Source organism: Achromobacter sp. NFACC18-2 (assembly GCF_900108985.1).
In the GTDB taxonomy this organism is placed as follows: domain Bacteria; phylum Pseudomonadota; class Gammaproteobacteria; order Burkholderiales; family Burkholderiaceae_B; genus Achromobacter.
The window spans coordinates 1-55152 of record NZ_FNYM01000012.1 but is presented as its reverse complement, the minus strand read 5'-3'; the positions used below and the strand labels follow the sequence as shown (position 1 = coordinate 55152).

The window sequence follows — 55152 nt, the reverse complement described above, 5'->3', positions numbered from 1 at the left end:
TCGGCGCCACGCTCATGATCGCCGGCAACCTGCCGGGCCGCACGCAGACCTTGTCGGTCGCCATCTACGAAGCGGTGCAGGCGGGCGACGATGCCACCGCCAACATGCTGGTGCTGGTCACCTCGGTGACCTGCGTCGTCGTGCTGCTGGCCGCGGGCAAGCTCGTGCCGATCGGCGCCGGCCAGCGCAACGGAGGCGGGCGATGAGCGTGGACATCCAGGTGCGCAAGACCATGGTGTCGGGCGACCGCAGATTCGACCTGGACGTGAAATTCAGTTCGTCCGCCAAGCGCATCGCGCTCTTCGGCCCGTCGGGCGCGGGCAAGAGCCTGACGCTGCGGGCCGTGGCCGGGCTGCTGCGTCCGGACGCCGGGCGCATCGAGATCAACGGCCGGGTGCTGTTCGACAGCCAGGCCGGCATCTGCCTGCCGGCCCGGTCGCGCCGCGTGGCTTACCTCTTCCAGGACTACGCCTTGTTTCCCCACCTGACCGTGGCGCAGAACATCGCCTTCGGCCTGCGCCGCGGCTGGCTCAATCCGCGCCGGCGCGAGGCGACGCGCGAGGCGCAGCGCTGGGTGGATGCGTTCGAGCTGGGCGCCATCGTGGACAGCTATCCCAACGAAATCTCGGGCGGGCAGAAGCAGCGCGTGGCGTTGGCGCGGGCGCTGATGCTGCAGCCCGACATCCTGTTGCTGGACGAACCCTTTTCCGCGCTGGACTCCCAACTGCGCGGCAAGATGCGCCAGGAACTGGACGCGCTGCAACGGCAGTTGGACGTGCCGATGTTGCTGATCACGCACGATCCGGCGGATGTGGAGGCACTGGCCGACGAGGTGTTCCAGGTGCGCGAGGGCAGGGTGGGCCGCGGCGACGAACGCGTGGGGCTCTGACCGGCCGGGGCGGCGCAAGGCCCCCTGGCTGCCCGCGGGAAGAGGCTAGTCCAGCACGCCCAGGATCACGCTGGATGCCTTGAAGATGGCCACGGCCGGCGCGCCGACGCCGAGCTGCAGGTCCGCCGCGCTCTCGTTCGTGACAATGGCCGCCAGCGTGGCGCCGCCGTCCATGTCGATCAGGATTTCGGTGTTGACCGCGCCCGGGCGCAGCTCGGCGATGCGGCCCAGCAACTGGTTGCGGGCCGAGAGCCGCAGGCCCGGGCCGGGGGCGCCGACGATGACCGACGACGCCTTGACCAGCGCAATGGCTTCCTTGCCCACCGCCAGGCCCAGCTCTTTCGTGCTTTCCCGCGTGATGGTGGCCGTCACGGCATGGCCGCCGGCGATGCGCAGCAGCACCTCGTCGTTCACCGCGCCTTCGCGGATCTCGATGACGGTGCCCAGGAACTTGTTGCGTGCACTGGTCTTGAGCATGAATCGCCTCATCAGGTCGATGTCGCCGCTGGCATCCAGGCCCGCGCGCGTCAGGTTGTCCATGAACTTGCGATGCTCGGCCTCGAGCGCCCGGAAGGTCGCGATCAGGCGGCGCGCCCTGTCGGTCAGCCGCGTGCCGCCGCCGCCCTTGCCGCCCGCCGCTCGCAGCACCAGCGGCTCGCCGGCCAGGTTGTTCATGGCGTCGATCGCGTCCCACGCGCCCTTGTAGCTCATGCCCACGGCGCGCGCCGCCGCCGTGATCGAACCGGTGGCGTCGATCTGCGCCAGCAGGTCGATGCGGTTCTTTCCGCCCCAGGTCTGGGCGCCGGAGCGAAACCAAATAGAGCCGTCGAGTTCGAGCATGGTCTTGGGGGTGTCTTTATCCATGGCAGGGAGCGTCGGGAAGTGTAATGGACCGGCGCGAGCGAGGGTGGCCGGGGTGCTCATGAACCGGCCATTTCGCAACCCCTTGCGCGGTGGGCGGGGTTGCGAATGAGATTCTGTTGAAACTTTGGTGGCTTCGCGGCACTATGTTCTCGCCTTGAACTCACGGAGAGATCGACATGAAAGCGTTGAAATTGCTGACGGCGGGTTCCATGACGGCATTACTGGCGGCCTGCGCCTCTGGCCCCACGGTCAAGAGCGATTATGACCACCAGGCTGATTTTGCGCAGTACCGGACTTTCGGCTACATGACGCCGCTGGGTACGGACAAGGCGGGCTACAACACCCTGCTGACCGAACGGCTGAAGAGCGCCACGCGCGGCCAGATGGAAATGCGCGGCTATACATACAGCGCCACCAATCCCGACCTGCTGGTCAATTTTGGCGCCAAGCTCCAGCAACAGACCGAGGTCGTGCCCGGACCCGCGCCCATGGGTCCCTACTACGGCTACCGCGCGGGCTTCTACGGCGGCTGGCCTGGCTACGGGTGGGGCGACGACGTCTATCAATACACCGAAGGCACGCTCAGCATCGATCTCGTGGACGCGCGCCGCCGGCAACTGGTCTGGGAAGGCGTCGCCGTGGGTGAAATCCAGAACCCCTCCAGCGCCGGGTCGTCCGAGAACGTGGACAAGGTCGTGGCGGAAGTCTTCGCCAAGTACCCCTTCCGCGCCGGCGTTGCCGCGCCGCAGGTTCCCGACAAGACCAAACGCTAGACCCGCATCGGATCCCGCGTTGGACCAAGTGTGATAGGACGCCGCATGACTGTACGCCCCAAGGCCCGCAACGAAGACACCAAAGACACCGAAAACGCCAAAGACCCCAAAGACCCCCAGGAAATGCCGCACTACGACACCGTTGCGCTCGTGCTGCAGGGCGGCGGGGCGCTCGGGTCGTACCAGGCGGGGGTGTACCAGGGCCTGCACGAGGCCGGCATCCGGCCCAACTGGATTTCCGGGATCTCCATCGGTTCCATCAACGCGGCCATCATCGCCGGTTCGCCGGAAGACGAGCGGGTCGACCGCCTGCGCGGCTTCTGGGAAAGCATCTGCCGGCCCAGCGGGTTTGCGTCGATGCCGTGGGGCGAGTCGCTGGGGCGCATGTTCGAGGGCGTTCCGTTCGGCTTCGGCTCGCCTGCCATGAACGGGCAGGTGTCGGCGCTGCAGGCGCTGCTGACGGGCCAGCCGGGCTTTTTCAAGCCGCGCTTTCCGCCGCCCTACATGGTCCGGGGGCGTGGGGCCGCCTCCACCAGTTTCTACGACACCTCGCCGCTGGCCGATACCTTGCGCCAGTACGTGGACTTCGATGTGCTGAACAGCGGCGCGGTGAGGGCCAGCTTCGGCGCCGTCAACGTGCAGTCGGGCAATTTCGCGTACTTCGATAGCACCGAGCGCACGCTGGGACCCGAGCACATCATGGCCTCGGGCGCCTTGCCGCCGGGATTTCCGTCAGTGGAGATCGAGGGCCAGCACTATTGGGACGGCGGCGTCGTGTCCAACACGCCGCTTGCGCAGGTGCTGACCACCGAAAACATGCGCGACACGCTGGCCTTCCAGGTGGACCTCTGGCCCGCGCGCGGCGCCCTGCCCACGTCGCTGGAAGAGGTGGCCGAACGGCAAAAGGACATCCAGTATTCCAGCCGCACCCGGCTGGTCACCGACCAGTTGCGGCGCGTGCTCAAGCTGCGCCATGGCCTGCAGCGTCTGCTTGAACGCCTGCCCGAAGCCGATCGCAAGGCGCCGGACCTTGCCGACATCCGCAAGCTGTCGCACACGCCGGCCACCAACATCATCAACCTCATCTACGAAGCCAAGCACCTGGAGCGCTACTCCAAGGACTACGAATTCGGCACCGAGGCGATGCGCGAGCACTGGGAATCGGGACTCACCGATATCCGCCGCACCCTGCAGAAACCGGGCATCCTGGCCCGGCCCACGCAGGACAGCTGTTTCGTCACGCACGATATCCATCGCAACGGCACCAAGCATTCATGACGGCGCGGGGGGCGCCACCGCTACTTGCGGGCGGTTTGTAGGATTGGTCTGAAAGGTGAGCGTCGGCAGGCTGGGGACCGCGCCTTGGCGGTAGTCTTGCGGGACAAACCGCAACCTTGTTTCGGGACCGTCCGCCACCGCATGCCGGCAGCCGTCCCCTTGGAGAACCGTCTTGGATGCCCCCGTTCTTGCACCCGTTCTTGCCGCCGTTGTTGCGCTCGATGTTGCTCCTGATGTTGCTCTTGATGTTGCTGCCGATGTTGCCCCCGACGTTGCCCCCGGTCTCGCGGGCCCGCGTTCCGCCCGGCGGCACGCGCCCGCCGGCGATGCCTGTCGAATCCAGACGCCAGCCCGCCGGCGGACGGGCGCCGGCCATGACCCCGCCGATGGCTGGTGGAGCCTGCTCTACTGGGGCTGGACCTTGCAGATGCCCAGCGGCGCGCGCCTGGATCTCACCGAGATCGAACGCGCCTGCTTCGCCTGCCTGGTAAAAAACCCGCGCCGCGAACTGGTGCGCGATGAACTCAAAGCCATCCGCAGCGGACTGAACATGCGGTCCCTCAACGTCGCGATCTGCCGGCTGCGCGGCAAGGTGCGGCAGGCCGGTTTGCGGCTGCCGCTGCACACCGTCCATGGGGTGGGCTACGCGTTTCTCGGCAACCTTCGGGAGCTGTCCACCGACTAGAAAATTGTTGCGGAATTACTTCTGAAAGTTCCCCCGAAACGCCCGAAAGTACGTGATTTCCCCAATAACTGAGTTACATTACTGGGCTATTCACGTGTCGTTGGTGACGCTTGGTCATGTTTTGATCCCTGCCTGCCGGCACGATCGAACGGCTGCCATGACTTGACGCAATTTCACGACGCGGTTCATTTCGCTACGCGGGGGTTTCAATGCGGTTTTCGCCTAAACGATTTTCGGGTCTGGCTTTTTCCGGTGGCGTCCTCGCGCTGATGTTGGCGGGGTGCGGTGAAAGACCCCAAATGAACCCGGGCATGCCACAGGTCAGCGTCATCACCGTGCAGCCCCAGCGCGCGCCCATTGTCTCCGAATTGCCGGGCCGCGTGGACGCCGTGCGCGACGCGCAGATCCGCGCCCGCGTCACCGGCATCGTCCAACGCATCGCGTTCGAGCAGGGCGGCGACGTCAAGGAAAACCAGTTGCTGTTCAAGATCGATCCGGCGCCCTACAAGGCCGCCTACGATCAGGCGACGGCGCAGTTGAAGCAGGCGCAGGCCAACCTGTTCAGCGCCAAGCTGCTGGCCGACCGTTATGCGCCGCTGGTCAAGGCCAACGCCGTCAGCAAGCAGGAATATGACAACGCCGTGGCATCCTATCGCCAATCCGACGCGGCCGTCGCGGCCGCGAAGGCCGCGCAGGACAACGCCGCCATCAACCTCGGCTACACGGACGTCACGTCGCCCATCACCGGACGCATCGGCAAGCCGCTCGTGACCGAAGGCGCGCTGGTCGAATCCACCTCCGCCACGCAGATGGCCACGGTGCAGCAGCTCGACCCCATCTACGTCGACTTCACGCAATCCACCACGGACCTCGCCGCGCTGCGCCGCGCCTTCGCCAGCGGCCGCCTGCAGCAGGTCGGCCAGGATGCGGCCCGCGCAACCGTCGTGCTCGAGGACGGCACTGAATACGACCACCCGGGCAAGCTGCTGTTCACGGGCATCACCGTCGATCCGACCACGGGCCAGGTAAACCTGCGCGCCGAAGTCCCCAATCCCGACGCCATCCTGTTGCCCGGCATGTATGTGCGGGTGCGGCTGGAGCAGGGCTTCGACGACAGCGCGCTGATGGTTCCCCAGCAGGCGCTGCAGCGCACGGCGGATGGCAAGCAGAGCCTGATGCTCGTGCGCGACAACAAGATTGCGCAGGTGCCGGTCACCACCGGCGGCGCCTTGAACAACAACTGGCTGATCACCAGCGGCCTGAAGGCCGGCGATGTGGTCGTGGTGGAAGGGTTCCAGAAGATTCGTCCCGGCGCGCCGGTTCAGGTCAGCCAATGGAACCGGGGAGGCGCAGAACAGGGCGCCAAGCCTGCTGAAGCTGGCGCCAAGCCCGCCGAAGCCGGCGCCAAGCCCGCCGAATCCACCCCCCAGCCCGGCGCCAAGCCGGCCGAGCCTGCCCAGCAGGACAAGGCCGCAGGCCAGAAATCGTAAGCGGCACGCGGCGCAGCAGGCGCCGCGTTCCTCTTTGGTGAGCATCGCTTTAAGAGTCAGCCCACATGCCGCAATTTTTCATCGATCGACCAATTTTCGCCTGGGTAGTTGCCCTATTCATTCTGCTGGCGGGGGTGCTGGCCATCCCGAACATGCCGGTCGCGCAGTACCCGGACGTGGCGCCGCCGGCCATCACGATCACCGCCACCTACCCCGGGGCCTCGGCCAAGGAAGTGGCCGAGTCGGTCACCAGCATCATCGAAGACCAGCTCAACGGCGCCAAGGGCCTGATCTACTACGAGTCCGTCAGCGATTCCTACGGCACCTCGACCATCACCGCCACGTTCGCCCCGGGCACCAATCCCGACCTGGCGCAGGTGGACGTGCAGAACCGCGTGTCCAACGTGATCGCGCAATTGCCCGGCGCGGTGCAGCAGCAGGGCTTGCAGTACGAGCAGACGAGTACCGGCTTCCTGATGATCGTGACGCTGTCGTCCCCCGACGGCTCGCTGGACCAGACGGCGCTGGCCGACTACATCACCCGCAACGTGCAGAACCCGGTTTCGCGCGTGCCGGGCGTGGGCCAGTTCCAGCTCTTCGCCGCGCCGCGCGCGATGCGCATCTGGGTGGACCCGGCCAAGCTGGTGGGCTTCAATCTCAGCATGGCCGAGGTCAACAACGCCATCGCCGGCCAGAACGTGCTGATCTCCGGCGGCAGCATCGGCGCGCCGCCCAATCCGGAATCGCAACGCATCACCGCCACCGTCACGGCCAACGGCCAGCTCAGCACGGTGGACGGATTCGGCAGGATCGTCCTGCGCGCCAATACCGACGGTTCCAAGGTGCTGCTGCGCGACGTCGCCCGGATCGAAGTGGGGGCCGACAACTACCAGTTCGGCGCCCGCCTGAACGGCAAGCCGACGGCGGCCTTCGCCATCGTGCTGTCGCCCAATGCCAATGCGCTGGCCACCGCGCAGGGCGTGCGCCAGCAGATGGAAGAACTGTCCAAGTATTTCCCGGGCAACATCCAGTACTCCGTGCCGTATGACACCGCGCCCTACGTGAAGGTGTCGATCGAGCAGGTGCTGCACACCCTGGCCGAAGCCATGGTGCTGGTGTTCCTGGTGATGTACCTGTTCCTGCAGAACGTGCGCTACACGCTGATCCCGGCACTGGTGGTGCCGGTGGCCATGCTGGGGTCGTTCGCGGTGATGCTGGCGTTCGGGTTCTCGATCAACGTGCTGACCATGTTCGCGATGGTGCTGGCGATCGGGATCCTGGTGGACGACGCCATCGTGGTCGTCGAGAACGTCGAGCGCATCATGGCTACCGAGGGCCTGCCGCCCAAGGAGGCCACCAAGAAAGCGATGCCGCAGATCAGCGGGGCCATCATCGGCATCACGCTGGTGCTGGTGACCGTGTTCCTGCCGCTGGCCTTCATGAGCGGGTCGGTGGGCGTGATCTACCGGCAGTTCTCGGTCGCCATGGCCGTGTCCATCTTCTTTTCGGCGCTGCTGGCGCTGACCTTCACGCCGGCGCTGTGCGCCACGATCCTCAAGCCGGTGCCCAAGGGCCACCACGAGGACAAGAAGGGGTTCTTCGGCTGGTTCAACCGCAAGTTCGACGCCACCACCCACGGCTACCAGAACTGGGTGTCGCGCATCCTGCACAAGGGCGGCCGCATGATGCTGGTCTTCCTGGTGCTGGTCCTGCTGCTGGGCTGGCTGTACCTGCGCCTGCCGTCGTCGTTCCTGCCCGAGGAAGACCAGGGGTATGTGGTCAGCAACATCGAACTGCCCACCGGCGCCAGCGCCAACCGCACCGTCGAGGTCATCGAACAGGTCGAAAAGTACTTCCAGAGCATCCCGGCGGTCGAGAACATCATCGCCGTGCAGGGCTACAGCTTCAACGGCAACGGCCTGAACGCCGCCATCGCGTTCACCACGCTCAAGGACTTCAAGGACCGCAAGGAACGCAAGGACTCGGCGGGCGCCATTGCGTTCGTCGCTTTCGAAAAGCAGCTCATGGGCATCCATGACGCGCAGGTGTTCACGCTGGTGCCGCCGGCCATCTCGTCGCTGGGCAACGCCACCGGCTTCGACCTGCGTCTGCAGGATCGCGGTTCGGCCGGCACCGACGCGCTGGCCGCGGCCACGGCCCAGTTGATGGGCGAGGCCATGAAGAGCCCGGTGCTGTCGCAGGTCCGCATCACGGGCCTGGCGGCGGGCACGCAGCTCAGCCTGAACATCGACCGCGACAAGGCGGCCGCCCTGGGCGTGGACTTCAACGAAGCCGCGTCGCTGATCTCCACGGCGGTCGGCTCGGCCTACCTGAGCAAGTTCCCGAACATGGGCCGGATGCAGAACATCTGGGTCCAGGCCGACGCGCCGTACCGCATGCAGCTTTCCGACGTGCTCAAGCTGAACGCGCGCAACACGCAGGGCGGGATGGTGCCGTTGTCCACGTTCGTGACGGCCGAATGGGTCCAGGGCCCGGTGCAGGTCGTGCGCTACAACAGCTACGAGTCGATGCGTATCGGCGGCAGCTCGGCCGCTGGCTACACCACCGGCGAGGCCATGGCGGAAATGGAGCGCCTGGTCGGGCAGTTGCCGCAAGGCTTCGGCTACGAGTGGACGGGCCTGTCCTACCAGGAGCGGCAAGCCGGCAACCAGGCGCCCATCCTGATGGGCCTGTCGCTGCTGGTCGTGTTCCTGGTGCTGGCCGCGCTGTATGAAAGCTGGGCCATTCCCATCTCGGTCATGCTGGTGGTGCCGCTGGGCATGCTGGGCGCAGTGGCGCTGGTCAGCGCGCTGGGCATGTCCAACGACGTGTACTTCCAGGTCGGGATGGTGACCGTGATCGGCCTGGCGGCCAAGAACGCGATTCTTATCGTGGAATTCGCCAAGGACCAGTACGCGCGCGGCATGGGCCTGTACGAATCCGCGGTGGAGGCGGCGCGCCTGCGGTTCCGGCCGATCCTGATGACGTCGCTGGCGTTCATCCTGGGCGTGATTCCGCTGGCGATGGCGACCGGCGCCGGCGCCGCGAGCCAGCGCGCGGTGGGCCTGGGCGTGCTGGGCGGCATGCTGGCCGCCACGCCGTTCGCCGTGATCTTCGTCCCGACGTTCTTTGTGGTCGTGCTGGGCTTGTTCAAGACGCGCCCGCGCCTGCTGGGCGCCGAGCTGCGCGCCTTCGAGGAAGAACAGGCCGCCAAGAAGGCACAGGCCGAACAGGCCGCGGCCCCCACGACGCCGCAACCCGCACAACCGACCGGTGGCCAGGAGGGCAAGGAATGAAAGCCCTGATGTTCAGACAGACCGCCTTGTCCGCCCTGGTGGCGGTGGCGTTGGCCGGCTGCTCGCTGGCTCCCGATTACAAACGTCCCGAGGCGCCCATCAGCGCCACGTGGCCCGACCAGCCCAAGGTGCAGTACGGCGCGTACTCGCGTGCGACCACGCTGGGCACGCAGCCGGCCTCCGACGTCGTGCCGGAAGCGGGCACGCCGGCCGCGGACCTGGGCTGGCGCGAGTTCTTCCGCGATCCGCGCCTGCAAGCCCTGATCGAGCTGGCGCTGGTCAACAACCGCGACCTGCGCGTGGCGGTGCAGCGCGTCGAAGAGGCGAGGGCGCAGTACGGCATCCAGCGCGGGGCGCAATGGCCCAGCATCGGCGCCGGCATCCAGGGCCAGCGCCAGCATCTGCCGGCCAACATGCGGCAGGGCGGCGCGGACGCCAGTTCGATCAGCAGTTCGTACCAGGCCGGGATCGGCCTGACCACGTTCGAGATCGACCTGTTCGGCCGCCTGCGCAACCTGTCCGAGGCGGCGTATCAGCAATACCTGTCGACGGAGCAGGCGCAAAAGACCGTGCAGATCTCGCTGGTCGGCTCGGTCGCGCAGTCGTATTTCAACCTGCGCGCGGCCGAGGTCCAGCTCGACCTCACCCAGCGCACGCTGGCGTCGCGCCAGGAATCCTATGACCTGGTCAAGCGCCGCTTCGACGGCGGCGTGGCCTCCGAGCTGGACCTGAACCAGTCCAAGTCCCTGCTGGACACGGCCTCGGCGGACCTGGCGCAACTGGCCCGCGCCCGCGCGCAGGCCATGAACGCGCTGGTGCTGGTGGTAGGCACGCCGTTGCCCGACACGCTGCCTGCGCCCGCCGAATTCGGACGCGACCAGCTGCTGGCCACGGTGCCGTCCGGCCTGCCGTCCGACCTGCTGGAACGCCGGCCCGACATCGCCGCGGCCGAAAACCAGCTGCTGTCCGCCAATGCCAACATTGGCGCGGCGCGGGCGGCGTTTTTCCCGACCATCTCGTTGACGGGGCTCTTGGGCGTGGCCAGTCCGTCGCTGGGCGACCTGTTCAAGGGCGGCCAGGGCTACTGGAGCTTCTCGCCGTCCATCACGACGCCGCTCTTTGCGGGCGGCAGCATCCGCGAAGGACTGAGCCTGGCCAAGGCGCGCGACAATATCGCGGTGGCGCAATACGAACAGACCATCCAGCAGGCATTCCGCGAGGTGTCGGACGCGCTGGCGGGCGAGGCCACGTATGGGGCGCAGCTCGACGCCCAGCGCGCGTTGCAGGATTCCTCGGCGCGCACGCTGGAGTTGTCGAATTTGCGGTATACCAACGGTATCGACAGCTACCTGCAGGTCCAGACCGCGCAGGTGGACTTTTTCAACGCCCAACTGTCGCTGGTGCAGACCGGCCTGGCCGCGCTCATCAACCGCGTGGAGCTCTACAAGGCGCTGGGCGGCGGCTGGGAAGAAACAACGAAAGTGCAATGATGGAACTTGGTGTAAACATCGATCACGTCGCCACGCTGCGGCAGCAGCGCCACACGGCGTATCCCGACCCGATCGCCGCCGCGCTGCGCGCCGAAGACGCCGGGGCCGACCTGATCACGCTGCATCTGCGCGAAGACCGGCGCCACATCCAGGACGCCGACGTCTATGCGATCCGCCCGCAGTTGCGCACCCGCATGAACCTCGAATGCGCGGTCACGCCTGAAATGCTGGAAATCGCCTGCGCGGTCAAACCCAGTGACGTCTGCCTGGTGCCCGAAAAGCGCACCGAGCTCACGACCGAGGGCGGGCTGGAAGTGGCGGGCGCCATGGGCCCGGTTTCCGACGCCGTGGCCCTGCTGACCGAAGCCGGCATCCGCGTGTCGCTGTTCATCGATCCAGACCCCGTGCAGATCGCCGCCGCGGCCAAGGCCGGCGCGCCCGTGATCGAGCTGCATACCGGCGCCTATGCCGAAGCCGAAGGCGAGGCGGCCGAGGCGGAACTGCAGCGCATCCGCCTGGCGGTGGCCGAAGGGCTGCGCCACGGCCTGCGCGTGAACGCCGGACACGGCCTGCACTACGGCAACGTCCAGCCCGTGGCCGCGGTGGCCGGCATTTCCGAGCTCAATATCGGCCACGCCATCGTGGCGCAGGCGATCTTCGACGGCTGGGAAAAGGCCGTGCGCGACATGAAGGCGCTGATGGTGCAAGCGCGCCTGCAAGCGCTGCGCGGGCTTTGAACGCGGGCCCATGACGCGTTTTGACCGCCAGCCCGCCGACGACGCCCATGCCTGACACTTCCCCCGCCACGCCCGCCGGCGCCATCGCCGGCATCGGCATGGACCTGCTGCGGATCGACCGCATCGAACGCGCCCTCGAACGCCACGGCGACCGCTTCGCCGAAAAGATCCTGGGCGCCGAGGAACTCCGGAAGTTCCACGCCCGCCGCGCGCGCGACCCGGTGCGGGGCCTGCGTTTCCTGGCCACCCGCTTTGCGGCCAAGGAGGCGTTTTCCAAGGCGATCGGGCTGGGCATGCGCATGCCCATGACGTGGCGCCGCGTGCAGACGCTGAACGCGCCGGGCGGCCGCCCGGTGCTGGTGATCGCGCCCGAACTGCTGGCCTGGTATGCCGAACGTTTCGGGGCGGCCCACGTTTCCATTACCGATGAATCCGATATGGCCGCCGCGTACGTGGTGGTCGAACGCAAGCCCTGAGTCCGGGTCCGTCCCGGCCGGCTTGCCGCACACAGACACAAGGACAGCCTCCATGGCCAAGAAGCAAAACAAGGCGGTCCTGCCCCCCGGCCCCGTGATGGTCGATGTGGCGGGATATACGCTCACGAAGGCGGAAAAGAAGCGCCTGCGCCACCCGCTGGTCGGCGGCGTCATCCTCTTTGCCCGCAATTTTGAAAGCCGCGCCCAGCTCACGGAACTGACGCGCCAGATCCACAAGGCCCGCAAAGAGCCGCTGCTGATCCTGGTGGACCACGAAGGCGGCCGCGTGCAGCGGTTCCGCGACGACGGTTTCACCGCCTTGCCGCCGATGCGCGCGCTGGGCGAGTTGTGGGACCGCGATCCGCTGCTGGCGATGCGCCTGGCGACCGAGGCCGGTTACGTCCTGGCCGCCGAACTGCGCGCCTGCGGCGTGGACATGAGCTTCACGCCGGTGCTGGACCTGGACTACGGCGTCAGCAAGGTCATCGGCAACCGCGCCTTTCACCACGATCCGCGTGTGGTGACCATGCTGTCGCGCGCGCTGGTGCAGGGCCTGGCGCTGGCCGGCATGTCGGCCTGCGGCAAGCATTTCCCGGGCCATGGCTACGTGGGCGCCGATTCGCACCACGAGATCCCGGTGGACCCGCGCACGCTGGACGAGATCCTGAAGGACGACGCCGCGCCCTACGCCTGGCTGGGCGACGCCGTGCTGCCGTCCGTCATGCCCGCGCACGTGATCTATCCCAAGGTCGACAAGCATCCCGCCGGATTCTCCAAGCGCTGGGTGCAGGAGATCCTGCGCAAGCGCCTGGGCTACGATGGAGTCGTGTTCTCGGACGACCTTACGATGGAAGGCGCATCGGTCGCGGGGGACATCCTGGACCGCGCCAACGCAGCGCTGCGGGCGGGCTGCGACATGGTGCTGGTGTGCAACCGCCCGGACCTGGCGGACGACCTGCTGTCGCGCCTGACGTTCGATCACGCGCCCGAGTCCGTGGCGCGCATCCGGCGCCTGATGCCGCGTTTCGACGCGCCCGACTGGGACACCCTGCAAGCCGAAAGCCGTTACCAGAATGCCCGACGACTTCAATCTCAAATCGTTCCTATCTGACCTGCCGCATCTGCCGGGCGTATACCGGCACCTGGATGCGGCCGGCGAGGTCATGTATGTCGGCAAGGCGCGCGACCTGAAGAAACGCGTCTCGTCGTATTTCCAGAAGAACCTGTCCAGCCCGCGCATCGCCCAGATGGTGGCGAAGGTGGCGCGGCTGGAAGTGACGGTGACGCGTTCCGAGGCGGAAGCGCTGATCCTGGAAAACAACCTCATCAAGAGCCTGAAGCCGCGCTACAACATCCTGTTCCGCGACGACAAGTCCTATCCGTACCTGCACATCACCGGCCACGACTGGCCGCGCATCGCGTACTACCGCGGCGCCACCAACAAGCGCGGCCAGTTCTTCGGCCCGTTTCCCAACGCCTGGGCGGTGCGCGAAACCATCCAGATCCTGCAAAAGGTGTTCCGCCTGCGGACCTGCGAGGACAGCGTCTTCGCCAACCGCTCGCGTCCCTGCCTGCTGCACCAGATCGGGCGCTGTTCGGCGCCCTGCGTGGGCGCGATCGAAGCCGCCGAGTACGAGCGCGACGTGCAACGCGCCGTGCGCTTCCTGAACGGCGAGGCCAAGGACGTCATGGGCGAGATCGAGGCCCGCATGCTGCAGGCGTCCAGCGAACTGCGGTTCGAGGAAGCCGCCGCGCTGCGCGACCAGATGGGTTCGCTGGCGCGCGTGCTGCACCAGCAGACCATGGAAAACGTCAGCGGCGAAGACACGGACATCATTGCGGTGGCCATTGCCGGCGGCAAGGTCTGCGTCAACCTGGCGATGGTGCGCGGCGGCCGCCACCTCGGCGACAAGCCGTTCTTTCCCTCGCACGCCGAGGGCGAGGCCGCGCCGCAGGTGCTGGAAGCCTTCGTGGCGCAGCATTACACCGACAACGCGATGCCCCCCATCCTGGTCTGTTCCCACACCTTGCCCGATCCCGAGTTGATCGCGCTGCTGGTCGAGCAGTCGGGCGGCCGGCCGTCGCGGGTGCTGACGCGGCCGCAGGGCACCCGCCGGTCGTGGCTGGAGCAGGCCACCAAGAACGCCGAGATGGCGCTGGCCCGCGCGCTGACCGAATCCGGCGCCCGCGCGGCCCGCACGCTGGCGCTGGCCGAAGCCCTGGACCTGGACACGGATGAAGCCGCGCTCGACGCGCTGCGCATCGAATGCTTTGACATCAGCCACACCGCGGGCGAAGCGACCCAGGCGTCCTGTGTGGTCTTCGAACACCACGACATGCAGCCCTCGCTGTACCGGCGCTACAACATCGCCGGCATCACCCCGGGCGACGACTACGCGGCGATGCGCCAGGTGCTGACGCGCCGCTTCGCCAAGGTGGCGGACGGCGACGCGCAAATGCCCGGGCTTGTCCTCATCGACGGCGGCAAGGGCCAGGTCGAAGTCGCGCGCCAGGTGTTCGCGGAGTTGGGCCTGGACATCCAGACGCTGGTGGGCGTGGCCAAGGGGGAAGGGCGCAAGGTCGGCCTGGAAACCCTGGTCTTTGCCGACGGCCGCCCGCCGGTGGCCCTGGGCGGCGAGTCCGCCGCCCTGATGCTGATCGCCCAGGTGCGCGACGAAGCCCACCGCTTCGCCATCACCGGCATGCGCGCCCGCCGCGCCAAGACCCGCAACGTCTCGCGCCTGGAAGAAATCGAAGGCGTCGGCGCCCGCCGCCGCCAACGCCTCCTGGCCCGCTTCGGCGGCTTCTCCGGCGTCGCCCGCGCCAGCATCGAAGACCTGGCGTCGGTGGACGGCATTTCCCAGGACCTGGCGATCCGCATTTACGAGGCGCTGCGCTGAAGCCAGCAAACCAGATGCCTCAACCCCGCGCCCTCCGGCAATTCATATTTGCGAATTCACCCGTGCCGTCCTCCCAGCCGGACAAGTCCATACCGGGCACGCAGGCCTTTACAAGGCAAGCGGGACATACAATTCAACCCACGCAGTCCCCTCGCACGGAACTCTTCCAAATCCCAGACCCTCGCCCCTACAAGCAATCCGGGCCGCGCGGATCCGGCTCCGCCGGTCCGCAGAGGCGCCCCCTTGAGGGGGAAGCGCCAAAGGCGCTTCGGGGGTGGGCTCTAGCTGTTAGCATACGGACACTATGCCAATTAACGTTCCCATAATCCTGACGTGGCTGCGCATCGCCATGATTCCGCTGGTGGTCGGGCTGTTCTACCTGCCCGAAAGCTGGATGGCTGTCCCGACGCGCGACACCCTGGCCGCATGGGCCTTCATCATCGCCGCCCTGACCGACTGGTTCGACGGCTGGCTCGCCCGGCGCTGGAACCAGACGTCGGCATTTGGCGCATTCCTCGACCCGGTGGCCGACAAGCTCATGGTCTGCGCCGCCCTGATCGTGCTGCTCGACCTCAGCCGGGTCGACGCCTTCATCTCCCTGATCATCATCGGCCGCGAAATCACGATTTCCGCCCTGCGCGAATGGATGGCCAAGATCGGCGCCAGCGCCAGCGTGGCCGTGCACCGGCTGGGCAAGTTCAAGACGGCCGCGCAGATGATCGCCATTCCGTGCCTGCTGTACAACCAGTCGATCTACGGCGTCAACACGAAGCTGCTGGGCGACATCCTGATCATCGTCGCGGCGGTGCTGACGGTCTGGTCGATGCTGTATTACCTGCAGCGCGCCTGGCCCGCCATTCGCGAAAAGGCCCTGTAACACCGATCCAAGAGCGATACGCCGGCTCGATCCGGCACGGCGCGCGCGCCACGATCGCCACGAACACGACGCCCGGGCGCAAGTCCGCGCGTCGCCGGAGACAACCCGCGGTCCGCCCCTGGCGGAGCGCATCCTGCCGCGTCCCCGCGGCTTTTTGCAATGAACACCGCCACCGCCGCCAACACTTTGCTCTCGGATGCCGCCGTACGCCGGCGCGATTGGAAAATCATCCTGCTCATCGGCGTGGCGCATGCCTCGTCCCACTTCTTCCAGCTCGTGCTGCCGTCCCTCTACGGCGCGCTGGGCCTGGAATTCGGGCTGGACTTCGCCCGGCTGGGCCTGCTGGTGTCCACCTTTTACGTGGTGTCCGGCATCGGCCAGGCCTCCTCGGGCTTCGTGGTCGACCGGATCGGCGCGCGCCCGGTGCTGTGGTTCGGCCTGGGCTGCTTCGTGCTGTCGGGCGTGCTGATCGGGTCGGCCACCGGCTACGCCATGCTGATGGCCGCGGCCGTCGTGGGCGGCATCGGCAACTCGGTCTTCCACCCGGCGGACTATTCCATCATCAACCATCGCATCACCGCGCCGCGGTTGGGCCATGCGTTCTCGACGCACGGATTGACCGGCAACCTCGGCTGGGCGCTCACGCCGGTCTTCATCACGACCATCACGCTGCTCGCCAACTGGCGCGTCGCGGCCTATAGCGCCGCCGGTCTGGTGGCGCTGGTGCTGCTGCTGACGGTGCTGGGACGCGACCTGCTGGGCGGTCCGTCGCCGGCCGATGCCCGGGACGACGCCCGGGACGCGGGCAGTGCGGCGAAGCCCGCCGCCAAGCCGCAGGAGGGCGTGCTGGCCACGCTGACCGCGCTGCTGTCCCGCCCCGCCTTGTGGGGCGCCTTCCTGTTCTTTGCCTGCACGTCGATCGCGCTGTCGTCGGTGCAGAACTACACGATTCCGCTGCTGGGCCAGCTTTACGACCTGTCCAAGGTCACCGCCAGCTCCGCACTGTCGGGCTATATGGTCGCCTCGGCCGTGGGCATGGCGGCGGGCGGCTTCCTGGTGTCGGCCAATCCGCGCACCGAGCGCACCGTCATGGTGGCGCTGATCCTGGCGGGCTTGACGCTGGTTGTGCTGGCGCTGGGTATGGTGCCCGCGGTGCTGGCCGCGCCCGTCGTCGGCCTGGCGGGCTTTTGCTCGGGCGTGGCCGCGCCGTCGCGCGACATGCTGATCCGCCGCGTGACGCCCAAAGGGTCGACCGGATCGGTCTACGGCCTGGTGTACTCCGGCATGGACGTGGGCTCGGCCCTGGGGCCGCTGGCCTTTGGCCTGCTGCTGGACGCCGGGCTGCGCCAGGGCCCGTGGGTGGGCGCAGGCGTCGCGTTCGCGGTCGCGGCATTCCTGGCCCAGTGGATCGCGGTGCAGGCGCGCCGCGCCGAACCGCCGGCGCCTGCGGCGATGGCGCGATCCTGACGCCCGACGTCAGGCACCGCACGCCCGACACCCCGCCCCTGACTGCTGACGCCTGACCTCCGCCCGCGCCGCCCGCGCGGGCGTTGTCTTGCGCGCGGTCAAACTTCAGTTTTGCCCGCAGGCGGCGGCCGGCGCGGCTTGACGCCCCGCAAGGCCGCCGCGGCGCTTGCTCGCTGTAATAACCCTGAGCATGAACAGGTTATTCACAGGAGAAGCAAATGAGAAAGCAAAGCATGCTGCTGGCGGCGGGCATCGTCATGGCGCTGTGGGCAGGGCAGGCCCGGAGCGCCTCGCAGGAACCCATCCAGCCAATCCAACCCGCCGTGGTCCAGAACCCGGGCAAGGTCGAACTGGGCAAGAAGCTCTTTTTCGATCCCCGCCTGTCGCGTTCCGGCGCGATCTCCTGTAATTCCTGCCACAACCTCGCCATGGGCGGCTCGGACAATCTGAAGGCGTCCATCGGCCATAAATGGCAGCAGGGCGGCATCAACTCGCCGACCGTGCTCAATGCCAGCCTGAACATCGCCCAGTTCTGGGACGGCCGCGCCAAGGACCTGCGCGAGCAGGCGGGCGGCCCGATCGAGAACCCGATGGAAATGGCCTCGTCGCACGAACTGGCGGTGCAGGTGCTCAACTCCATCCCGGCCTATCGCGCCGAGTTCAAGCAGGTCTTTGGCAAGGACCAGATCACCATCGGCGAGGTGACCAGCGCGCTGGCCGCCTTCGAGGAAACGCTGGTCACGCCGAACTCGCGCTTCGACCAGTGGCTCAAGGGCGACGAGAAGGCGCTGACCGTGCGCGAAGCGGCCGGCTATGCGCTCTTCAAGAACAGCGGCTGCGTGGCCTGCCACAACGGCGTGGCGGTGGGCGGCAACTCGTTCCAGAAGATGGGCCTGGTCACGCCCTACGTCACCGAGAACAAGGCCGAAGGCCGCGCCGCGGTCACGGGCAAGGACGCCGATCGCTTCAACTTCAAGGTGCCGACGCTGCGCAATGTTGCCCTGACCTACCCGTACTTCCACGACGGCGAAGCGGCGACGCTGACGCAGGCCGTGGACGTCATGGGCCGCCTGCAACTGGGCCGCACGTTCACGCCCGAAGAGAACGGCCAGATCGTGGCCTTCCTGAAGACGCTCACGGGCGACCAGCCGGTCATCCAATACCCCGTGCTGCCGCCGTCCGAAGACGACACCCCGCGGCCCGAGCCGTTCCTCAAGTAAAAACAACGCGGCCGCCCCTTCGGGCGGCCGTCTGGCTGGGCGGGGCCTGCCTTACTGGCGGACGGTCCGCCTGTCCGCCGGCGGCGCGGCCTCGAAATTGCTGCGCCACGGGTTGATGTCCAGCCCGCCTCGGCGCGTATAGCGCGCATACACCGTCAATTGCTCGGGGCCGCAGGCCTGCATGATGTCGCTGAAGATGCGTTCGACGCAGTGCTCGTGGAATTCCGCGTGCTGGCGGAACGACACCACATACCGCAGCAGCGATTCGCGGTCGATCGGGGCGCCGCGGTAGCGGATCTGGACCGTGGCCCAGTCGGGCTGGCCGGTCACGGGACAGTTCGATTTCAGCAGCCGCGAGGCCAGCGTCTCCTCGACCACGTCGCCCGGCCGGGTGCGCAGCAGCTCGGGCGCGGGCTCGTAGGTGTCGATCTCGATATCCAGCTTGTCGATATAGATGCCGTCCATCTCGCCCATCTGCAACTCGGCAAAGCGCTGCGGCAGGAAGAAGTCCAGCCCGACCGGCGCGCCGGCGGCCGCGCTCAGGTCGCGCTCCAGCCGGCCGCGCAGGGCGGCCGAATTCACCAGGCGGGTCTGGTTGAACGAATTCAAATACAGCTTGAACGACTTGGATTCGATGATGTTGGGGCTGTCGGCCGGCACCGAAAACGTCGCCATGGCGACGCGCGGTTTGCCCTTGGCGTCCAGCCACGACAGTTCATAGGCGTTCCACAGATCCACGCCCTTGAAGGGCAGGTTGTCGTCGCGCAGATTCAGCGCCGCGCGATTGTGCGCACGCGCGATGGGAAAAAGCAGCGAGGGATCGTATTGCGAGGCATAGGCCACGCTCTGCCCGAGCGGGCCGTGAGACAGGGTCATAGCAAAGAAGGGGAGTCCGGGAGGATGACGGCATTGTAGGCGCTTGGAAAAGGCCCGAATTTCCGCGATGTGAAATGTAACCCTCGTATTGTGAAAGCGCCTGCTGCGCAGCAGCGCCACGCCATTTCACAAACGACAATCGCGTTTCATTATACAAAATCGTCTTCGCAACCTATTGATTTTTATAGCGAAGATTTTTTGTCTTCTATAAGACTTGCCATCACATTGCTCCGCAGCAGAGGCATAGACTTTCTCCAACGATTCACGCAACGCCAGACGCGAATCGTTTTTGAAGTTCCAAGACGTTCTCTGAAGTTCCAATCGTTCTCACATCACTGACCAGGAGCATCACAATGAGCAATCGCGAAACCGAAATCCGCAACCTGCAAAAAGACTGGGCTGAAAACAGCCGGTGGCAAGGCATCAAGCGCGACTACAGCGCCGAAGACGTCATCCGCCTGCGCGGCTCAATCAGCGTCGAACACACGCTGGCCCGCCGCGGCGCCACCCGCCTCTGGGATTTGCTGCACAGCGAACCCTTCGTGAACTCGCTGGGCGCCCTGACCGGCAACCAGGCCATGCAGCAGGTCAAGGCTGGCCTGAAGGCCATCTACCTGTCCGGTTGGCAGGTCGCCGGTGACGCCAACCTGGCCGGCGAAATGTATCCCGACCAGTCGCTCTATCCCGCCAACTCGGTGCCCCAGGTGGTTCGCCGCATCAACAATTCGCTGACGCGCTGCGACCAGATCCAGTGGATGGAAGGCAAGAACCCCGGCGACGAAGGCTACATCGACTTCTTCGCGCCCATCGTGGCGGACGCAGAAGCCGGCTTTGGCGGCGTGCTCAATGCCTATGAACTGATGAAGGCCATGATCGAGGCCGGCGCCTCGGGCGTGCACTTCGAAGACCAGCTTGCGTCCGTGAAGAAGTGCGGCCACATGGGCGGCAAGGTGCTGGTCCCGACCCGCGAAGCCGTGTCCAAGCTGGTGTCGGCCCGTCTGGCCGCCGACACGATGGGCACGCCGACCGTGCTGCTGGCGCGCACCGACGCCGACGCGGCCGACCTGGTGACCAGCGACGTGGACGAGAACGACCGCCCGTTCATCACCGGCGAGCGCACCGTGGAAGGCTTCTTCCGCACCCGCGCCGGCATTGACCAGGCCATCTCGCGCGGCCTGGCCTACGCCCCGTACGCCGACCTGATCTGGTGCGAAACCTCCACGCCCAACCTGGAATACGCCCGCAAGTTCGCGGACGCCATCCATCGCCAGTTCCCGGGCAAGCTGCTGGCCTACAACTGCTCGCCGTCCTTCAACTGGAAGAAGAACCTGGACGACGGCACCATCGCCAAGTTCCAGCGCGAGCTGGGCGCCATGGGCTACAAGTTCCAGTTCATCACGCTGGCCGGTTTCCACGCGCTGAACTACGGCATGTTCGAGCTGGCCCACGGCTACGCCCGCCGCCAGATGAGCGCTTTCGTGGAATTGCAGCAGAAGGAATTCGCCGCCGCCGAAATGGGCTTCACCGCCGTGAAGCACCAGCGCGAAGTGGGCACGGGCTACTTCGACGCCGTGACCCAGACGATCGAAGGCGGCAAGTCGTCCACGACCGCGCTGACCGGCTCGACGGAAGAAGCGCAGTTCGAACACGGCAAGTCGCAGAAGGCGGCGTAAAGCCGGCGGCGCCCGGCGGCCGGGGCAGGCCGCCCCGGCCCGTTTCGCGAAACGCCGGCCGCCGTTCTTCTGCTGTTGACTGCGGTTTGCAGGTGTGTAGTTGCAGGTGCTGTTGTAGGGTGGATTCAGGGTGCCTGCGGGCACCCTCTTTTTTTGTACCGCCCGGCCGCGCACCCGCCCGCTACGCCGCGGCGCGCGTGTCCTTCAGGGTCGCCATGTCGATCACGAAGCGGTACTTCACGTCGTTTTTCACCAGGCGCTCGTAGGCCTCGTTGACGGCCTGGATCGGCACGATCTCCACGTCGCTGACGATGCCGTGCTCGGCGCAGAAATCCATCATCTCCTGCGTTTCCGCCATGCCGCCGATCGCCGAGCCGGCCAGCGATTTGCGGCCCATGATCAGGTTGGCGCCAGGGATCGGATCCAGCGGCGTCAGCGCGCCCACCAGCGCCATGGTGCCGTCCAGCGCAAGCAGCGCCATGTAGGGATTGACGTCGTGGCTGACGGGGACGGTGTTCAGCAGGAAGTCGAAGGAGTTGGCGTGGGCCGCCATGGCGTCGGCGTCGCGCGAGACCAGAACCTCGTCCGCGCCCAGGCGTTTCGCGTCGCGCGCCTTGTCGGCGGAGGTGGTGATCATCACGACGTGCGCGCCCATGGCGTGCGCGAACTTCACGCCCATGTGGCCCAGGCCGCCCAGCCCGATGACGCCGACTTTCATGCCGGGGCCGACCTTCCAGTGGCGCAGCGGCGAATACGTGGTGATGCCGGCGCACAGCAGCGGCGCCACGGCCTTGAGGTCCAGGGTGTCGGACACCTTCACGGCGAAATGCTCGCGCACCACGATGCGGTCGGAATAGCCGCCAAAGGTGAGCTGGTCGCTGCCGCGCGCCTTGTCGTTGTACGTCAGGGTGGCGCCTTCCTCGCAGTACTGCTCCAGGTTCAGGCGGCAGGCCTTGCAGTGGCGGCACGAGTCGACCATGCAGCCCACGCCGGCGTAATCGCCCACCTTGAACCGGGAGACGTTCTTGCCGACCTGCGCGATGCGGCCGACGATCTCGTGGCCCGGCACCATGGGATACATGGAATTGCCCCAGTCCCCGCGCGCCTGGTGCAGGTCCGAATGGCAGATGCCGCTGTACAGGATGTCGATCAGCACATCGTCATCGCCCGGTTCGCGGCGGGTGAAACTGAAGGGGACCAGGGGAGTGTCGGCACTGTGGGCGGCGTAGCCTTGGGCTTGGATCATGACGGCCTCTTGCGAATTTGTTGAGCAGGCGGCAACAATAAATCGGCCCCTGTGGGCGTTCAAGCTAGAATTTCGGCATGATTTATTGAATGAATTTGCATAATCATGCCGCTCGACAACCTGTCCCACCTGGCCGCCTTCTCGGCCGTTGCCCGGCTCGCCAGCTTTCGCAAGGCCGGCGAGGAACTGAGCCTGTCCACGTCGGCGGTCAGCTACGCCATCCGCAACCTGGAAGAACGTCTGGGCGTGAACCTGTTCAACCGGACGACGCGCAGCGTGGCGCTGACCGACGCTGGCCAGCGCCTGGCCGAACGTCTGCAGCCCGTGCTGCATGACCTGGGCGATGCGCTGGACGAAATGAACCACTTCCGCGGCGCGGCCGCCGGCACGCTGCGCATCAATACCTCGCGCGCGGCCTCGTACCTGCTGCTGATGCCCATGGCGGCGCGATTCCTCGCGGCTTATCCGGACATCCGCCTGGAAATCGGCGAAGACGACAGCTTCGTCGATATCGTGGGATCGGGCTATGACGCGGGCGTGCGGCTGCTGGAAGCGGTGCCCGAGGACATGGTGGCGGTGCCCATCGGCCCGCCGCTGCGTTCGGTGGTGGTGGCCTCGCCCGGCTACCTGCAAGGGCGCGAACCGCCGCAGCATCCCGCAGACCTGATGCATCACGAATGCATCCGCTACCGCTTTCCCAGCGGACGCTATTTCAAGTGGGCGTTCACGAAGGACGGCGAGACGCTGGAATTCGACTTCCCCGGGCGCATCGCCCTGAGCGACGTCCACGCCGAGGTGCGCGCCGCCACCGACGGCATCGGCATCGGCTATGTGCCGGAGAACTACGTGACCGCCCAGCTTGCGGCGGGCACGCTGGTGCGGCTGCTGGACGACTGGTGCCAGACGATCCCCGGCTTCATGCTGTATTACCCGAAGCAGCGCAGGGTGTCGTCGGCGCTGCGGGCGTTCATCGACATGGCGCGGCAGTGAGCGCGCGGGTCCCGGCCTGCCCGGCGTGGCATTTACACCGCGCCGGGGCCTTCCAGCCACGCGGGGATGTCCCGTTGCTGATGGAGGATGCGCCAGACATCGATATGGTCCTGGTGTTCCACGTAGAAGACCAGATAGGGGTAGCGAGTCAACGGCCAGGAGCGCAGGCCGGGCAGGTTCAGTTCCAGCGCGTATTGGATGGATCCTGTCGCGGGGTGGCGGGCGAGATGCAGGTACGCCCGTTCCAGGGCCTCGATGAACCCGAGCGTAATCTGCTCGGACGCCGTGCTCAGGTAATACGCTATCGCGGTGTCGATATCCGCGTTCGCCTGCACACGCGGGATGACGGGTTTGACCTTCACGCTTGGGAGTCGGGGCCCGAATTCTTACTGGCGCGGGCTCGCAGGCCGGCGAAATAAGCGGCGTCGACCGGGGCAGCCTGTTCGGACGAGGCGCCCGCCAGCAGCAGCCCTCGGAGCTGGAGCCGATCCTGGTCCTTGCGGATGAGTTCGCGGACGTACTCGCTGCTCGTGCTGTAGCCCCGCTCGGTGACCTGTTCGTCAACGAAGGATTTCAGCGAGTCCGGCAAAGAAATGTTCATGGTGCCCATCGCCATAGCTTAGGAGGCTTGGCAAAAATTGGCAAGAACGTAGTTGCCGCAGTCTGCTTGTCGCTGCGCGCTCAACCCGCTTCGGCCGGCGCACCGTCCAGTGCCGCGAGGCATTCGGCCAGCGGCGCGATGTCCCGCGCCAGCGCGTCCACGGCCTCGGCGTCGACGCGCGGCAGCGGCGGGATCTCGGCCAGCACGCGCACGCCGCCGAAGCGCTCGATCGCTTCCTTGTTGCCCGCCGACGGCGGTCCGCTCATCACCACGCCCAGCACCGGAATGCCGCGCCGCCGAAGCGCTTCCAGGCTGAGCAGGGTGTGGTTGATGGTGCCCAGCCCGCTGCGCGCCGCCAGCACCACCGGCATGCCCAGCCGCGCGATCAGGTCGATCATCATGTGCGTGTCGTCGATGGGGTCGTACAGGCCGCCGGCGCCTTCCACGATCAGCGGGGCGCGCGTCGCGGGCGGCACGATGCTGGTGGCGTCGACCACCGTGTCTTCCAGGGTGGCGGCCGCCCAAGGCGACAGCGGCGCCTCCAGCACGTAGGCGGGCAGGTGAAGCCGCTGCGGCGGCAGGCGGGCCAGTTGCGCCACGGTGTCCGTGTCGCCGGGTTCCTCGGCCACGCCGGTCTGCACCGGTTTCCAGTAGTCGGCGTTCCAGGCGCGCGCCAGGATCGCCGACACCAGGGTCTTGCCGATACCGGTGTCGGTGCCGGTTACGAAAACGCCATTGGGCCATCGCATGGTGGTCTTCCACATACCGTGGGCCCGGTGATACGTCACCGTGGCCCCTTGTTCGTGCACACGCGGCCAGAGCGCGGCGCCCAGGCCTGCCAGGCCCCTCGGAAAATAATTGCGGGGCATCAGAATGATTTTGTATCAGCCGCAAGCCGCGCACGCCACCGGCCAGATCGGTCATGGCCGGACGGATGGGGCGGCGTCCCGGCTCGCGGTGAGTCGACACCCGGTGCGTCGGCCCCCGGTGCATCGACCCCCGGGGCGCCGGCAAATCGCCCCGGGCGCCTTGATTCAGATCAAGACGCCCGGGACCCGGGCTGGCTACCATCGGCACATGCGAGCCAAATCGATTTTCGCCGTCCCGGCCAACTTGCCCGATGCCGACCGCCAGCAGCGCCGCCATGCGCTGGTGCGCCTGTCGCTCGCCTGGCTGGCGATGATGCAGGTCATGATGTTCGCGTGGCCGGGTTATCTGCGCCACGAAAGCATGCCGGCGGATGCGCTCGAGACCCTGGACTGGGCCATCGTCCTCATGAACTGGGCCAGCTTTGCGCTGACGGTGCCGGTCGTGCTGTATTCGGCATGGCCCATCTGGCGCCATGCCGGCGCCAATCTGCGCGCGGGGCGCGCGGGCATGGACGTGCCGGTGGCGCTGGGCATCGTCGCCGCCTTCATTCCCAGCGTCCTCGCCACATGGACCGGCCGGGGCGAAGTCTATTTCGATTCGGTCACGATGTTCGTGGCGTTTCTGCTGACCGCGCGTTACCTCGAACTGTGCGCGCGCCAGTCCTTCGGCGGCGCGGGGTCGGCGGGCCGCCGACACGCCCGCGTGGAAGAACAACGGCTGCGGCTGGGCGCGCGCGCCGACCGCGTGGCGTCGCGTTTCGTCATGATCCAGGTCGCGTTGGCGCTGGCCGCCGCGGCGGGCTGGGCCTACATCGACCCGGCCCACAGCATCCCCGTGATGGTGGCGCTGCTGGTCATGAGCTGTCCCTGCGCCATGTCCATGGCCGTGCCCACCGCGATGGCCTCCGCGCACAGCGCGCTGGCGGCGCATCCGGACCTGCCGGACGCGGCGCTGGATGCCCTGCTCGCCGAGGCCCGGCGCAAGGCGCGGCAGAACCTGTACGGCTCGCTGGTCTGGCATCTGCTGATGACGCCGCTGGCGCTCGCCGGATGGGTCACGCCCTGGCTGGCCGCGATCACCATGCTGCTGTCGTCGCTGGCGGTTGCCTACAACTCGTGGCGCCTGTGCCGCCGCGACTGGTCGGACAGCGTGGCGCCGGGCGCCGCGCTCGGAGCGGCGCCGTGACCATTCTCTATCTGCTCCTGCCGCTGTCGCTGCTCTTCGTGCTGGCGATCGGCGTGTCGCTGTGGTGGGCGGTTTTCAACGGCCAGTACGACGATACCGAGGATGCCGGCACCGCCATCCTGCGCGACGACGACAGCGCCGCCGCGGGCCGCCGCTGAAGCGTCTGCGCGGCGCCGGAAACGCCGCTGCGCCACCTCGATACCCCTTCAAGCGTTGCGGTTATGCGCCGAAGTTCGGGGCGTCGCATCCCGGTTGATCCAAATCAACGCCGACTCCTGTGACTAGTCCCATCATCGAAGCCTGGAAGTTCTTGTTACTTTAGGGGAAGGGTGATGAACGATTGCGCCGCAATCGCAAGCAAGTCCGATACCTTCAACTACAAGGTCGTGAGGCAGTTCGCGCTCATGACGGTAGTCTGGGGCATAGTCGGCATGGCTGTGGGCGTGTTTCTGGCCGCGCAGCTTATTTGGCCTCAGTTGAATTTCGACACCGCATGGCTCAGCTACGGCCGCCTGCGCCCGCTGCACACCAACGCCGTGATCTTCGCCTTCGGCGGCAGCGCACTTTTCGCGACGTCGTACTACGTCGTGCAGCGCACCTGTCAGGCGCGCCTGTTCTGCGACAAGCTCGCCGCCTTCACGTTCTGGGGCTGGCAGGCCGTCATCGTCGCAGCCGCGATCACCTTGCCCATGGGCTTTACCAGCAGCAAGGAATACGCCGAACTCGAATGGCCCATCGACATCCTGATCACCCTGGTCTGGGTCGCCTACGCCATCGTGTTCTTCGGCACCATCATCAAGCGCCGTTCCAAGCACATCTACGTGGCCAACTGGTTCTTCGGCTCGTACATCCTCACCATCGCCATCCTGCACATCTTCAACAACATCGAGATGCCGGTGACGCTGTGGAAGTCCTACTCCGCCTACGCGGGCGTGCAGGACGCCATGGTGCAGTGGTGGTACGGCCACAATGCGGTGGGCTTTTTCCTGACGACCAGCTTCCTGGGCATGATGTATTACTTCGTGCCCAAGCAGGCCGGCCGCCCCATCTACTCGTACCGCCTGTCCATCGTCCACTTCTGGGCGCTGGCCTTCACGTACATGTGGGCGGGTCCGCACCACCTGCTGTACACGTCGCTGCCTGACTGGACCCAGTCGCTGGGCATGACGTTCTCGCTGATCCTGCTGGCGCCGTCGTGGGGCGGCATGATCAACGGCATCATGACCTTGCAGGGCGCCTGGTACAAGCTGCGCACCGATCCCATCCTGAAGTTCATGGTGACCGCGCTGTCGTTCTACGGCATGTCCACCTTCGAAGGCTCGATGATGTCGATCCGCACGGTGAACTCGCTGTCGCACTACACGGACTGGACCATCGGCCACGTGCACTCCGGCGCGCTTGGCTGGGTCGCCATGATCTCCTTCGGTTCGCTCTACTACCTGATCCCGCGCCTGTACGGCCGCGAAAAGATGTACAGCGTCAAGGCCATCGAGCTGCACTTCTGGATCGCGACCATCGGCGTGGTGCTGTACATCGCGGCCATGTGGATCGCCGGCGTGCAGCAGGGCCTGATGTGGCGCGACACGGCCCCGGACGGCACCCTGGTCTACAGCTTCGTCGAGGAACTGAAGACGCGCGTTCCGTACTACCTGATCCGTTTGCTGGGTGGAACCCTGTTCTTGTGCGGTGTGTTCGTCATGGCCTGGAACGTGTGGAAGACGGTGCGCGGCGCGCAGTCGGTCAACCCCGCCATTCCGCAAGACGAACCCCAAGCCGCGCGTGCGCCGGTTCCCGCGACCGCCGTGCCGGCCACTGCCTGACGAGGACATCATGGCCAACAAGAATCATGGCTTCTTTTCCCATCAGACCCTCGAGAAGAACATCGGCTGGATGATCATCGCCAGCATCCTGGTGGTCTCCTTCGCGGGCCTGGTCCAGATCATCCCGCTGTTCTTCCAGCACAGCACCACCCAGCCCGTGGCCGGCGTCGAACCCTACAGCCCGCTGAGGCTGATGGGCCGCGACGTCTACATCCGCGAAGGCTGCGTGGGCTGTCACTCGCAGCAGGTGCGTACGCTGGCTGCGGAAGTCCAGCGCTACGGGTCGTACTCGGTCGCCGCGGAATCGGTCTTCGATCACCCCTTCCTGTGGGGCTCCAAGCGTACCGGTCCCGACCTGGCGCGCGTGGGCGAGCGATATTCCGACGATTGGCACCGCATCCACCTGCGCGATCCGCGCAAGGTGGTGCCGGAATCCAACATGCCCGCCTATCCCTGGCTGGAAAAGACGGTCCTCACGGGCCAGAACGTGGACCAGCGCATGCGCGCCCTGCGCGCCCTGGGCGTGCCGTACACCGACGAGGAAATCGCCGCGGCGCCCAAGGCGATCGAGGGCAAGACGGAAGAAGACGCGCTCGTGGCCTACCTGCAAGGGCTGGGCGTGGGTGTGCGCAAGGCGCAGCTTGCCAAGCAGGCCGAAGAGGCCAAGAAGGCCGAAGAAGCCAAGAAGGCCCGGCAGTCCGCCGTGCAGCCTGCCGCGCAAGCGGCCACGGGAGGCTGACCATGGTCGCCTACCTAAGCGCAATCATCACCGCCATCTCGATGGCAACCTTTTTCGGCATCGTCTGGTGGGCCTGCTCGCGCGGCCGCCAGGGCGCCAACCGCGAATCGGCCATGCTGCCGTTCGCACTGCCCGATGAATTCGGTCAGGCACAACAAGATGGAGCGAATCGGTCATGAGCGATTTCGTCAATAGCTTCTGGGGGTATTTCATCGCGATCGTCGCGGTGGGCGGGGTGGTGTGGTGCGTGTGGCTGCTGTACACGCAGCGCCGCTGGCTCAGCGCGATGCCGGCCAACGGCCAGGTCGAGGACACCGGCCATGTCTGGGACGGCGACCTGACCGAGCTCAACAATCCGGTCCCCACCTGGTGGACCTGGATGTACCTGCTGGCCTGCGTGTTCGCGCTGGGCTATCTGTTCCTGATGCCGGGGCTGGGCGCCTACCAGGGCAAGCTGGGCTTCAGCAGCGCGCAGGAAGTGGCGCAGCAACAGGCCAAGATGGCCGAAGCGGTTCGCCCCATCTATGCGCGCTTCGAGACCATGTCGGTCCCGCAGATCGCGCAGGATCCGGGCGCGCGAGAAATCGGCCAGCGCCTCTTCCTGAACACCTGCGCGCAGTGCCACGGTTCCGATGCCAAGGGCGGCCCCAGCTTTCCCAACCTGGCGGACGGCGACTGGCTGCATGGCGGTTCGCCCGAGACCATCATGCAGACCATCAAGGAAGGGCGCCTTGGCGTGATGCCGCCCTGGAAGGACTCGATCGATCCCAAGATGGCCGGCGACATCGCGCAATACGTGCGTTCGCTGTCGGGCCTGACGGCCGATCCGGTGCGCGTGTTCCGCGGCAAGCGCGAGTTCGCCAACTTCTGCGTGGCCTGTCACGGTGTCGATGGCAAGGGCAACCCGCTCATGGGCGCGCCCAACCTGACGGACGACGTCTGGCTGTATGGCAGTTCGGAGGCGACCATCGTCAAGACCATTCTCGACGGCCGCGAAAACCGCATGCCGGCGCACGAACACGTCCTGACGCCGGAGCAGATCAAGATCCTGACGGCTTGGGTCTGGGGTCTTTCCAACAAGGCCGAGCCGCAGAAGCAGGCCGCCGCGGCGCCCGCCGACGCCGGCGCCGCCCAGCAGTGAAACCGCGGCACGTAGGTGGGGGGCCGCGCGGCGGCCCCCCATACCGCCAGCACTTACCGTACGGAGCAGCAAATGAATGATGGGTCAACCGCAAGCGTCGGCGGCAGTTCGCCTGGCGGTGACCCGCCGCCCTGGCGGCCGCATACGCGGCCGCCGCGTCCGGGCCAGGAGACCCTGGAACAGACGCTGGCGGGGGTGCGCAGCAAGATCTATCCGCGATCCGTCAGCGGCATCTTCGCCCGCTGGCGCATCGCGTTCGTCTTCCTTACCCAGCTCATTTTCTACGGCCTGCCCTGGCTGCAATGGAACGGCCGCCAGGCCGTCCTGTTCGACCTGGGGGCGCGCAAGTTCTATCTCTTTGGCCTGGTGCTGTGGCCGCAGGACGTCGTGTATCTTGCCGTGCTGCTCGTCATCTCCGCGCTGGCGCTGTTCCTTTTCACCGCCGTGGCCGGGCGTCTGTTCTGCGGCTACGCCTGTCCGCAGACCGTCTACACCGAAATCTTCATGTGGATCGAGCGCAAGGTCGAAGGCGACCGCATCGCGCGCATCCGCCTGGATGAATCGCCCTGGTCCTGGCACAAGTTCCGCCTGAAATTCACCAAGCATTTCCTCTGGATCGCGCTGGCGTGGTGGACGGGCTCGACCTTCATCGGCTATTTCGCGCCCATCCGCGAGCTGGGGCACGAACTGTTCGCCCTGCAACTTGGCGGCTGGCAGTGGTTTTGGATGCTGTTCTACGGCTTTGCGACCTGGGGCAACGCCGGCTTCATGCGCGAATCGGTGTGCAAGTACATGTGCCCGTACGCCCGCTTCCAGAGCGTGATGGTCGACCCGGACACCTTCGTGGTCACCTACGACAAGCGCCGCGGCGATCCGCGCGGCAGCCGCTCGCGCAAGGTGGACCACAAGGCCGCGGGGCTGGGCGACTGTGTCGACTGCAGCCTGTGCGTGCAGGTCTGTCCGACCGGCATCGACATCCGCGACGGCCTGCAGTACATGTGCATTGGCTGCGGCGCGTGCATTGATGCCTGTGAGCAGGTGATGGACAAGATGCAGTACGAGCCGGGCCTCATCCGCTATACGTCCGAGCGCGCCATGCTGGATGGCCTGTCCACCAAGAGCGCACGGTCGCACCTGCTGCGGCCGCGCGTCCTGGTCTACGGCACGCTGATCCTGGCGCTGGCGGTGGCCTTCGTGGTGTCGCTGGCCCTGCGCAATCCGCTGCGCGTCGACGTCATCCGGGACCGCGGCGCGCTGGGCCGCGAGGTTGCCGGCGGCCTGATCGAAAACGTCTACCGGCTGCAGATCATCAACACGTCGGACGTGCCGATGCGCCTGCGCCTGTCGGCCGAGGGCATGCCGGACCTGGCCGTGCTGGCCGGCCAGCAGGGGTCGGACGTGGTCGAGGTCGAAGCCGCCGCCAACAAGCTGGTGCCCATGGTCATTCGCGCCCCGGCGGGCTCGACGCCCGGCGCCCATCCCATCACCCTGCGCGCCCGGGGGCAGGACGGCGACAACCAGCCGGTCGAAACCGACGAGCCCGCCAGTTTCTATGTGCCCGAGTAGGGCGGCCCTTAGCCCTGAACGCCACAAGGATATCTTCATGAACGCTGCACGAATCACCCTCGACCCCGCGGATGCGGCCCCTCCCGTCAAGCCCTGGTACCGCGAGCCCTGGCCGTGGATCCTGATGGCCGGCCCGTTCGCCGCGATGGTGGGCTGCTTCATCACGATCTATCTGGCCATGGCCCAGTTTGCCGACCAGCCCATCGGCGAGGGCGTGGTCAAGCGCGGACTGGTTATCGAACAGGTCGCGGCCAGCGCGGCCGAGGGCCGGGCGGCGCCGAACGCCAGCCCGGCCGCCGCCAAACCTTGAACCGGGGAGTTCACGCATGGGACTGCGATCTTTGATGTGGATCCTGTGGCCGTCCTTTCTGGCCGCCGCCGTGGGAAGCGCACTGATCTTCGCCCTGATCGACCCGCTGGACGTGACCATCTTCGGACATGTCCCCACGGGCCGGATGGGTTTCTACACCGTGTCGTTCTTTGTCCTGTGGGTGATGGCCGGCCTGTCCAGCGCGCTGACGGCCTACCTGATGCCCAAGGTGCAAGAAGACGAAGACTTCTAGTTTTCTCAAAAACCAAACACACCGTTCCGCCACGTTGAACAAGCGGGGGCTGCGCGGCGGGTAAAATCCTCCGGCTATGGTCAAGTTGGGGGCTCGCGTGCAGCCAGTCATATCGGTACAAGGCTTATCCAAGCAATATGCGTCGGGGTTCCAGGCGCTCAAGAACGTCAGCCTGGACATCCAGCGCGGCGAGATTTTTGCCTTGCTCGGGCCGAACGGCGCGGGCAAGACCACGCTGATCAGCATCATCTGCGGCATCGTCAATCCCACCCACGGCGCGGTGCTGGCCGACGGACACGACATCGTCACGGACTTTCGCGCGGCCCGCTCGAAGATCGGGCTGGTGCCGCAGGAAATCTCCACGGACGCCTTCGAAAGCGTCTGGAACACCGTCACCTTCAGCCGCGGCCTGTTCGGCAAGCCGGCCGATCCCGCCTACATCGAAAAGGTCCTGCGCGACCTGTCGCTGTGGGACAAGAAGGACAGCCGCATCATGGCGCTGTCGGGCGGTATGAAGCGGCGCGTCATGATCGCCAAGGCGCTGTCGCACGAACCGGCGATCCTGTTCCTGGACGAACCGACCGCGGGCGTCGATGTGGAACTGCGGCGCGGTATGTGGGAAATGGTGCGGCGGCTGCGCGAAAGCGGCGTCACCATCATCCTGACCACGCACTACATCGAGGAAGCCCAGGAGATGGCGGATCGGATCGGGGTGATCCGCCGCGGCGAGATCATCCTGGTCGAGGAAAAGAACGCGCTCATGGCCAAGCTGGGCAAGCGCCAGCTCGCGCTGACGTTGAAGGCGCCGCTGCCGGGCATCCCGACGGCGCTGGACGCCTACCAGCTCGACCTGTCCGCCGACGGCTACAAGCTCGTCTATACCTACGACAACGAGCGTGGCGGCGACATCTCGCGGCTGCTGCAGGACCTGAGCCGCCTGAACATCGAATTCGCGGATCTCAACACCTCGGAAAGCTCGCTCGAGGACATCTTCGTCAGCCTGGTGCACGGTCAATCATGAATTTCTACGCCATACGCGCCATCTACCTCTTTGAAATGGCCCGCGCCTGGCGCACGCTGATGCAAAGCGTGCTCTCGCCGGTGATTTCCACCTCGCTCTACTTCGTCGTGTTCGGATCGGCCATCGGGTCGCACATGGTCGAGATCGACGGCGTGAGCTACGGCGCGTTCATCGTGCCGGGCATGATCATGCTGTCGCTCCTGACGCAAAGCGTCGCCAACGCCTCGTTCGGCATCTACATGCCGCGCTTTTCCGGCACGATCTACGAGATCCACTCGGCGCCCATCTCCTACGTCGAAATCCTGATGGGCTACGTGGGGGCGGCGGCCAGCAAGTCCATCATCCTGGGCCTCATCATGCTGGCGACCGCAAGGCTGTTCGTCTCGTTCGAGGTGGCGCATCCGCTATGGATGCTGTCCTTCCTGGTGTTGACCGCCGTGACGTTCAGCCTGTTCGGCTTCATCATCGGGATCTGGGCCGACGGCTTTGAAAAGCTGCAGATCATTCCGCTCATGATCATCACGCCGCTGACCTTCCTGGGCGGCACGTTCTATTCCATCAACATGCTGCCGCCGTTCTGGCAGACCGTCACGCTGTTCAATCCGGTCGTGTATCTGGTCAGCGGCTTTCGCTGGGCATTCTTTGGCGTCTCCGACGTCAGCGTCGAGATCAGCGTGGGCATGACGGTGGCGTTCCTGCTGGCCTGCCTGGTGGGCGTGCGCTGGATCTTCAAGACGGGCTATCGGCTCAAGACCTGAAGGGTCAAGCCCCGCGGCGTCAAGCCCCGCGCCCCGCGCCGCGCTCAGGCCGCCTGCGCCGCCGGTCTCACCGCCGCGCGGCGCGCCAGTCCGCCGAATGCGTCCAGCAGCCGCTCGCGCCAGGCGTACACCGGGTCATCCGCGTCCAGCAGCGCCAAGGGGCTGGTGCAACGGGCCCACATGAACATCCCGAAGACCGAATAATCCGCGTAGCCGGGCGCGCTGCCTGCCAGATAGGGCTGCTTGCCCAGCGTCTGGCGCAGGGGCAGCAGCGCGGCGCGCAGCTCGGCGATGCGGTCCGCGTAGCCGGCCGGCAGGTCTTCGAGCCGGCCGAATCGCTTCTCGCGCGTCGCACGGAAGTAGTCCTTGTCCTTGTCGTGGATCAGGTCGTGGATCTCGGGCAGCAGCAGGCGTGCCAGCACGGGCACCAGCGTGGTGTCGGCCCACGCGTTCACGAACTGACTGAGCGGGCGGGCGTGATCGCCGCCAAAGAGCGAGGGCCGTTCGGGAAACGTGTCTTCGAGGTAGCAGGCGATCTGCCAGGAGTCGCTCACGACGTGCTCGCCGTGCACCAGCACCGGCACGAGCTTTTGGCCGGAGAAGCCGATGGCTTCCTTTTCGGTGAAGCGCCAGGGGATGGTCTCGGCTGTCAGGCCCTTGTGGGCCAGCGCCATGTGCGTCTTCCAGCAATGCGGGCTGAAGCGCAACGCGGCATCCGCGCCGGCCAGATCGTAGAGGGTGAGTTCCGGGGTCAAGGTGCGGTGCTCCTGGAGGGCGTCCAAACAAGGGTCTGGCGCCTAGGATAACCGCTCGGCCATCGCCGGCAAACGTGTCCCGCCCTGGGCGAGGCGCCGCGTACCCCGGGCAGGCGGTCGCGTCGCCTTGCCGCGGCGGGGCCACGGCGGCGTGTGCAGGCCGCTCAGCGAGGCGCGGGCGTGCCCGGGCCCATTTTCATGAGCCGCTCCCTGAGCTGCGGGTCCTGCTGCACGGCCTGTCCGATGCCGTTGAACTCTTCGACGGTCAGACCGTCGGCGCGAACCAGCTGCACCATCTTTGCGTCCGCTTCCTGGACGACCTTCTGCTTGGCGTCGTCGGTCTTGGCGGCATCGACCTTGGGGCGGTACTCGGTGACCACGCCCGAGATTTTCTGCGAAGCCGAGGCGAACTTCTGCAATTGCTGGTCCGTGGGTTGCCGCACGGCGGGCGCCATGCCGGGTTGAGCCTGAGTCTGCGCCTGGCTCTGCGCCTGGGGCTGGCTGGCCTGCTGGGCCAGGACAGGGGCACCGGACAGCGCCGTCGTCAGGATGGCGGCGGACAGGAATCCATAAGTGGAACGCTGCATGAAATCTCCTAGTTCCGGTTGAAAGTCCGACCATGATGACGAGCGGGGCGGGCCGGGCACAAGTTTCGCGATGTGTTTTCCTGTGTCGCCAGGCCACCATTTGCCGGCAAGCCCTTGCAGGGCGGCCCCAGGACGCGCGTCCGAAACGTTTTGCGCGGTTTGGTAGTCGCTGCTGGCGGCGATGTGTCCGCAGGTTTATGCGAAAAGGGCCGCTAGAGCGCGATCATGCCGATCATCACGAGGATCAGCAGCAGCACGTAGACGCGCGCGTGCAGGCGGTCGGCAATGCGCGGAATCAGCGGGGCGGCCAGCCGGATGCCGGCCAGCGATCCCAGCGCCAGCGCAGCGAAAGCCAGCAGGTCCACATAACCCACGATCCACGGCGCCAGCGCCTGCGGCGCCTGGCGCGCCGCGGCCAGGTAGGCAAGCGTGCCCGCGAGCGCGACCGGCAGGGTCAGCGGGTTGGCCATGGCGGCGGCCTTGGCCATCGGCAAGCCGCGCCGGCGCAGCAATGGAACGGTCATGACGCTGCCGCCCACGCCCAGGAAGGCGGCAATCGCCCCAATGCCCAGGCCGCCGGCCATCGTAGCCGCACGGCCCATCGCACGCGGCGCCGCGCCTGCGCCCTGCGACATGAAGCCCTGGCGCAACAGGCAATCCAGGATCGTCACGCCCAGGTAGGCGATGAAGGCGTGGCGCACGAAGCCGCCATCGACGCGGGTGGCGGCCAACGCGCCCAGCAGGGCGCCCGCCGCGATGTAGCCCGCCAGCGGCCACACATAGTCGCGAACGATGTTGCCCGCGCGCAGGTGCCTGTGCGTGGCAGACGCCGAACTGACGATCATGACGCATGTGGAGGTCGCCACGGCGATGTGCATCGCCGATTGGCCGATTGCGTCATCCGCGCCATGCATGGCCGTCAGCAGCCCGTACAGCGCGGGCACCACCACGAACCCGCCGCCAAAGCCGAAGAGCACCGTGGTAATGCCGCAAAGGCCGCCAATGAAGACCAACGCCAGATAGAACATGCCGCCATTCCTTGCAGGAAAGCCGCCACGATAGGGGCGCCGCGCCTGGCCCGCTTTCGAGGATGGGACAATGATGTTTTCGTTTCGGCCAAGCCGCCGCCTCGCGAACGCGGCATGCACCATGCGCAACACCCATATCGACCGGCACGACGGCCTTGCCCGTCCGGTGGTCGCGATCGGCAACGACTATCCCCGGGGAGAACTGTTGCCCGACCACGCCCATCGGCGGGCGCAGTTGCTCTATGGCGCCACCGGCGTCATGCACGTGGCTACGCGCGACGGCAATTGGGTGGTTCCGCCGCAACGCGCCGTCTGGATTCCGGCAGGCGTGACGCATCGGGTCCGCATGCTGGGCGTCAGCACGCGCAGCGCCTATATCGAGCCGGGCGCGGCGCGCGCGGGCAGCAAGTCCTGCGAGGTGATCGAGGTGTCGCCGCTGCTGCGCGCGCTGCTGCTGGAGGCCGTGGACATGCCCGCCGCTTATGACCCGCGGGGCCGCGACGGGGCGCTGGCTGCCTTGCTGCTGCACGAGGTCGAGCGCGCGGCAGTGCTGCCGCTGCATATCCCCTTGCCGCGCGACAAGCGGCTTGCGCCGCTATGCCGCGCTTTCATCGCCGCGCCCGATGCGCGCCTGCCGCCGCAGGAATGGGCGGACCGCCTGCACATGAGCGCGCGTACGTTCAGCCGGACCTTCCGGCGGCTGACGGGCATGGCGTATTCCGAATGGCGCCAGCGCGCCTGCGTGGTGCTGGCCCTGGCCCGCCTGGCGGAGGGCGAGCCGGTCACGGCGATCGCGCTGGACTTCGGGTATCAGAGCCCCGCGGCGTTTTCCACGATGTTCCGGCGCGTGCTGGGCCGTCCGCCGAAGGAATACCTGCGTCAGGCCGAACCGCGGCAGGGCGGCCTGCCGGGCGCGGGGCCGGGATCGGTGGGTCCGGGATAGGCGGACGGGATAAGCCGACGGGGCAGGCGGACGGGACAGGCGGACGGGATGGACGAATGCGCGGTGGACGGCGTCGCCGAGCGTGTCCACGACGCCCGCCGGATGCGGCCGCGCGTCAGGCCGCGTACCAGAAGACCGCGAAGAAGTGGCAGACCGTGCCCGCCAGCACGAACAGATGCCAGATGAAATGGCTGTAGCGCCAGCGGTTGTCGAACACGAAGAACACCACGCCGCCCGTGTAGGCCAGGCCGCCCGCCACCAGCCACCACAGGCCGCCCGAGGGCACCCGCTCCAGCAAGGGCTTGACGGCGATCACGACGATCCAGCCCATCGCCAGGTACAGCCCGGTGGACAGCGCGGGCCGGTTGAGCCGCTTGCTGGCCTTCAGGCCCACGCCCAGCAGGGCCAGCCCCCAGACCAATCCGAACAGGGTCCAGCCCCAGGGCCCGCGCAACGCGCCCAGCGCAAACGGCGTGTAGGTCCCGGCGATGAGCAGGTAGATGGCCGAGTGGTCCAGCACGTTGAAGATCTGCTTGGCGCGGCAGCGGGGCAGCGCGTGATAGATGGCGGACGCCAGGTACAGCAGGCACATCGAGGCCGCGAAGACCGCGGCGCCGGCGATGAAGGCCGCATCGCCCTGGCGCGCGGCGGCCGCGATGAGCAGCGGCGTGCCGGCCAGCGCGCCGGCTGCGCCCAGCCCGTGGCTGATGCTGTTGGCGATTTCTTCGCCCAGGGTCTGGGGACGGTCGTTGGGAAACATATCGGCGCCTGCGTGGAACAAGTCGTCCACCATAGGCCTTTTGCCGCGGGCGCTCAAGGGCGCGCGCGGCCTGGCGTCGACGGATGCGGCGCGGGTTTGATCTGGTGCAAACGGCGCGGGCCGCGACCGACCGTTCACGAGGCGGCCGATTGGTTACTCTGTGATACATTTAACACGCGAACGAACTGGCGGCCCACCTGGCGGACAGCCGCGCGGACCGCCGCGGCAGAGACGGCGCCCTGGCTGCATCGCCGGCGTGGCGCCCGCATCCGGCGCCAGGCATCCGCCTTGCGGAGCGGCCAGGCCGCGACGACTGCCGTCCGGCGCCGCGCCCCTTGGCCCGCCGGGCCGTGCGGCAAACAGCATCTACCGAACAGGCCCCAGCCATGGCGCGCAGTTTCAGCAGTCTGTTTTTCAAAGCGGCAAAAAAGATCTCGCGCCTGCAGCGCGCGGCGATGCGCATGGCCACGCCCAAGCCGCCGCGCAAGCGCGCGACGACGGCGCGCAAGACGGCCAAGGCAGTCAAAGCAGTCAAGACGGCCCGTGCGCCCGGGGCGGGGCGGGCGGCAGCGCCTGCCGCGGCCTCGCTGGGCGCCGGGCGTTGGGAAGCCTCGCGCCAATTCTCCGACGGCGCGGGACGCCGTTTGGCTTTCGCCCGCTATACCCCTTTGACGGAAACGCCCGGCGGCCGGCCGCTGGTCGTGATGCTGCACGGCTGCCGGCAGACGTCGTCGGCGTTCGCGCAAGGGTCGCGCATGAACCAGTGGGCAGACGCCGGCGGTTTCATGGTGCTGTATCCGCAGCAGTCCTTGACGCGCCAGGTGCAGCGCTGCTGGCGCTGGTTCCAGCCGAACGACGATCACGGCGGCGCCGAGGCCGACCTGATCGCGGCCCTGATCCGTAACGAGGTCGAGCGCCATGGCCTGGACCCCGAGCGGGTCTACGTGGCGGGCCTGTCGGCCGGCGCGGGCATGGCCGCGCTGGTCGCCTTGCGGCATCCCCGCCTGATCGCGGCGGTGGCCATGCACTCGGGGCCGGTCGTGGGCGATGCGCACAGCGCGGCGGGCGGGATCGGCACGATGCGCCGGGGCAGCATCAAGCCCTTGGTGCCGCTGTTGGCGTCGGTGGCGGACCCCGCCGTGTTTCAGCTCGGCATGCCCGCGCTGATCCTGCACGGCCAGCTCGATCCGGCCGTCGCCCCGCGCAATGCGAAGCAGCTGTTCGAGCAGTTCCGCGCCGTGAATGCCCCTGACCCGCATGTCTTGCCGATCGAGCGGGTGATGGGATTGGGGACGGAAAAGGCCTACCGCCGGGTGGATCTGATGCGCGGCCGCAAGACGGTGCTGCGCCTGTGCGAGATCACGCGGCTGGAGCATGCGTGGAGCGGCGGCGACCCCGCCGTGCGGTATCACGCGCGCACCGGGCCGGATGCGTCCGCGCTGGTGTGGCGGTTCTTCCAGACCCAGCGCCGCGTGGGCGCGGCGGTCACGGCGGGTGCAGGGATGCCAGGGTGACGGGGTCAGGGGCTTTCCAGCCGGCGCCCGAACGGCCCGGCGCATTGTTCGGACGCGAAGAATGGTCATGTCGACGCTGCCGGTGGCCAGCCAGCCCTGGCGCGGCGTAACATCGCGGCAGTCCCGCGGCGTCCGGAGCGCGGCGCGCCGGGCCCATCACCCTGACGGAAATCATCGCCATGCCCCTGTCCATGTACCAGGCGTCCGTGCCTGTCTTTCTCCGCGGCCTGAATGTGCTGGCCGCGCTGCTCGAAAAAGCCGCCGCGCACGCGCAGGCCGCGGGCATCGATCCTGCCCAGCTCGTGAACGCGCGCCTCGCGCCCGACATGTATCCGCTGTCGGGCCAGATCCAGCGCGCGAGCGACGCCGCGAAATTCGCGGCGCAGCGGTTGTCGCAGGGCGAGGCCCCGAAGTTTCCGGACAACGAGACCACGCTCGCACAACTGCAGCAGCGCATCGCCGACACGGTCGCCTACCTGCAAAGCGTGACGCCGGAACAGATCGAGGGCGCCGAAGGCCGCCGCATCACGCTGAGCTTCGGCGAATTCAAGCCCGAGTTCCAGGGCGATGACTACCTGCTGACGTTCGCGCTGCCGAACTTCTACTTCCACGTGACGACCGCCTACGGCATCCTGCGCCAGGCGGGCGTGCCGATCGGCAAGCTGGATTTCCTGGGCGCGTATCCGCAACCCGCGCCCAAGTAGCGGACCCTGGGGCAGGCGGGCGGCCGGTCGGCGCGCGCCGCCTGGCCGGGCCGCCCCGCACGCTTATCGCTTGGCCGGGTCGCCGCAGCCTTCCATTGCGCCCATCTTCGCCATGTTCTGCTGGATTTCCTCGGGCGTGAGGTCCTGCTTGTGGGTGGCGATCGACCAGCGGTGGCCGAACGGATCCACCACCTGCCCATAGCGGTCGCCCCAGAACATGTCGGCCGCGGGCATCGTCACCTGCGCGCCGGCGGCAACGGCCTGCGCGATGGCGGCGTCCGCGTCGGTCACGTACAGGTGCAGGACGGCGGGCGTGCCCTTGAGCGCCTTCGGCCCCAGGCTGCCCCATTCCGGAAAATCATCCATCAGCATGAGGACCGAGTCCCCGATGCGCACGGCCGCGTGCATGATCTTGCCGTTGGGACCGGGCAGCCGCATGAGCTCCTCGGCGTTGAACGCTTTTTTGTAGAAGGCGAGGGCGTCGGACGCGCCCTCGCACACGATGTGCGGCGTCAGCGTGTGCATGCCGTCGGGGATGGGCTTGACTGCTTGGGTGGCCATGATGTGTCTCCAGGTTGTCGCGCGGCCGCGGCCGCGGCGGTGTGCGCGGCGCGGGCCTTGCGTGCGAGTTGTGCTAGTTGCCGACCAGGGTGGCGAATCCGCCCCAGCACATGCGCTTGACGTCGAAGACGCCTTCGCAGCACATGTCCGCCAGGCGCGGGTCGGCCATGACCTTGGCGTTGATCCGGTTGCGGTCTTCCTTGCTGGGATACAGGATCCAGGCGAACACCACGACCTCGCCCTCGCGCGCGCCGGCCGCCGCGCTGAACGACGCAAAGCCTTCGCCGTCGATGTCATCGGCCACGCCTTCGCGGTAGTCCAGCGCGCCGTGCTCGCGCCAGATGCCCTCGGCATGCTGCGCCATTTTCTTGTACGTCTCCAGGTTGGCCTTGGGTACGCACAGCAGGAAACCGTCTATGTATTTGTCCATCGATCACTCCTCACGTCCGTGTTGTTCTGGTTCGAGCCGGGACGCCCGCAAGCCGTCCGGGCCGCCGTCCGGATTTCTGGACCGGCTGGTGCCACTGTATCGGGATCGGCGCCGCTTTCAGATAGGAGATTGCGACAATCTTGCGGGTGGATTGCGTCAGCCTGCGGCGGTATGCTTGGCGACATGAAAAACGTCGCGTTCCTGCTGCCACAAGGGGCCAATATTGCGTCCCTGGAAACCGCGCGCCACGGATTCATGGTGGCCAACGAATACCTGCGCGCCCATGGCCGCGAGCCGCGCTTTCACGTGCGCACGCTGGCCCTGACGCGCGAGGTCAGCCTGGACGAAGGACGCATCAAGGTGGTGGCCGACATGGTGCTGGCCGACGCCACCGACATCGACATCTGCATCGCGCCCCCGCTGCTGGGGTCGGTGTCGGACGCCGTGCTGTCCAATCGCGAACTCATCGAATGGCTGTCGCGCCATCACCGCAACGGGGGCGAGGTCGCCAGCCTCTGCGTCGGCGCCGCGCTGCTCGCGGCGGGCGGCGTGCTCGACGGCCAGCAGGCGGTCGTGCATTGGGTGGCGCAGAACCTCTATGCCAGCCTGTTTCCCTCGGTGCAGTGGACCAGCGACCGCGTGGTGCTGGCCGAAAACGGGGTTTACACCAGCGGCGGCGCGTTCTCGGCGGCGCATCTGGTGCTGCACCTGATCGAGAAATACACCGACCGCGACACCGCGATCTGGTGCGCCAAGTACTTCCAGCTGGACTGGAGCCGCCAGAGCCAGTTGCCGTTTTCCGTCTTCATGGGCCAGAAGTCGCATGCCGATGACATCGTGCGCGCGGTGCAGGAATACATCGAAGGCCGCTATCCGGAAAAGATCACGGTCGAGGAACTGGCCGGCCGCCACGCGCTGGGCCGCCGCACGCTGGAACGCCGGTTCCGCCAGGCCACGGGCAACAGCATCGTCGAATACCTGCAGCGCGTGCGCGTCGAAGCCGCCAAGCAGCGGCTGGAGACCTCGCGCAAGAGCGTCGCAGAGGTCATGTACGAGGTCGGCTACAACGACACCAAGGCCTTTCGCGACATCTTCAACAAGTACTGCGGCATGTCGCCGGTGGGCTATCGCGAACGCTACCAATAGCCGCGGCGGTTCAGCCCTGGTAGCGGTAGACGCGCGTGTCGCGCATCACGAAGCCGGCCGACTCATACAGGTGGTGCGCCGACAGCCGTCCCGGATTGGAGGTCAGGTCCAGCGTGCGGGCCTTCAGTTCGCGGCTCTTGGCAATGGCCGCGCGCGTCAGCGCCATGCCAACCTTCAGCCCACGCGCCTGCGTGTCCACCACCACATCCTCGATCCATGCGCGCACGCCGGTGGGAATGCGAAAGTGCACCAGCGTCAGCGTGCCCACGATGCGCCGGTCAGGTCCCATCGTGGCGATGAACAGGTGATTGCACGGGGCATGGATGATTTCATCCAGGTCCGCTTTGGACAGGGGCGGCGCGCTCTGTGACAACTGGGGCAGCAGGCGCGCGAACGCCTGCACGAGGGTGTCGTCCGCCTGCGTCGCCAGTGCGACATCCACGCCATTTTCCAAGGGTTTCATGCGGGGTCTCCCAGTGCTGCACCGGGCGGTGCGGGACGTTGTGCCGATCTTAGCAATGTCGCCGTGGCGCGCAGGCAGTCGGTTGTCTTTGTCCGAGCGCAAACATCCGCCACGTAAATGTTTGCGAAATGTGTCAGGAACAATACACTAGGGTTTTCCCTTGTTCGATGGCCTATGACATTTCCGTGTGCTGGCGCTGTGCCTGATTGCACGGCGATGACTGGAGATCGACGCTCCTGGACGAAAGACCCCATGAAGACCCTCCGCACCTATTTCGTCAACCTGGCCATCGGCTCGCGCCTGGCCCTGGGCTTTGGCGCCGTGCTGGCGCTGTTGCTGGCCCTGGCCGGCGTTTCGCACTACGAGCTCACGCGCATCGGCAACATCAACCGCACGATCACCCAGGAGACCTGGATCAAGGCCAGCGCCATCTCGACGGTCGACGTGACGACGCGCGCCAATGCGCGGCTCAACCTGGAACTGTTCGTCGACGCGAATCCGGCGGCCGCCGACAAGCTGTTCCAGCAGATCGACGCCAACCGCCAGCGCATCGACGAGGCGCTGGCCACGCTGCGCCCCTTGATGAAGACGCCGGACGCCAGCGACCGGCTGCGCACGCTGGAAGCGGCGCGGGGCCGCTACGTGAAGTCGTTCCAGTCAGTGGGCGCGATGCTGCGCAGCGGCGAGCGCGAGGCCGCCCGCCAGCGCCTGCTGCAAGAGACCCTGCCCACCCTGGAAAGCCTGCAGGATCACATCATCGCGCTGTCGCGCCAGCAGTCCGCCGACATGGACGAAGCCGGCCTCGCCAGCCGCGCGGTCATCGAGGAGGCCGAGCGCCTGAACCTCGCGCTGTCGGGCCTTGCGCTGGCGCTGGGCGCGCTGTTTGCGTGGCAGGTCAGCCGCTCCATCACCCGTCCGCTCGCGCGCGCGGTCAAGGCAGCCGAAACCGTGGCGGGCGGCGACCTGGGCCAGCGCATCGAGGCCGGTTCCAAGGATGAGACCGGGCGCCTGCTCCATGCGCTGCAGGACATGCAGGACAGGCTGGCGGGCGCGGTGCGCGCCATCAGGAATGGGTCTGAAACGATCTCCAGCGCCTCGGGCCAGATCGCCGCGGGCAATGCCGACCTCTCCAGCCGCACGGAAGAACAGGCGGCGTCGCTGGAAGAGACGGCGGCCTCGATGGAGGAACTGGCTTCCACCGTGAAGCAGAACGCCGACAACGCCCGCCAGGCCAACCAGCTTGCGGCCAGCGCATCAGAAATCGCCGTGCGCGGGGGCGCCGCGGTGTCCGCCGTGGTGGGCACCATGCAGGACATTTCGGCCAGTTCGCACAAGATCTCCGACATCGTGTCCGTGATCGACGGCATCGCGTTCCAGACCAACATCCTCGCGCTCAATGCGGCGGTCGAAGCGGCCCGCGCGGGCGAGCAGGGCAAGGGCTTCGCGGTCGTGGCGGGCGAGGTCCGGTCGCTGGCCCAGCGCAGCGCCCAGGCCGCGCGCGAGGTCAAGGCCCTGATCGAGGAGTCCGCCGGCAAGGTGGGCGAGGGCGCACGCCAGGTCGAAGGCGCCGGCGCGACCATGCAGGAGATCGTCACGGCCGTCCGGCATGTGACCGACATCATGGGGGAGATCGCGGCCGCATCGCACGAACAGGCCAGCGGCATCGACCAGGTGAACCGCGCCGTCGCGCAGATGGACGAGGTGACGCAGCAGAATGCGGCCCTGGTCGAAGAAGCGGCCGCCGCCGCGGGCTCCATGCAGGACCAGGCCCGCGAGCTGGTGCGGGCGGTGGGCGTGTTCCGGCTGGCCGAGGATGGCGCGCGGCGCGGGCAGGACGCGGCGCCGCTGCGCGCGCCCGGCACGCTGAGGCTGGCGTAGGCGGGCTATTTGCCGCAGGCGGCCTGCAATGCCTTCATCTGCGGGCTGCCGTCGGGAAAGCGCACGAATTGCACCTGGCTTTCGTCCAGGCCCTCGTCCTTGATGGCGGCGACCAGGCTTTCGTCCATGTAGTAGCTGGTCGTCGGCAAAAAGCCCACGCGCGACTGGCGGCAATTGAACAGCACGTCCGTCACCGAGCGGTTGAAGCGGCCGCGTCCCTTGTCCGCGCCGGGGATGCTCTGGGCGGCGGTGTAGCGCAGTTCCATCTTGCCCCTGGCGTTGCCGGACGCCTGCCGGGTGTCGGGCAGGGCGCCGATCCGGATGGAAACGTTGGGGTGGTCCGGCCGCGGCGGCACGTCGAACCACTGCTGCGCCTGCGCGCCCGCGCTGGCCAATAGCGTGGCCATGGCGGCGAGCGCGGCCATTGCGGGCAGCAGGCGGCGGGCGTTCAGACCCGGGATGCCGGGAAGGCGAGCAAAAACGGCAAACGGTAGGCGCATGGTCGGTCCGTGGTCGAAAGCGGTTTTCTTCTGCCGCCCGCCCGGGGAACGCGGCGGTCGTGGCACGCGTCCGGGCAGGGGCCTCAAATGTAGCAAAATGCGGTCTGGCGCCGCGCGCGCGACACATTCCCCGGAATCATCATGCCCCAATTCGATCTCTATCAAGTAGACGCCTTCTCCGCCACGCCCTTTGGCGGCAACCCCGCGGCGGTCGTGCCGCTGGATGCCTGGCTGCCCGACGACATCCTGCAGCGCATGGCCGAAGAAAACAATCTGTCCGAAACGGCCTACTTCGTTCGCAACGGCGAGGGGTACGAACTGCGCTGGTTCACGCCCGCGGTCGAGGTCGACCTGTGCGGTCACGCAACGCTCGCATCGGCCTATGTGCTCTTCGAGCAACTGAACGCCGGCGAGGACGTGCTGCGCTTTGCCACGCGCAGCGGCGAACTGCGCGTGCGACGCGCGGGCGACCGGCTGGCGATGGACTTTCCGGCCAAACAGCCGCAGGCCGAGGAGATCCCGCCCGGACTGCTGCAGGCGCTGGGCCTGCCGGCCGCGCAGGCCCTGTACCGCACGGACGACTACCTGGTGGTGATCGAGGACGAGGCGCTCATCGCCGGCCTGCAGCCGGACTTCGCGGCGCTGGCGGCCTTCGACGTGCGCGGCGTGGCCGTCACCGCGCCGTCGTCGAGTTTCGATTTCGTGTCGCGCTGGTTCGGCCCGCGCGTGGGCGTGAACGAAGACCCCGTGACCGGCTCCGCGCACACCTCGCTCGCGCCGTACTGGGCGCAGCGGCTGGGCAAGCGCATGCTTACCGCGCAGCAGGGCGGGGCGCGCAAGGGCCAGCTCGTGTGCGAGGTGCAGGACAACGGGCGCGTGGTCATCAGCGGCCAGGCGGCGCTGTACTTGCGTGGGACTATTCATCTCTGAGCCCGGCCGTGCACCGCGGGGCATTGCCACCTACCCCGCGTCATGAAACGCCGGTCAGCAGGTGCGGCGCCGCGCCTGAAGCCGCGCGCCGAAAGCGCGAGGGCGAAACGCCCATGTGATCGCGGAAGAACCGCGAAAAATTGCCGGGAGTGGAAAAGCCCAGGTCCATGGCGACCGACGTGAGCGGCTGTTCCTGATGCACAAGCCTGCGTACGGCTTCTTCCACGCGGACCGCGCTCCAGAACACCTGGGGCGTGGTGTTGAGCTGGTCGCGGAACAACGCAAAAAAATGGCCGCGCGACAGGCCGACCTTGGCCGCGATGTCTTCCACTGCAACGGGTTCGTGGACGTTTTCGCGCATGTAGGAGATGGCGCTGCGCAGCCGGTGATCCAGCGTTTGCGGCCGGGGCGCCATGCCGGGCGGCCGTCCGGCCTGCGAGGAGGATTCGATCGCCGCCTGCAGCAGCGCCTGCACCCCGGCGTCGATATCGTCGCGCGTGTGGCCTAGCGGCGCGACGATCTTGTCCAGGAGGCTCCAGCAGCTCTGGCGGACAGCTGCGTCGATGGGCACGCCGGGCGTGGCGAACTGAAACGGCCGGCCGGTGGCGGCGCGGCGTTCGTCCAGCCACGGCCGGGCGATGTACAAGACGAGGAACACCGCAGGCCCCGAGCGATCGAGCAATCGCGCGTCGTGGGATTCATAGGTGTTCGTGCCCAGCGCAAGGTGCTCGTTGTAGCGCACCAGCTTCGACCCGACTCGGGCCTCGGCTCTGGAGCCGCCCAGCCAAAGCGCCAGCTGCACCTCGGCATGCGCGTGGGCGATCAGGTCGCCCCGCAATTCGAGTACGACCGCGCGGCCAAATGCGCCTTCGTGCAAGGCATACGTCTCTTGCATGATTGTCTCCATGGTTTTGGTCGGACGATGAGCGCGTTCATCGCCGTCGGGGAGCCTCGTTGTGCCCCGGCCTTTTTCGGGAATTTTAGGGGCGCTTGACACGTTTTCAGGTACCCGCAGGGGCTAGGTGTATTCACCTAGCACGCCATCTGACTCTGCGATAAGTTCCCGCACTCGGCGATAAGCGCCGGCCCCGTGCCGTCTTTACAGTGGTGCCTAACGGTGTGGCGAAAGTCTGCCGACCGATTTTCAAAGGCTTGAAGGAGACTGCGGTGCGCATTGCAAGTTACGTATTCAACGGGGAGCCCGGCGTCGGGCTGGTGTCGGGCGATGGCCTGTCGGTGACGCCGCTGGCGCTTGACCACGCGGCCAGGCAGATCGGCGTGCAGGCCGTGATCGACCTGCTTGCGGCGGGCGGCAGGCTTGCGGAGGCGGGCGCGCCCCTGCCGCTGGCGGACGTGGTCCTGCGCGCGCCCTTGCCCCGTCCGCGGCGCAATCTCTGGTGCGTCGGACGCAACTACCATGCGCATGCCAAGGAGCTCTCCGAGTCGGTTTTCAAGGATAACGATGCGGACCCGCAATCCTGGCCCATCGTGTTCACCAAGGTGCCGGAATGCGTGGTGGGGCCGCGGGCACAGGTCCTGCTGCCAACCGGCGTGTCGGAACAGATCGACTACGAAGCCGAGCTGGGCGTGGTCATCGGCAAGGCGGGCAAGAACATATCGCGCGGCGCAGCCCTGGACTACGTCTTCGGCTACACCGTCATTAACGATGTCACCGCGCGCGACGTGCAGATGCGGCACCAACAATGGGACATGGGCAAATCGTTCGACACCTTCTGTCCGATGGGCCCCTGGATCGTCACGGCGGATGAGTTCGATGGGACCAGGACGCGCGTGCGCTGCTGGGTCAACGGCGAACTCAGGCAGGACGGCCTTACCGAAAACATGATCTTTGACATTCCCTCCCTGATTGAAACGATTTCGCGCGGCATCACGCTCTATCCGGGCGACGTGATCGCCACCGGGACACCGGCCGGTGTCGGGATGGGCATGAAGCCCGCTCGCTATCTGGCGGCAGGCGATGTAGTGCGGGTGGAGATCGATGGCCTGGGGGCCATCGAAAACGCATTTGTCCAGGAGCAGGCATGACGACGCGCATCATCAATGGCCTCTCGGTCGAAATCGACGGCGCAGGCCCCTCGCTCCTGTGCATCCATGGGCTGGGCGGTTCCTCCAACACCTGGACCCCCCTGATGGACGCCTTTTCCGGCTTTCAGGTCATCCGCCCGGATCTGCCGGGCAGCGCCCGATCGCCGTTGCCGGGTCGGCCCTTGTCGATCGAGGGCTATGTCGAATCGATGGCACGCGTGATCGATGAACTGGGCGGTGAGCCCGTGCATGTCGCGGCGCACTCGCTGGGCACCATCGTGGCCCAGCATCTTGCCCTGCGACACCCGGCCAAGGTCCGTTCGCTGGCCCTCTTCGGCCCGCTGACCTCGCCGCCCGATGCGGGCAGGCCCGGCATTCGGGCGCGGGCGGCGTTGGCGCGGGAGGGCGAGGCGGCATTGCAGGAGATCGCCGACGCCATCGTCAAGGGCGCCACCAGCAGCCGCACCAAGGCGCAACAGCCCGCCGTCTTGGCCCTCGTGCGCGAAAGCGTGATGCGCCAGCCGCCGGAGGGGTATGCGCAGAGCTGCGAAGCGCTTGCCGATGCGCAGGCCGCGGACCTCGAACGCCTCGGCATTCCGGCGCTGCTTGTCACGGGCGACGAAGACGGCGTCGCGCCGCCGGTCAACGTGCAGGCCATGGCGGGGCGCATCGCAGGCAGCCGACACACGATCCTGCAAGGCTGCGGCCACTGGACCACGTTTGAGCAGCCCCAGGCCTGCGCTGAGGCATTCGCGGCGTTTCACGCGGCCCGGTCCGGCTAGGGTCTTTTCGGAACATTCCGACGCTCCCCCCCATAAGAATGCCGGCCCCCGACGGGCCGCGAGGAGACTTTTCATGTCCAGAATTGCGATTACCAACGTTGTCGTCTTCGATGGAAGCGGCGAGGACGTCTTCGACGGCGAAGTCCTGGTGGACGGCACGCGCATCGCCGAGGTCGCGCGCCTGCCCGAGCGGGTCAGCCGCGAGGGCGCACGCGTCGTCGACGGCAACCGCCGATTCCTCATGCCCGGGATGACCGAGGCGCACACGCATTTTTCCTGGAACGACCAGCCCACGCTGGCGGCCATCCAGTTCATGCCGCCGGAAGAACATATCCTATGGTGCGTGCGGGTGGCCAGGCGCTACCTGGAAATGGGGTGGACTTCGGCAATCGGCGCCGCCGCCGCCAAGCCCCGGCTGGACGTGGTGCTGCGCAACGCGATCGAGGCCGGCGAATGTCCGGGGCCGCGCTACCTGGCCGGCAGCCAGGAGATTACGACCATCGGCGCGCTGGGCGACAACACGCTGCCCCACATGCACTTTGAGGAACTGAGCTTTGGCAGCGTGTGCAGCGGCCCGGAGGAGATCCGCCGGTCGGTCCGCACCTTCATCAAGTACGGCGTCGACCATCTGAAGATCAACCTTTCGGGCGAGTACATCGCCGGCCTGCCGGCCGAGATGTCGCCGTTCGCCGAGGACGAGATCGCCATGCTGGCGAACGAGGCCAAGCGGTACGGCAAACGCGTCGCCGCGCACGCGCGGTCCAGCGAATCGGTCAAGCAATGCGTGCGCCACGGCATCGAGATGATCTATCACGCCAGCTTCGCGGACGACGAGGCGCTGGACATGCTGGAGGCCAACAAGGACAAGCACTTCGTCGCCCCGGGCATCGGCTGGCTGGTGCGCACCGCCTACCACGCGTCCGACTACGGCATCACGCCCGCCGTCGCCGAGCGCATGGGCTACAAGCGCGAGCTCGAGATCGCGGCCGAGAGCCTGCGCAAGATGCACAAACGGGGCATACGCATCCTGCCCGGCGGCGACTACGGTTTTGCCTGGATGCCGCATGGCACGAATGCCAACGATCTCCAGTATTTCGTCGACTACATCGGCATGAGTCCGGTCGAGGCGCTGGTGGCGGCAACGCGACTGGGCGGGCAGATCATGCAGCGGCCGGATGAGCTGGGCATGCTGCGGCCGGGCTACATGGCGGATGTCGTCCTGGTGGATGGCAATCCGCTACAGAACCTTGCGTTGCTGGCCGATCCGGACCGGATCGTCCTGGTCATGAAGGACGGCAAGGTCTACAAGGACACCGGAGCAGCGGTTCAGGGCGGCGCGGCGGGGTTGGATGCCGCCACCGTCCCGCTTGCCGAGCCTGCGCTGGCGTGAGGCAAGGGTCCGGGCGGCGTTCAGGGCAGGGGGCGTCGCTTCGCCCGCTTTCATGGGGCGCGCGATCAGGGGGGGCGTTGGCGCGGTACGATTCCGCATTGCCGCGCCGCGCCTCCCGCCGGCTGTCTGGCGCCACCCCGAGAACCTTGCATGAACATCCGCAGACACTTCTGCGCCGGCGTCGTCTGCGCCGGCCTGCTTGCCGCCGTGTCCGGCCCGGCCTTCGGGCGCTCCGAACTGCCTTACATCGACAGCGTCATCAACGAGGCGGCCCGCGCGGTCATCCGCCAGCATGACATCGCGGGCATGGTGATCGCCGTCACGCACCAGGGGCGGCAACGCTTCTTCACCTATGGCGTGGAATCGCTGGGGACGCGGCGCGCGGTCAACCGGGACACGTTGTTCGAACTGGGCTCGATCAGCAAGACCTTCACGGCGACGCTGGCCGCCTACGCGCAGGCCAAGGGCCTGCTGGCGCTGACGGACAGTCCGGCCAAGCACCTGCCCGAGCTGGCCGGCACCGACTTTGCCAAGCTGACCCTGCTGAACCTGGCCACGCACACGACGGGCGGGTTTCCCCTGCAGGTGCCGGACGCGGTGCGCGACGACGTGCAGCTGATGCAGTACCTGAAGGCATGGAAGCCTGAAGACGCGCCCGGCACGACGCGCACCTACGCCAATCCCAGCATCGGGATGCTGGGGGTGGCCACCGCGGCAAGCATGAAGCAGCCGTTCGCCCAGGCATTGGAAAAAGACCTCTTTCCGAAGCTGGGCCTGTCCAGCACCTATGTCAATGTGCCCGCGGCCAAGGCGTCGCGGTATGCGCAGGGCTACAACAAACAGGGCGCGCCCGTGCGCGTGAATCCGGGCGTGCTGGCGGCCGAGGCCTATGGCGTGAAATCCAGCGCGCGCGACATGCTGCGCTACGTCGAGGCCAGCATGGACATGGACGTGCTGGACAAGGACGTGCGCCGCGCCATCGCGGATACCCACGTCGGCTATTACCAGGTGGGCGGGATGACGCAGGACATGGCGTGGGAGCAGTTTCCGTATCCGGTGGCGCTGGATACCCTGCTGACCGCCAACGCCGGCACCCTGAACAGCCAGAGCCATCCGGCCAAGGCCTTGCTGCCGCCCCTGGCGCCGCAGGCCGATACCTGGATCAACAAGACGGGTTCGACCAACGGCTTTGGCGCCTATGTGGCCTTCGTGCCCGCGCGCAAGCTTGGCATCGTCATCCTGGCCAACCGCAACTATCCCAACGAGGCCCGGGTGCGGCTGGCGGCCGAGATCCTGGGGGCGCTGGACAAACCGCCGGCCCCGGGCCGTGCCGCGCGCTGAACGGGGCGCGGATCCGGCTTGTGACGACGACGCCCGGCTGGGCGACGGCTATAAAATGACTATTTTTGATAGTCATTTGTTGGTAAAATGACCGCCTGAACTGACTATTTTCCGAGAGGGCGCCATGCCCAGCCAGCACGTTTCCAAAACCGAGTTCAAAGCGCGTGCGCTTGAACTTTTCCGGCAGGTCGAAGCAACGGGGGAGCCCATTGTCGTGACCGACCACGGCAGGCCTGCCCTTGAAATTCGGCCGTATCGTGCCGTGGCGAAGCGCGATCCGCTGGATGTGCTGCGCGGCTCGGTCATACGGTTTGACGACCCTTTGTCTCCGGTCGGCGACGATGCGTGGGAGGCTGCGCAATGATCGCATTGGACACCCATGCGCTGGTGTGGTGGGCAGCGGGCGACTCGCAGTTGAGTCGCCCCGCACGCGACGCGATCGAGGCTGAGCTGCAGGATGGCGAAATCCTGGTTTCGGCCATCAGCGCATGGGAAGTGGCCATGTTGACCAAGGCGGGACGTCTGGCACTGACCATGGACGCAGAGGCTTGGCTGGAGACGGTTGCCCAGGTGCCAGCGATTCGGTTTGTTCCGGTGGATGTGCGAATTTCGGTCCAATCCGTGGACCTGCCCGGGGACTTCCACAAGGATCCCGCCGACCGCATCATTGTGGCGACGGCGCGGCATCATTCGGTGCCTTTGATCTCTGCCGACACGAAGATTCGCGATTACCCGCACGTTCAGACCATCTGGTAAAGGCCCCGGTTTCAAGGAGAAAGGCCGCAAGACGGCCGGTATTTGCAAGGCGCTGGTACACAGCCCAGAATCGTGCGCATGCCTGGCCGCGGCGCCGCGGCCGTTTCCCTACCAGGAGTTCACATGAGCCTTGCCCCCGCATCCGAGACCTTGGCCGACCTGCGCATCGATGGCGCGCGCCTGTGGCAGTCCCTGATGGATCTTGCCCGCATCGGGGCGACCGAAAAAGGCGGCGTCTGCCGGCTTGCGCTGACCGACCTGGACCGCCAGGGACGCGACCTCTTCGTGCGCTGGGTGCGCGAGGCCGGCTGTGAGGTCCGCGTGGATGCGATCGGCAATATCTTTGCCCGGCGCCCGGGGCGCAACCCCGCGCTGCCCGCCGTGATGACGGGAAGTCACATCGACACGCAGCCCACGGGCGGCAAGTTCGACGGCAACTATGGCGTCCTGGCGGGCCTGGAGGTGCTGCGCACGCTGAACGACGCCGGCGTGCAGACCGAGGCGCCGCTGGAACTGGCGGTGTGGACCAACGAGGAAGGCTCGCGCTTCGTGCCGGTGATGATGGGATCCGGGGTCTACGCGGGCGCGTTCACGCTGGCGCACGCGCTGGAACAGCAGGACCGGGAAGGCGTGAGCGTGCGCGACGCGCTGGCCGCGATCGGCTACGACGGCGCGCACGCCGTGCCGCCCGCGCAACCGGGCGGGGTGGGCGCGTATTTCGAGGCGCACATCGAGCAGGGGCCGGTGCTGGAGGCCGCCGACACCGTCATCGGCGTCGTGTCGGGCGCGCTGGGCCAGCGCTGGTACGACGTGGTGCTGACCGGCGTGGAGGCGCATGCCGGCCCCACGCCGATGCCGCTGCGCCGCGATGCGCTGCTGGCCGCGTCCGACCTGGTGCATGCCGTGAACGAGATCGCGCTGGCGCATGCCCCCGATGCGCGCGGCACGGTGGGCTGGATGGACGTGTTTCCCAATTCCCGCAACGTCATCCCGGGCCGCGTGCGCATGACGGTGGACCTGCGCGCGGCCGACGACGCCACGCTGTCGGCGATGGACGCGGCCCTGCGGGCGGCGGCGGAAAAGGCGGCGCAGGCCCGTGGCGTGGCGGCGCAGGTCGAGCAGGTGGTGTACTTTGCGCCGCAGCCCTTTGCGCCCGCCCTGGTGCAATCCGTGCGCGACGGTGCGCGCGACCTGTCGCTGTCGGCCATGGACGTGGTCAGCGGGGCGGGGCACGACGCGGTCTATCTGGCGCGCGTGGCGCCGACCGCCATGATTTTCGTGCCGTGCAAGGACGGCATCAGCCATAACGAGATCGAGGACGCGCGCCCCGATCACCTGGAAGCGGGATGCAATGTCCTGCTGCGCGCCATGCTGGCGCAGGCCGGCATCGCCCCCTGATTCGCGGGCCTGCACCAAGGCGGCGCACGGTGCGCCGCCCTGGTGCCGCGGCCGGCTCCGCCCGGCGTTCTGGTATTCCCTGACCCCTTGTCTGCCTTGTCTCGGGGCGCCTGCGGCCTCTTCATATGGCATGGATATTGCTTACACAAACTTTGTGTACTAACTCTGTGCACGTGCGCCGCGCGCTCGCGGGCAGGCGCCGCGCCAGAGTTGGATTCCTCCCACGGCTTTACCCCATGCAAGACATTGGAGAATCACAATGCAGACACGGAGTATCCGCATCAAAACCCTGGCCGCCGCCATCGCGCTGGCCGCCGCAGGCGCCGGGGCGCTCGCGCCCGTCGCGGCGCACGCCGAAAAGGTGCTGCGCATCGGCATGACGGCGGGCGACATCCCCCGCACGCTGGGCCAGCCCGACCAGGGCTTCGAGGGCAATCGCTTTACCGGCATTCCGATGTACGACGGGCTGACCCAATGGGACCTCTCCAAGAAGGATGAGCCCAGCGTGCTCATCCCCGCGCTGGCGGTGTCGTGGGAAGTGGACGGCGCGGACAAGACCAAGTGGGTCTTCAAGCTGCGTCCCGGCGTGAAGTTCCATGACGGCTCCGATTTCAATGCGGACGCCGTGGTGTGGAACGTGGGCAAGGTGCTGGACAAGAGCGCGCCGCAATTCGATCCCAGCCAGGTCGGCGTGACGGCCTCGCGCATGCCGACGCTGAGATCCGCGCGCAAGATCGACGACATGACGGTGGAGCTGACGACGTCCGAGCCGGATTCGTTCCTGCCCATCAACCTGACCAATCTGTACATGGCCTCGCCCGCGCAATGGAACAAGAAGCTGGCCGAGGTGCCGGCGTCGGTGACCGATGCGGCCGAGCGTTCGCAGAAGGCGTGGGCCGCCTTCGCGGCGGATGCCTCGGGCACGGGTCCGTTCAAGATGTCGAAGTTCGTGCCGCGCGAGCGCCTGGAAGTCGTGAAGTTCGACGGCTACTGGGACGAGAAGCGCCGGCCGAAGATCGACCGCGTGGTGATGCTGCCGCTGCCCGAGGCCAACTCGCGCACCGCGGCGCTGATGTCGGGCCAGGTCGACTGGATCGAGGCGCCCGCGCCGGATGCGTTCGAGGCCATCAAGGGCCGCGGCTTCATCATCTACTCCAACGAGCAGCCGCATGTGTGGCCGTGGCAACTGTCGTTCAAGGAAGGCTCGCCCTGGCTGGACGCTCGCGTGCGCAAGGCCGCCAACCTGTGCGTGAATCGCGGCGAGCTCAAGCAGCTGCTGGGCGGCATGATGGGTGAACCCAAGGGCACGGTGCCGCCGGGCCACCCGTGGTGGGGCAATCCCAAGTTCGACATCAAGTACGACCCGGACGCCGCGCGCAAGCTGATGACCGAGGCGGGGTACTCCAAGGCCAAGCCCATCAAGGTCAAGGTGCAGACGTCCGCGTCCGGTTCGGGCCGAGGCTGTGTGAAAACTCTTTGACGCCGCTACGGTGATCTAGATAGAGTTTGGTATCTCGATCCCGGGAGTCGACATGCCCCGATTCATCGAAGGTCAGGACCGGCAGCAGGTAGCGTTGATCCCGGAATGCCTGGATGACTTCATCGCCGACGACAACCCGGTGCGCATAATCGACGCATTCGTCGACGAGCTCAACCTGGCATTGCTCGGATTTGAGAAGGCGGCGCCAGCAGCTACCGGCCGCCCGTCGTATCACCCGGCTGTGCTGCTGAAGATCTACATCTACGGCT

Annotated in this window: 57 protein-coding genes and 1 pseudogene (1 of these 58 only partly in view); 43 read left to right on the top strand and 15 right to left on the bottom strand. The window is 67.0% G+C overall.

Going from position 1 to position 55152, the window contains the following annotated elements:
• Together modB and BMW75_RS18530 are read left to right on the top strand one after the other, a co-directional pair.
• Positions 1-206, top strand: the 3' end of a protein-coding gene (modB, locus tag BMW75_RS18535; protein WP_092581339.1) for a molybdate ABC transporter permease subunit. 481 nt of this gene lie to the left of the window's left edge; the window shows 206 of its 687 coding nt (coding positions 482-687); the start codon falls outside the window, past its left edge; its stop codon occupies positions 204-206.
• Positions 203-889: an ATP-binding cassette domain-containing protein gene (locus BMW75_RS18530; protein ID WP_092581338.1), complete on the top strand. Its 687-nt coding sequence runs from the start codon at positions 203-205 to the stop codon at positions 887-889. Before modB ends, BMW75_RS18530 begins: the two co-directional genes overlap by 4 nt.
• A 45-nt stretch (positions 890-934) precedes the next feature.
• On the opposite strand, the gene BMW75_RS18525 is transcribed toward BMW75_RS18530, so the two are convergent.
• Entirely contained in the window at positions 935-1729 is a 795-nt protein-coding gene (locus tag BMW75_RS18525; RefSeq protein ID WP_092581337.1) for a TOBE domain-containing protein, read from the bottom strand.
• Positions 1730-1929: 200 nt separating this feature from the next.
• On the opposite strand from BMW75_RS18525, the gene BMW75_RS18520 reads away from it, so the two are divergent.
• The 13 genes from BMW75_RS18520 to BMW75_RS18460 all read left to right on the top strand — a co-directional run bounded on the left by BMW75_RS18520 (position 1930) and on the right by BMW75_RS18460 (position 18442).
• A complete protein-coding gene (locus tag BMW75_RS18520; protein WP_092581336.1) occupies positions 1930-2526 on the top strand; it encodes a DUF4136 domain-containing protein in 597 nt (198 codons plus the stop codon).
• 123 nt (positions 2527-2649) lie between these two features.
• Entirely contained in the window at positions 2650-3804 is a 1155-nt protein-coding gene (locus tag BMW75_RS18515) for a patatin-like phospholipase family protein (RefSeq protein WP_371467382.1), read from the top strand.
• Between the two features lie 172 nt (positions 3805-3976).
• Positions 3977-4489: a winged helix-turn-helix domain-containing protein gene (locus BMW75_RS29750; RefSeq protein ID WP_254792062.1), complete on the top strand. Its 513-nt coding sequence runs from the start codon at positions 3977-3979 to the stop codon at positions 4487-4489.
• A gap of 209 nt (positions 4490-4698) precedes the next feature.
• On the top strand, positions 4699-5979 hold the full coding sequence (locus BMW75_RS18505) for an efflux RND transporter periplasmic adaptor subunit (protein ID WP_092581334.1): 1281 nt from the start codon (positions 4699-4701) through the stop codon (positions 5977-5979).
• Between the two features lie 65 nt (positions 5980-6044).
• Complete coding sequence (locus BMW75_RS18500; RefSeq protein ID WP_092581333.1) at positions 6045-9275, top strand: efflux RND transporter permease subunit; 3231 nt, start codon at positions 6045-6047, stop codon at positions 9273-9275.
• Positions 9272-10765, top strand: a complete 1494-nt coding sequence (locus BMW75_RS18495) for an efflux transporter outer membrane subunit (protein ID WP_092581332.1) — start codon at positions 9272-9274, stop codon at positions 10763-10765. The genes BMW75_RS18500 and BMW75_RS18495 overlap by 4 nt, the downstream gene beginning before the upstream one ends.
• The gene (locus BMW75_RS18490; RefSeq protein WP_092581331.1) at positions 10762-11502 is read left to right on the top strand and encodes a pyridoxine 5'-phosphate synthase; all 741 of its coding nucleotides are present in this window, start codon (positions 10762-10764) and stop codon (positions 11500-11502) included. Before BMW75_RS18495 ends, BMW75_RS18490 begins: the two co-directional genes overlap by 4 nt.
• A gap of 47 nt (positions 11503-11549) precedes the next feature.
• The gene (acpS, locus tag BMW75_RS18485; protein ID WP_092581449.1) at positions 11550-11978 is read left to right on the top strand and encodes a holo-ACP synthase; all 429 of its coding nucleotides are present in this window, start codon (positions 11550-11552) and stop codon (positions 11976-11978) included.
• 52 nt (positions 11979-12030) lie between these two features.
• Entirely contained in the window at positions 12031-13089 is a 1059-nt protein-coding gene (gene nagZ, locus BMW75_RS18480) for a beta-N-acetylhexosaminidase (protein ID WP_092581330.1), read from the top strand.
• Positions 13052-14878, top strand: a complete 1827-nt coding sequence (gene uvrC, locus BMW75_RS18475; RefSeq protein WP_092581329.1) for an excinuclease ABC subunit UvrC — start codon at positions 13052-13054, stop codon at positions 14876-14878. The genes nagZ and uvrC overlap by 38 nt, the downstream gene beginning before the upstream one ends.
• A 304-nt stretch (positions 14879-15182) precedes the next feature.
• The gene (pgsA, locus tag BMW75_RS18470) at positions 15183-15755 is read left to right on the top strand and encodes a CDP-diacylglycerol--glycerol-3-phosphate 3-phosphatidyltransferase (RefSeq protein WP_076520184.1); all 573 of its coding nucleotides are present in this window, start codon (positions 15183-15185) and stop codon (positions 15753-15755) included.
• A gap of 159 nt (positions 15756-15914) precedes the next feature.
• Positions 15915-17222 carry an MFS transporter gene (locus BMW75_RS18465; protein WP_092581328.1) on the top strand — a complete coding sequence of 436 codons (1308 nt, stop codon included), beginning with the start codon at positions 15915-15917 and terminating at the stop codon, positions 17220-17222.
• Positions 17223-17440: 218 nt separating this feature from the next.
• A complete protein-coding gene (locus tag BMW75_RS18460; RefSeq protein WP_092581327.1) occupies positions 17441-18442 on the top strand; it encodes a cytochrome-c peroxidase in 1002 nt (333 codons plus the stop codon).
• 51 nt (positions 18443-18493) lie between these two features.
• On the opposite strand, the gene queF is transcribed toward BMW75_RS18460, so the two are convergent.
• On the bottom strand, positions 18494-19318 hold the full coding sequence (gene queF / locus BMW75_RS18455) for an NADPH-dependent 7-cyano-7-deazaguanine reductase QueF (RefSeq protein WP_076520187.1): 825 nt from the start codon (positions 19316-19318) through the stop codon (positions 18494-18496).
• Between the two features lie 353 nt (positions 19319-19671).
• Here queF and aceA point away from each other — a divergent pair, with 353 nt between their 5' ends.
• Entirely contained in the window at positions 19672-20991 is a 1320-nt protein-coding gene (gene aceA / locus BMW75_RS18450; RefSeq protein WP_076520188.1) for an isocitrate lyase, read from the top strand.
• A gap of 181 nt (positions 20992-21172) precedes the next feature.
• On the opposite strand, the gene BMW75_RS18445 is transcribed toward aceA, so the two are convergent.
• Positions 21173-22237 carry an NAD(P)-dependent alcohol dehydrogenase gene (locus BMW75_RS18445; RefSeq protein ID WP_076520189.1) on the bottom strand — a complete coding sequence of 355 codons (1065 nt, stop codon included), beginning with the start codon at positions 22235-22237 and terminating at the stop codon, positions 21173-21175.
• A gap of 105 nt (positions 22238-22342) precedes the next feature.
• Here BMW75_RS18445 and BMW75_RS18440 point away from each other — a divergent pair, with 105 nt between their 5' ends.
• Complete coding sequence (locus tag BMW75_RS18440; protein ID WP_092581326.1) at positions 22343-23227, top strand: LysR family transcriptional regulator; 885 nt, start codon at positions 22343-22345, stop codon at positions 23225-23227.
• Between the two features lie 32 nt (positions 23228-23259).
• On the opposite strand, the gene BMW75_RS18435 is transcribed toward BMW75_RS18440, so the two are convergent.
• The 3 genes from BMW75_RS18435 to bioD all read right to left on the bottom strand — a co-directional run bounded on the left by BMW75_RS18435 (position 23260) and on the right by bioD (position 24577).
• Positions 23260-23589, bottom strand: coding sequence for a type II toxin-antitoxin system RelE/ParE family toxin (locus tag BMW75_RS18435; RefSeq protein WP_092581325.1), 330 nt, complete (start codon positions 23587-23589; stop codon positions 23260-23262).
• Entirely contained in the window at positions 23586-23837 is a 252-nt protein-coding gene (locus tag BMW75_RS18430) for a type II toxin-antitoxin system ParD family antitoxin (protein ID WP_092581448.1), read from the bottom strand. The genes BMW75_RS18435 and BMW75_RS18430 overlap by 4 nt, the downstream gene beginning before the upstream one ends.
• A 71-nt stretch (positions 23838-23908) precedes the next feature.
• Positions 23909-24577 (bottom strand): dethiobiotin synthase, encoded by a 669-nt coding sequence (bioD, locus tag BMW75_RS18425; protein WP_092581447.1) that lies wholly within the window; start codon positions 24575-24577, stop codon positions 23909-23911.
• Positions 24578-24905: 328 nt separating this feature from the next.
• On the opposite strand from bioD, the gene BMW75_RS18420 reads away from it, so the two are divergent.
• From BMW75_RS18420 to BMW75_RS18370, 11 genes are all read left to right on the top strand, one after another.
• Positions 24906-25883, top strand: coding sequence for a P-type ATPase actuator domain-containing protein (locus tag BMW75_RS18420; protein ID WP_092581324.1), 978 nt, complete (start codon positions 24906-24908; stop codon positions 25881-25883).
• Positions 25880-26041, top strand: coding sequence for a cbb3-type cytochrome oxidase assembly protein CcoS (gene ccoS / locus BMW75_RS18415; protein WP_076520194.1), 162 nt, complete (start codon positions 25880-25882; stop codon positions 26039-26041). The genes BMW75_RS18420 and ccoS overlap by 4 nt, the downstream gene beginning before the upstream one ends.
• A gap of 174 nt (positions 26042-26215) precedes the next feature.
• A complete protein-coding gene (ccoN, locus tag BMW75_RS18410; RefSeq protein ID WP_076520195.1) occupies positions 26216-27703 on the top strand; it encodes a cytochrome-c oxidase, cbb3-type subunit I in 1488 nt (495 codons plus the stop codon).
• Between the two features lie 10 nt (positions 27704-27713).
• A complete protein-coding gene (ccoO, locus tag BMW75_RS18405; protein WP_092581323.1) occupies positions 27714-28442 on the top strand; it encodes a cytochrome-c oxidase, cbb3-type subunit II in 729 nt (242 codons plus the stop codon).
• Between the two features lie 2 nt (positions 28443-28444).
• Positions 28445-28621 carry a cbb3-type cytochrome oxidase subunit 3 gene (locus tag BMW75_RS18400; protein WP_076520197.1) on the top strand — a complete coding sequence of 59 codons (177 nt, stop codon included), beginning with the start codon at positions 28445-28447 and terminating at the stop codon, positions 28619-28621.
• A complete protein-coding gene (gene ccoP / locus BMW75_RS18395) occupies positions 28618-29583 on the top strand; it encodes a cytochrome-c oxidase, cbb3-type subunit III (protein ID WP_092581322.1) in 966 nt (321 codons plus the stop codon). The genes BMW75_RS18400 and ccoP overlap by 4 nt, the downstream gene beginning before the upstream one ends.
• A gap of 72 nt (positions 29584-29655) precedes the next feature.
• A complete protein-coding gene (ccoG, locus tag BMW75_RS18390) occupies positions 29656-31149 on the top strand; it encodes a cytochrome c oxidase accessory protein CcoG (RefSeq protein WP_092581321.1) in 1494 nt (497 codons plus the stop codon).
• Between the two features lie 37 nt (positions 31150-31186).
• Positions 31187-31459 carry a FixH family protein gene (locus tag BMW75_RS18385; protein WP_092581320.1) on the top strand — a complete coding sequence of 91 codons (273 nt, stop codon included), beginning with the start codon at positions 31187-31189 and terminating at the stop codon, positions 31457-31459.
• 16 nt (positions 31460-31475) lie between these two features.
• Positions 31476-31712: a hypothetical protein gene (locus tag BMW75_RS18380; RefSeq protein WP_076520201.1), complete on the top strand. Its 237-nt coding sequence runs from the start codon at positions 31476-31478 to the stop codon at positions 31710-31712.
• A 97-nt stretch (positions 31713-31809) separates the two neighbouring features.
• Positions 31810-32733, top strand: coding sequence for an ABC transporter ATP-binding protein (locus BMW75_RS18375; RefSeq protein ID WP_092581446.1), 924 nt, complete (start codon positions 31810-31812; stop codon positions 32731-32733).
• Positions 32730-33491, top strand: a complete 762-nt coding sequence (locus BMW75_RS18370) for an ABC transporter permease (RefSeq protein ID WP_076520202.1) — start codon at positions 32730-32732, stop codon at positions 33489-33491. Before BMW75_RS18375 ends, BMW75_RS18370 begins: the two co-directional genes overlap by 4 nt.
• 44 nt (positions 33492-33535) lie before the next feature.
• Here the strand turns inward: BMW75_RS18370 and BMW75_RS18365 are convergent, their stop codons facing one another.
• The 3 genes from BMW75_RS18365 to BMW75_RS18355 form a co-directional block, all read right to left on the bottom strand.
• Positions 33536-34246 (bottom strand): glutathione S-transferase family protein, encoded by a 711-nt coding sequence (locus BMW75_RS18365; protein WP_092581319.1) that lies wholly within the window; start codon positions 34244-34246, stop codon positions 33536-33538.
• Positions 34247-34410: 164 nt separating this feature from the next.
• A complete protein-coding gene (locus BMW75_RS18360) occupies positions 34411-34833 on the bottom strand; it encodes a DUF4168 domain-containing protein (protein WP_092581318.1) in 423 nt (140 codons plus the stop codon).
• A 212-nt stretch (positions 34834-35045) separates the two neighbouring features.
• Complete coding sequence (locus tag BMW75_RS18355) at positions 35046-35861, bottom strand: sulfite exporter TauE/SafE family protein (protein ID WP_092581317.1); 816 nt, start codon at positions 35859-35861, stop codon at positions 35046-35048.
• Positions 35862-35982: 121 nt separating this feature from the next.
• Between BMW75_RS18355 and BMW75_RS18350 the strand changes: the two genes are divergently transcribed.
• Complete coding sequence (locus tag BMW75_RS18350) at positions 35983-36804, top strand: AraC family transcriptional regulator (protein ID WP_092581445.1); 822 nt, start codon at positions 35983-35985, stop codon at positions 36802-36804.
• A 115-nt stretch (positions 36805-36919) separates the two neighbouring features.
• On the opposite strand, the gene BMW75_RS18345 is transcribed toward BMW75_RS18350, so the two are convergent.
• On the bottom strand, positions 36920-37564 hold the full coding sequence (locus tag BMW75_RS18345; RefSeq protein WP_076522029.1) for a PAQR family membrane homeostasis protein TrhA: 645 nt from the start codon (positions 37562-37564) through the stop codon (positions 36920-36922).
• Between the two features lie 386 nt (positions 37565-37950).
• Between BMW75_RS18345 and BMW75_RS18340 the strand changes: the two genes are divergently transcribed.
• Both BMW75_RS18340 and BMW75_RS18335 read left to right on the top strand, forming a co-directional pair.
• Positions 37951-39078 (top strand): extracellular catalytic domain type 1 short-chain-length polyhydroxyalkanoate depolymerase, encoded by a 1128-nt coding sequence (locus BMW75_RS18340; protein ID WP_092581316.1) that lies wholly within the window; start codon positions 37951-37953, stop codon positions 39076-39078.
• Positions 39079-39257: 179 nt separating this feature from the next.
• Entirely contained in the window at positions 39258-39782 is a 525-nt protein-coding gene (locus tag BMW75_RS18335) for a DUF1993 domain-containing protein (RefSeq protein WP_076520207.1), read from the top strand.
• 63 nt (positions 39783-39845) lie between these two features.
• Here BMW75_RS18335 and BMW75_RS18330 read toward each other — a convergent pair whose 3' ends face one another.
• Both BMW75_RS18330 and BMW75_RS18325 read right to left on the bottom strand, forming a co-directional pair.
• Complete coding sequence (locus BMW75_RS18330) at positions 39846-40343, bottom strand: VOC family protein (protein ID WP_092581315.1); 498 nt, start codon at positions 40341-40343, stop codon at positions 39846-39848.
• A 73-nt stretch (positions 40344-40416) separates the two neighbouring features.
• Positions 40417-40773, bottom strand: a complete 357-nt coding sequence (locus tag BMW75_RS18325) for a DUF1428 domain-containing protein (protein WP_092581314.1) — start codon at positions 40771-40773, stop codon at positions 40417-40419.
• Positions 40774-40944: 171 nt separating this feature from the next.
• Here BMW75_RS18325 and BMW75_RS18320 point away from each other — a divergent pair, with 171 nt between their 5' ends.
• On the top strand, positions 40945-41919 hold the full coding sequence (locus tag BMW75_RS18320; protein ID WP_092581313.1) for a GlxA family transcriptional regulator: 975 nt from the start codon (positions 40945-40947) through the stop codon (positions 41917-41919).
• Positions 41920-41929: 10 nt separating this feature from the next.
• Here BMW75_RS18320 and BMW75_RS18315 read toward each other — a convergent pair whose 3' ends face one another.
• Complete coding sequence (locus tag BMW75_RS18315; protein ID WP_092581312.1) at positions 41930-42382, bottom strand: GNAT family N-acetyltransferase; 453 nt, start codon at positions 42380-42382, stop codon at positions 41930-41932.
• A gap of 252 nt (positions 42383-42634) precedes the next feature.
• Here BMW75_RS18315 and BMW75_RS18310 point away from each other — a divergent pair, with 252 nt between their 5' ends.
• A complete protein-coding gene (locus BMW75_RS18310; protein ID WP_092581311.1) occupies positions 42635-44260 on the top strand; it encodes a methyl-accepting chemotaxis protein in 1626 nt (541 codons plus the stop codon).
• Positions 44261-44265: 5 nt separating this feature from the next.
• On the opposite strand, the gene BMW75_RS18305 is transcribed toward BMW75_RS18310, so the two are convergent.
• Positions 44266-44760 carry a hypothetical protein gene (locus tag BMW75_RS18305; protein WP_139208567.1) on the bottom strand — a complete coding sequence of 165 codons (495 nt, stop codon included), beginning with the start codon at positions 44758-44760 and terminating at the stop codon, positions 44266-44268.
• A gap of 141 nt (positions 44761-44901) precedes the next feature.
• Here BMW75_RS18305 and BMW75_RS18300 point away from each other — a divergent pair, with 141 nt between their 5' ends.
• Positions 44902-45690, top strand: coding sequence for a PhzF family phenazine biosynthesis protein (locus tag BMW75_RS18300; RefSeq protein WP_092581309.1), 789 nt, complete (start codon positions 44902-44904; stop codon positions 45688-45690).
• Between the two features lie 40 nt (positions 45691-45730).
• On the opposite strand, the gene BMW75_RS18295 is transcribed toward BMW75_RS18300, so the two are convergent.
• Complete coding sequence (locus tag BMW75_RS18295) at positions 45731-46585, bottom strand: AraC family transcriptional regulator (protein WP_092581308.1); 855 nt, start codon at positions 46583-46585, stop codon at positions 45731-45733.
• Between the two features lie 272 nt (positions 46586-46857).
• Here BMW75_RS18295 and BMW75_RS18290 point away from each other — a divergent pair, with 272 nt between their 5' ends.
• The 9 genes and pseudogenes from BMW75_RS18290 to BMW75_RS18250 form a co-directional block, all read left to right on the top strand.
• A complete protein-coding gene (locus BMW75_RS18290; protein ID WP_092581307.1) occupies positions 46858-47736 on the top strand; it encodes a fumarylacetoacetate hydrolase family protein in 879 nt (292 codons plus the stop codon).
• A complete protein-coding gene (locus BMW75_RS18285; RefSeq protein WP_092581306.1) occupies positions 47733-48518 on the top strand; it encodes an alpha/beta fold hydrolase in 786 nt (261 codons plus the stop codon). The genes BMW75_RS18290 and BMW75_RS18285 overlap by 4 nt, the downstream gene beginning before the upstream one ends.
• Positions 48519-48591: 73 nt before the next feature.
• Complete coding sequence (locus BMW75_RS18280; protein ID WP_092581305.1) at positions 48592-49908, top strand: metal-dependent hydrolase family protein; 1317 nt, start codon at positions 48592-48594, stop codon at positions 49906-49908.
• 150 nt (positions 49909-50058) lie between these two features.
• Positions 50059-51249 (top strand): AMZ family class C beta-lactamase, encoded by a 1191-nt coding sequence (blaAMZ, locus tag BMW75_RS18275; RefSeq protein WP_092581304.1) that lies wholly within the window; start codon positions 50059-50061, stop codon positions 51247-51249.
• 124 nt (positions 51250-51373) lie between these two features.
• Complete coding sequence (locus tag BMW75_RS18270) at positions 51374-51613, top strand: type II toxin-antitoxin system Phd/YefM family antitoxin (protein ID WP_092581303.1); 240 nt, start codon at positions 51374-51376, stop codon at positions 51611-51613.
• Positions 51610-52005: a type II toxin-antitoxin system VapC family toxin gene (locus tag BMW75_RS18265; protein WP_092581302.1), complete on the top strand. Its 396-nt coding sequence runs from the start codon at positions 51610-51612 to the stop codon at positions 52003-52005. The genes BMW75_RS18270 and BMW75_RS18265 overlap by 4 nt, the downstream gene beginning before the upstream one ends.
• 123 nt (positions 52006-52128) lie before the next feature.
• On the top strand, positions 52129-53403 hold the full coding sequence (locus BMW75_RS18260; RefSeq protein WP_092581301.1) for a Zn-dependent hydrolase: 1275 nt from the start codon (positions 52129-52131) through the stop codon (positions 53401-53403).
• 259 nt (positions 53404-53662) lie between these two features.
• Positions 53663-54862, top strand: a pseudogene (locus BMW75_RS18255) (ABC transporter substrate-binding protein); the annotation flags it as partial.
• A 73-nt stretch (positions 54863-54935) separates the two neighbouring features.
• Positions 54936-55152: transposase (locus BMW75_RS18250; protein ID WP_139208566.1), on the top strand; the 217-nt coding region annotated here is incomplete at its 3' end.

Bases quoted from the DNA above. Each gene is read 5' to 3' on its own strand.
- bioD (WP_092581447.1), bottom strand. From the start codon at position 24,577: ATGCGATGGCCCAATGGCGTTTTCGTAACCGGCACCGACACCGGTATC.
- BMW75_RS18310 (WP_092581311.1), top strand. From the start codon at position 42,635: ATGAAGACCCTCCGCACCTATTTCGTCAACCTGGCCATCGGCTCGCGC.
- BMW75_RS18360 (WP_092581318.1), bottom strand. From the start codon at position 34,833: ATGCAGCGTTCCACTTATGGATTCCTGTCCGCCGCCATCCTGACGACG.
- BMW75_RS18490 (WP_092581331.1), top strand. From the start codon at position 10,762: ATGATGGAACTTGGTGTAAACATCGATCACGTCGCCACGCTGCGGCAG.
- BMW75_RS18515 (WP_371467382.1), top strand. From the start codon at position 2,650: ATGCCGCACTACGACACCGTTGCGCTCGTGCTGCAGGGCGGCGGGGCG.
- BMW75_RS18300 (WP_092581309.1), top strand. From the start codon at position 44,902: ATGCCCCAATTCGATCTCTATCAAGTAGACGCCTTCTCCGCCACGCCC.
- ccoG (WP_092581321.1), top strand. From the start codon at position 29,656: ATGAATGATGGGTCAACCGCAAGCGTCGGCGGCAGTTCGCCTGGCGGT.
- BMW75_RS18500 (WP_092581333.1), top strand. From the start codon at position 6,045: ATGCCGCAATTTTTCATCGATCGACCAATTTTCGCCTGGGTAGTTGCC.
- BMW75_RS18440 (WP_092581326.1), top strand. From the start codon at position 22,343: ATGCCGCTCGACAACCTGTCCCACCTGGCCGCCTTCTCGGCCGTTGCC.
- BMW75_RS18335 (WP_076520207.1), top strand. From the start codon at position 39,258: ATGCCCCTGTCCATGTACCAGGCGTCCGTGCCTGTCTTTCTCCGCGGC.
- BMW75_RS18430 (WP_092581448.1), bottom strand. From the start codon at position 23,837: ATGGGCACCATGAACATTTCTTTGCCGGACTCGCTGAAATCCTTCGTT.
- BMW75_RS18370 (WP_076520202.1), top strand. From the start codon at position 32,730: ATGAATTTCTACGCCATACGCGCCATCTACCTCTTTGAAATGGCCCGC.
- BMW75_RS18530 (WP_092581338.1), top strand. From the start codon at position 203: ATGAGCGTGGACATCCAGGTGCGCAAGACCATGGTGTCGGGCGACCGC.
- acpS (WP_092581449.1), top strand. From the start codon at position 11,550: ATGCCTGACACTTCCCCCGCCACGCCCGCCGGCGCCATCGCCGGCATC.
- BMW75_RS18320 (WP_092581313.1), top strand. From the start codon at position 40,945: ATGCTTGGCGACATGAAAAACGTCGCGTTCCTGCTGCCACAAGGGGCC.
- blaAMZ (WP_092581304.1), top strand. From the start codon at position 50,059: ATGAACATCCGCAGACACTTCTGCGCCGGCGTCGTCTGCGCCGGCCTG.
- BMW75_RS18465 (WP_092581328.1), top strand. From the start codon at position 15,915: ATGAACACCGCCACCGCCGCCAACACTTTGCTCTCGGATGCCGCCGTA.
- BMW75_RS18305 (WP_139208567.1), bottom strand. From the start codon at position 44,760: ATGCGCCTACCGTTTGCCGTTTTTGCTCGCCTTCCCGGCATCCCGGGT.
- BMW75_RS18445 (WP_076520189.1), bottom strand. From the start codon at position 22,237: ATGATCCAAGCCCAAGGCTACGCCGCCCACAGTGCCGACACTCCCCTG.
- BMW75_RS18325 (WP_092581314.1), bottom strand. From the start codon at position 40,773: ATGGACAAATACATAGACGGTTTCCTGCTGTGCGTACCCAAGGCCAAC.
- BMW75_RS18270 (WP_092581303.1), top strand. From the start codon at position 51,374: ATGCCCAGCCAGCACGTTTCCAAAACCGAGTTCAAAGCGCGTGCGCTT.
- BMW75_RS18355 (WP_092581317.1), bottom strand. From the start codon at position 35,861: ATGTTCTATCTGGCGTTGGTCTTCATTGGCGGCCTTTGCGGCATTACC.
- BMW75_RS18460 (WP_092581327.1), top strand. From the start codon at position 17,441: ATGAGAAAGCAAAGCATGCTGCTGGCGGCGGGCATCGTCATGGCGCTG.
- BMW75_RS18295 (WP_092581308.1), bottom strand. From the start codon at position 46,585: ATGCAAGAGACGTATGCCTTGCACGAAGGCGCATTTGGCCGCGCGGTC.
- BMW75_RS18505 (WP_092581334.1), top strand. From the start codon at position 4,699: ATGCGGTTTTCGCCTAAACGATTTTCGGGTCTGGCTTTTTCCGGTGGC.
- uvrC (WP_092581329.1), top strand. From the start codon at position 13,052: ATGCCCGACGACTTCAATCTCAAATCGTTCCTATCTGACCTGCCGCAT.
- BMW75_RS18520 (WP_092581336.1), top strand. From the start codon at position 1,930: ATGAAAGCGTTGAAATTGCTGACGGCGGGTTCCATGACGGCATTACTG.
- BMW75_RS18315 (WP_092581312.1), bottom strand. From the start codon at position 42,382: ATGAAACCCTTGGAAAATGGCGTGGATGTCGCACTGGCGACGCAGGCG.
- BMW75_RS18285 (WP_092581306.1), top strand. From the start codon at position 47,733: ATGACGACGCGCATCATCAATGGCCTCTCGGTCGAAATCGACGGCGCA.
- ccoO (WP_092581323.1), top strand. From the start codon at position 27,714: ATGGCCAACAAGAATCATGGCTTCTTTTCCCATCAGACCCTCGAGAAG.
- ccoP (WP_092581322.1), top strand. From the start codon at position 28,618: ATGAGCGATTTCGTCAATAGCTTCTGGGGGTATTTCATCGCGATCGTC.
- BMW75_RS18280 (WP_092581305.1), top strand. From the start codon at position 48,592: ATGTCCAGAATTGCGATTACCAACGTTGTCGTCTTCGATGGAAGCGGC.
- BMW75_RS18340 (WP_092581316.1), top strand. From the start codon at position 37,951: ATGGCGCGCAGTTTCAGCAGTCTGTTTTTCAAAGCGGCAAAAAAGATC.
- BMW75_RS18380 (WP_076520201.1), top strand. From the start codon at position 31,476: ATGGGACTGCGATCTTTGATGTGGATCCTGTGGCCGTCCTTTCTGGCC.
- BMW75_RS18260 (WP_092581301.1), top strand. From the start codon at position 52,129: ATGAGCCTTGCCCCCGCATCCGAGACCTTGGCCGACCTGCGCATCGAT.
- nagZ (WP_092581330.1), top strand. From the start codon at position 12,031: ATGGCCAAGAAGCAAAACAAGGCGGTCCTGCCCCCCGGCCCCGTGATG.
- BMW75_RS18525 (WP_092581337.1), bottom strand. From the start codon at position 1,729: ATGCTCGAACTCGACGGCTCTATTTGGTTTCGCTCCGGCGCCCAGACC.
- BMW75_RS18495 (WP_092581332.1), top strand. From the start codon at position 9,272: ATGAAAGCCCTGATGTTCAGACAGACCGCCTTGTCCGCCCTGGTGGCG.
- BMW75_RS18350 (WP_092581445.1), top strand. From the start codon at position 35,983: ATGCGCAACACCCATATCGACCGGCACGACGGCCTTGCCCGTCCGGTG.
- BMW75_RS18330 (WP_092581315.1), bottom strand. From the start codon at position 40,343: ATGGCCACCCAAGCAGTCAAGCCCATCCCCGACGGCATGCACACGCTG.
- BMW75_RS18345 (WP_076522029.1), bottom strand. From the start codon at position 37,564: ATGTTTCCCAACGACCGTCCCCAGACCCTGGGCGAAGAAATCGCCAAC.
- aceA (WP_076520188.1), top strand. From the start codon at position 19,672: ATGAGCAATCGCGAAACCGAAATCCGCAACCTGCAAAAAGACTGGGCT.
- BMW75_RS18400 (WP_076520197.1), top strand. From the start codon at position 28,445: ATGGTCGCCTACCTAAGCGCAATCATCACCGCCATCTCGATGGCAACC.
- BMW75_RS18265 (WP_092581302.1), top strand. From the start codon at position 51,610: ATGATCGCATTGGACACCCATGCGCTGGTGTGGTGGGCAGCGGGCGAC.
- ccoN (WP_076520195.1), top strand. From the start codon at position 26,216: ATGAACGATTGCGCCGCAATCGCAAGCAAGTCCGATACCTTCAACTAC.
- queF (WP_076520187.1), bottom strand. From the start codon at position 19,318: ATGACCCTGTCTCACGGCCCGCTCGGGCAGAGCGTGGCCTATGCCTCG.
- pgsA (WP_076520184.1), top strand. From the start codon at position 15,183: ATGCCAATTAACGTTCCCATAATCCTGACGTGGCTGCGCATCGCCATG.
- BMW75_RS18385 (WP_092581320.1), top strand. From the start codon at position 31,187: ATGAACGCTGCACGAATCACCCTCGACCCCGCGGATGCGGCCCCTCCC.
- BMW75_RS18420 (WP_092581324.1), top strand. From the start codon at position 24,906: ATGCGAGCCAAATCGATTTTCGCCGTCCCGGCCAACTTGCCCGATGCC.